The following is a 57403-nucleotide window of genomic DNA, read 5'->3' on the forward strand; positions in this document are numbered from 1 at the left end:
CTCGCCCGGACCGCCGGGCGGGTGTCCGTGGTCAGGCCTCATGGTCCACCCCCGCTTTCCTCGTGCCCCCGGCGGTCCGGAACAGCACCGGGAGCAGGGGGCTGCCCCGGAGCTTCCCCAGGGCCTTGGACGCCTGGCTCTTGACGGTTCCGACGGAGCAGTCGAGCACCCGGGCGGTCTGCTCCTCGGTCAGATCCTCCCAGAAGCGCAGGACCAGCACGGCGCGCTGGCGCGGGGCCAGGGTGGCCAGGAGCCGCAGCATGGCGTCCTGTTCCTCGACCGCCCGGCCGGTCGGCGCGGTCGCGGCGTCCTCGGGCACGTGGGGCACCAGCAGCTGGGTGATGGCCCGCCGCCGCAGGCGGCTGCGGTGGTTGTTCACCAGGGCCCGGCGCACATAGGCGTCCAGTGTCTCCGCACGCAGCCGCGGCCACCGGCCGTGGACCTTGATCAGCGTGGTCTGCACGAGGTCCTCCGCCTCGTGGAAGTCGCCGGTGAGGAGGAAGGCGATCCGCACCAGCCGGTCCCAGCGGGCGGTGGCGAACTCGTCGAAATCGCAGGGTCCTTCGGCTCCCGACGCGGCGGCCCCGGGCACGGCGGGGGCCGCCGGCCGGGCCGGACGGGCGGGCCGCCTCACGGCGACCGCGTCGGTCAGGAACACAGGACTCCCCTCACATGGATCAGGCCGGGCCACACGCCCTCGTCAGGTGATACTCCGGTCGCCCGCCGCGGGGTTGCCCGGCCGGCGGACCTGTTTTCCGCGGGTGGAAAGCGGGTCCCGGTGGGCAACCCCGCGGCGGGCGCCGGGAGTAGTCCCGTTCGAGGAGCCCGTACGGCCCCGCGCCCCGCGCCCCGGTCCTGCGGCTCCTCGTGCCCACGCGCCGTACGAAACCGAACAGACGGGACACCCCCATGCGACGACGGAACACCCGGATGCACCTCGCCCTCACCACCGCGGCCGCCTCCCTGGCCGCCGGCGTGCTGGCCGCCCCCACGCCGGCCACCGCCGCGGCCGGCCCCGCCTCCGCGGCCGGCACGGCCGGGGAGGGTGCCGAGGTCCGCGGGGAGACCAGGGTGGACACCCGGCCCGGCGCCTGCACCTGGGAAGGCACGAACATCACGCACCACTACGGCACCCGGGTGACGCAGGACGTGGCGCAGCAGCGCACGCACACGAACCACACCAAGTCCGCGGACACCATCCACTGGGAGGCCACCACGTCCCGGACCGTCACCACCACGGTCGGCGGCGGCTTCGACCCCGGCAAGGTGTTCGAGGCCGCTTCCCGCCTGGGCCTGACCTTCAAGATCGACTACGCGGTCGCCACCGCGACCGGCGCCTCCACCAAGGTGATCAAGGAAGTGCCGGGCATGGCCACGCTGTACGGGGACTACGGGGTGGACGTCTACGAGCTCGACGCCGACATCGAGGAGTACAAGACCATCCCGCACGTCTCGTTCCCCGGCGGGGCGGCGGTCTACTGGTACGAGTGCGAGGTGCGCACCGGGCGGCAGACCGTGCGCGTGCCCACCGACCGGCAGGGCTGGAAGACCCGGTACACCCCCAACACGGGCGCCTCGTACCAGATCGTCAACGACAAGAGCGGTCGCAGCATGCAGATCGCCGGCGCAGATCCGAACGACGGGGCCTTCGTCAGCCAGTGGGACTACCTCGGGGCCGCCACCCAGCAGTGGTACCTGCGCGCGAGCGAGCGCGACGGGTACGTGCTGATGGTGAACCGGGCCACGGGCAAGTGCCTGGACTTCCGGCCGAACGGCGACGGCCGGGTCATCCAGTACACCTGCCACGGCGGCTCGACCCAGCAGTGGATCTTCCACGAGGGGAAGATCAAGAACGCCGACGGCCGGGCGCTGGTGGTCGAGGGCAACAGCGGTGCCAACGGCGCGGGGGTGTTCCTCGCCAAGGCGTCCGCGGCCTCGACCTGGTCGCCCCGCTTCGTGGGCTGAGACCCTCCGCGGCCGCAGCCGGCCCCCGGTCCTCAGGAGGACAGGAAGGCGTGCAGGGAGTCCTTCAGCGCCGCGACGAAGGACTCCCGGGTGCGGTCCGGGAGCAGGTCCAGGGAGAGGTACGGGTTGAGGTCCTCCAGTTCGACCAGGAGGAGGTCGCCCGTGGCCTTCGCGCGGCAGGCGTCCACGCGCTGGATGCCGTGGGAGAGGGTGTTCCAGTCGACGAAGCGGCGGGCGAAGTCCAGGTCGGCGGAGGTGGGGCGGTACGGCTCCAGGGCCCAGCGGCGGTCCGGGTCGGGCGCGTACAGGGCGTACTGGAAGTCCCGGTCCACGAAGTAGAACGAGACCTCGTACGCGAAGTCCACGCGGGGCTGGATCAGGATCTCCCCGGCCGGGCCGGACGGCTCGGCGGTGAAGACCAGGCCGACCGAGTCCGCGCCCTGCTTCGGCTTGACGGCGTACTCGGCGGCGGCGGGCAGCCGGTGCACGTCCTCGGCGCGGTCCACGGTGGGGATGACGGGCAGGCTCTCGGCCGTCAGGTCGAGCAGGTACTGCTTGCCGCTCTGGTCGGCGCGGCCGGTCAGCGGGTTGTAGACGCGGGTGCCGCGGGCCAGGGCCGCGGTTCGGAAGGCCTCGTACGCCTCCCGGTAGTGCAGGACCGGCCCGCTGTTGCGCACCACGACCGCGTCGAAGCCGTCCATGAGCGCGGCGGCGTCCAGCGGGTGGCACAGCGCGAGGTCGAAGTCGGTGCGCAGGCGGGCGGTCAGGGATATGTCCTCGTCGCAGTACCGGCGGCCCCTGGCCGGGTAGGCGAGGTCGGTGACGTAGAGGAGCCGGGGGCGGTGCGGGGACGCGTTCCGTGACATGGGCCCACGCTATCCCGGGAAACGATCTCGGTATGAAATACCTGGTACGGGACAAGCTGCTCGCCCTCGGCGACGACTACCGGATCGAGGACGAGGACGGCCGGTACGCCTTCCTCGTGGACGGGAAGGCCCTGCGGCTGCGGGACACGTTCGAGCTGAAGGACCCCGACGGCCGGATCCTCGTCACCCTCAAGGAGCGGCTGCTGGGCTTCCGCGACGCGATGACCCTGGAGCACGACGGCCGCAAGCTGGCCGTCATCCGCCGCAAACGCCTGTCGCTGCTGCGCAACCACTTCCTCGTCTCGCTGGTGGACGGGACCGAACTCGACGTCAGCGGCCGCATCCTGGACCGGGAGTTCGTCGTCGAGTACGAGGGCGAGCTGCTGGCCCACGTCTCGCGCAAGTGGTTCGAGCTGCGCGAGACGTACGCGGTGAACGTGGTCCGCGAGGACGCCGATCCGGCCCTGCTGATCGCGGTGGCGGTGTGCGTGATCCGCATGATGGAGAAGTCCGCCGGCCCCGGCGGGGACTGAGCGTCAGGGGGTCCCGGCCCCGGTCCCGGCCGGGGCTGCCGGCCCGCTCGGCGCCCCGGGCTCCCCGCGCTCCCCCGGGGACCGCCGGGCCTCGGCGGCCAGGGCGGCGACCAGGACCAGCACGAGGGCGGTCAGCTGCGCCGCCCCGTTCAGCTCCAGGCCCGCCGCCGCGGTGGCCGCGGCCCCCACGAGGGCGGCGGCGCGGTAGCCGACCGGTCCGATGGCCAGGACCCGGCGGAAGGCGATGTCCCCGGCCAGGTAGAGGGCGACGCCCCCGGCCAGGGCCGCGGCGGGGCCCGTGTGCAGGTGGTCGCCGAGGTGGCCGATGGCCTTCTTCACCCCGGCCGCGAACACGGCGATGCCGAGCAGCATGGGCAGGAAGAAGTAGTAGTAGGCGAGCATCGACAGCTTGAAACGGCGGTTTCCGGACGCCGCGGCCAAGGACTCCTCGGCCCGTCCCTCGTCGTGCACGAAGTACATCCACCACAGGGCGGCGGCCACGCCCAGGGCGAGGAAGGCCCCGCCGAACAGGCCGTGGGACAGCGGCAGGTCCTGCACCCCGATGCCGATGGCGATGACCGACTCGCCGAACACGATGATCAGCAGCAGCCCGTGCCGCTCCACGAGGTGCGCCGGGCTCATCCCGCCGAGCTGGTCGCCGACCGTGTCCTCGGCGGTCTCCGGCCCGGCCGCGGACGCGATCCGGACGAGCCACTGGGTGGAGAACTGGAGGACCAGCGCCAGCAGCCACAGCGCCCAGGCGGCCGCCCCGTCGAAGGACCCGGCGGCGAGCACGGCCAGGGCGCACAGGGTGTTGGGGACGGCGAACCAGATGACGCTGCGCCCGTGCGCCTCGGTGTAGAGGGCCCCGTGGACCAGGGTGACCAGCAGGTAGCCGAGGCCGAAGGCGGTCCCGCCGCTGCCGAAGGCGGTGGGCACGGCCAGGGCGCAGACGAGGAAGCCGCCCATGGCGAGGATGAGCAGGACGCGGCGGGCCGGGCGGTCCGGCGGCACCTGGTTGGTGAGGTGGGCGTAGCCGCCGTACATCCAGAAGAGGACCGTGAAGATCAGCACGATCTGGGCGAAGGCGGCGGCGCTGAAGCTGCTCGCGAAGAGCACGGTCAGCTGGGTGATGATGAAGACGAAGACGAGGTCGAAGAACAGCTCCAGCGTGCTGACCCTGCGTTCGTCCTCGACGGCGGACTGCGGTACGGCCATGTGCTCCCCCCGAGCGGCAGACGGCTACTTGGCTTGATTCTGGGGGGCGCGGGGCCCCGTCGCGCGCCCGTTTCAGGATCCGGGCGCGCGCGGGGGCACTCGGCTCGGGCCGAGGCGTACGGGCACCGCGTGCGGACGCCGCGTGCGGACGCTCCTCGTGCGGTCAGCGGCGGCCGGGCGGGACCGCCAGGCCGAGCAGCCGGTCCTTGAGCGCCGGGAACTGCTCCCGCGTCAGGGCCACCTTGCCCGGGTCGAGTTCGGCGGTCAGGACCTCCTCGCCCGGCCCGGCCTCGGCGAGCACCTCGCCCCACGGGTCGACGACGATGCTGTGCCCGGCCATCTCCACCCCGGCGTGCGTGCCGGCCTCCGCGACGGCGAGGACGTACGACTGGTTCTCGACGGCGCGGGCCTGCGCCAGCAGGGTCCAGTGGGAGCGGCGGCGGGCCGGCCAGCCGGCGGAGACCACGAGCGCGGTGGCCCCTGCGTCCACGAGGCCCCGGTACAGCTCGGGGAAGCGCAGGTCGTAGCAGGTGGACAGGCCGAGGACGAAGGACGGGCCGCCTTCCCCGCCGCCGGGCACCTCGACGGTGCGCAGCTCGTCCCCGCGGCCCATCATCACGGCCTCGCCCTCGTCGAAGCCGAAGCGGTGGATCTTGCGGTAGGAGGTGGCGAGGCTGCCGTCCGGGGCGAAGACCAGGGTGGTGTTGTACATCGTCCCGGCCGCGTCGCGCTCCACGATGGAGCCGGCGTGCAGCCAGACCCCGGCGTCCCGCGCGGCCTTCGCCATGGCCTCGTGGGTGGGCCCTTCGAGCTCCTCCGCGGCGGCGCCGAACTCCTCGTAGTTGAAGGCGCCCACGGGCCACAGCTCGGGCAGCAGCACGAGGTCCGCGCCGCTCTGGGCGCGGACCAGGTCCGCGGCCCGGACCCGGCGGGATTCCACCGACTCGCCCTCGTTCACTGCGATTTGGATGAGCGAAGCGCGCACAGTACCACCCTCCTGGCCCGGAAGCCGTCAACTCGGGGCCTACGATCGTCACACGAAAGCACTGCCGGGGTGCCCCCCAGCAGCGTAAATTTGGGAATCAAGCCTCCCATCCCGCCATCTGCCAGCATCCAGCCGCCCGCCCGTTCCGCTCATCCCGCCATCCCGCCATCCCGCTACGAGCTCAAGTCGCCACTGATCAGCAGCACGAGGGGTTCCGTGACCGTCCATCCCGCCATCCAGCCCTACGTCGACGCCTGGACCCACTCCATCGAGGCGATATCCGAACTGATCGCCGCGCTGCCGGATGCCGACTGGAACCGTCCCACCCCCTGCCCCGGCTGGTCCGTGCGCGACGTGGTCTCGCACATCATCGGCCTGGAGACCGAGCAGCTGGGCGACCCGCGGCCGATCCACTCCCTGCCGCGCGACCTGCGGCACGTGGTGGACGAGGCGAGCCGGTACATGGAGGTGCCGGTGGACGCCCGCCGCCACCACACCGCGCTGGAGATCACCTCGGAGCTGGAGTACACGGTGATCCGGCGCTCCCGCCAGCTGCGCAACGACAAGCGGGACGCGGAGACGGCCACCGGACGCGGCCCGTTCGGCGAGCAGGTCCCCCTGACGCACGCGCTGCGGCTGCGCGCCTTCGACGTGTGGATCCACGAGCAGGACCTGCGCACCGCGCTCGGCGTCCCCGGGAACCTGGACTCCCCCGGCGCGCACATCACCCGCGACCTGATGCTGGCCGCGCTGCCGAAGGTGGTCGCGAAGAAGGCGGGCGCCCCGGCCGGCACGGCGGTGGTCCTCGACGTGCACGGGCCGCTGGAGTTCCTGCGGACGATACGGGTGGACGCCGAGGGCCGCGGCAGCATCGACGGCACCCCCTCGCTGGGCCCTGCGGTGACCCTGGCGACGGACTGGGAGACGTACTTCAGGCTGGCCGCGGGCCGGATCCGCCCGCAGGCCGCGGGCGGGGCGCTCAAGGTCGAGGGCGATCAGGAGCTGGCCGAGGCGATCCTGCGGGAGTTCGCGATCACTCCCTGAGCACCGGCCGCGGCGGCCGCGGCCCGCTCGCGTTCGCGGCGCAGGGCGGGCGGGCGCAGCCGCAGGATCTGGGCGGTTCCCAGTGCCTCCAGGACGAAGACCGAGCAGAACGCGGTCCGGTAGTCGTCCCCGGTGGCGTCGAGCAGGACGCCGACGGCCAGCAGGGTGGTCATGGAGGCGAGGAAGCCGCCCATGTTCGTGATCCCGGAGGCGGTGCCCTGCCGGGCGGCCGGGTTCGCGGGCCGCGCGAAGTCGAAGCCGATCATCGAGGCGGGGCCGCAGCCCCCGAGCACCGTGCACAGGACGACCAGCAGCCACATCGGGGCGTGCGCGCCGGGATAGGCGAGGGTGGCGCCCCACAGCAGTGCGGTCACGCCGACCGTGCCGAGGGCGAGCGGGATCCGCGCGCCCTGCCGGCGGCCGATGAGCTGCCCGTAGACCAGCCCGAGCACCATGTTCGAGGCGACCACCAGCGTCAGCAGGGCCCCGGCGGTGGAGCGGGACAGCCCCTGGGCCTCCACCAGGAAGGGCATCCCCCACAGGAGCAGGAAGAACATCGCGGGGAACTGGGTGGTGAAGTGCACCCACAGCCCGAGCCGGGTGCCGGGCTCCCGCCAGGACTCGGCGATCTGCGCCCGTACGAAGCCCAGCCCGGCCCGGGCGGCGGGCTCGGGCTCGTGGCCCTCGGGGTGGTCGCGCAGGAAGAGCACGAGCGGGACCAGGACGGCGATCCCGGCGAGGCAGCTGCCGGCGAAGGCGGGCACCCAGCCCACCCCGTGCAGCACGGGGGCGAGGACGAGGGTGGAGACCAGGTTCCCGGCCATCCCGACCAGTCCGGCGAGCTGGGCCATCAGCGGGGCGCGGCGCGGCGGGAACCAGCGGGTGCCCAGGCGCAGTACGGAGATGAAGGTCATGGCGTCCCCGCAGCCGAGCAGGGCCCGGGCGGCGAGGGCCATCCCGTACGAGGGGGAGAGCGCGAAGCCGAGCTGTCCGGCGGTGAACAGGACGGTGCCGAGGATCAGCACCTTGCGGGGGCCGAGCCGGTCGATCATCAGGCCGACGGGTATCTGCATGCCCGCGTAGAGCACCAGCTGGACCAGGGAGAAGGTGGCCAGGGCGGAGGCGTTGACGTGGAAGCGGTCGGCGGCGTCGAGTCCGGCCACGCCGAGGCTGGTGCGGAAGACGACCGCGACGAAGTAGACGGCGACCCCGATGGACCAGACGGCGACGGCCCGGCGGCCGCCGGGCGGCTCAGGGGGGACGGCGGCGGGGCCTCCCGCGGACCCGCCCCCGTCCGATGCGCCCGCCGCGGACCCGCCCCCCGCGGCCGGGGACCCGGCGGCGGCGCCGCTCACCGGGCCTCACCGCCGCGGACCAGGACCTCGACCCGGCTCAGGTGGGCGAGTACGGCCGCGGCGGCCCGGTCGGCCTCCCCGGCGCGCAGGGCCTCGGATATCTCGGTGTGCTCGGCCAGGTTCCGGTGCACCCGGTCCGGGTGGACGTGCATGACGGCCACCCCCATGCGCAGCTGCCGGTCGCGGAGCTGGTCGTAGAGGCGGGAGAGGATCTCGTTCCCGGCGCTGCGCACGATCTCGGCGTGGAAGCGGCGGTCGTCCTCGGCGAAGGCGGCGAGGTCCCCCGCCCGGGCGTGGGCCTCCTGGCTGCGGAGCAGGGCTTCGAGCCGTTCGAGGAGGGCGGGGGCGGCCGGGACGGCGCGGCGGGCGGTGTGCTCCTCGACCAGCCGCCGGGTCTCGACCACGTCGGCGATCTCCTGGGCGGAGACCGGCAGGACCAGGGCCCCCTTCTTGGGGTAGAGCCGGAGCAGCCCCTCGGTCTCCAGCCGGAGCAGGGCCTCGCGGACCGGGGTCCGGGAGACTCCGACGGCCTCGGCCACCTCGCCCTCGGTGAGCAGGCTGCCGCCCTCGAAGGTGCGGTCGAGCACCGCCTGCTTGACGTGCCGGTAGACGCGGTCGGCGGCGGGCGGCTGCTTGGCGAGCGGCTCTGCGGGGGCGGACCCGGACGCAGAGGCGGGCGCAGCGGCAGCGGCGGGGGCGGGGGCTGGCGGCATGCGCACAGCTTAGATACAACAGCCCCGCCGGCCACCGGAGCGCCCACGATGCGGACGGCGGCCGACGGCGGACGGCAGCAGCGGACAGCGGCAGCGGCAGCGGACAGCGCGGCCGACAGCGGACGGCAGCCGACAGCCGGCAGCCGACAGCCGACGGCGGCGGCCGCCCCCGGAGGAGCCCGCCGGGGCCCGATTGCATCGAAGTGTGTACGCCGCTTTCCTCCACCGGCACGACGACCGCGGCCCGCCCCGCCGGGAGCCTTGAGGCATGTCGAACTCCCTCCGGGCGGCCGCCACGGCCCCCGCTCCCGCCCTCCCCGGCGCGACGACCCGCGGCCGGCTCCCGCTGCTCGACGTGCTCCGGGGTGCGGCCATCCTCGGCACCCTCATGACCAACGTGTGGATCTTCGCCGGACCCGGCTCGGAGTGGGGGGTCCTGGACGGGATCTCGACCGAGGGCGCCGGCCCCGCCGAGACCGTGTTCCGCTTCCTCGCGGACGGGAAGTTCCTGTCCCTCCTGACCGTCCTGTTCGGGGTGGGCCTGGCCATCCAGTACGACTCCGCCCGGCGCCGCGGACAGGCGTGGCCGGGCTCGTACCGGCGGCGGGCGCTGTTCCTGTTCGCCGAGGGCACCCTGCACTTCCTGCTGGTCTTCGCCTGGGACGTGCTGATGGGCTATGCCGTCACCGCCCTGCTGGCGGCCTGGCTGCTGGCCCGCTCGGAGCGGGTGCAGCGGCGGGTGATGTGGCTCGCGGGCGGCCTGCACGCGGCGCTGATGTCCCTGGTCACGGTGGGGCTGGCGGCCACCGGGGACGAGGGCGGGCCCGGCCCGGTGAGCCCGAAGGCCGTGGCGCTGTACGCGCACGGCTCCTGGCCCGAGCAGGTCCGCTTCCGCCTGGAGAACGCGCTCGCGCTGCGCATCGAGCCGGTGTTCTCCTTCGGCCTGCTGGTGTTCCTCTTCCTGCTGGGCGTACGGCTCTACCGGGCGGGCGCCTTCGGATCCGACGAGCGGGCCCGGCGGATCCGGGGCCGGATGGCGGGCTGGGGGCTGGGCCTCGGACTGCCGCTGGGGGCGGCCGCGGTGGCCGGCGGGGACGACTTCTTCCTCCTCGGCCGCTACGTGATCGCACCCGTGGTGGCGATCGGCTACATCGGCCTGACCGGCCTGGTCCTGGACCGCGTACGCCGTCCCGGGCCGGTCACGGCGGCCCTGTCCTCGGTGGGCCGGACCGCGCTCTCCTGCTACGTGCTCCAGAACCTCCTGTGCATGCTCGCCTGTTACGGGATCGGGCTGGGGCTGGCCGAGCGGTTCGCGGGCGAGGGCCCGTGGTGGGTGATGGGGCTGTGGGCGGCGGTGTGCGTGATCCTGGCCGTCAGTTCCCGGCTGTGGCTGCAGAGGTTCCGCTTCGGGCCGCTCGAATCGCTACAGAAGCGACTGATCGGACAGCAAAGGTTGCGGAACGGTCAAGAATGACGGTCCCGTTGCATCGTTTCGGAACGCCGGAGCGTCTCCCTTTCAAGGGCCCGCACCGCAGGCGGTCCCTCACCCCACTGAAATCCAATGGGGTGTCACCGATCTCGGGGACGTCTTTTGATATCCAGCCTCATGCGTGTACGCCGAGCCGCGGCCGTCACGTTCACTGCCGGAGCCGTCATGGCCGGTACGGTGCTGGCGACCTCGCCCGCTCAGGCCGCCGCTCCGACCGTGACCGCCTCCGGCGCGTTCATGATGAACAGCGGGACCGGCGCCACGCTGTTCAGCAAGGCCGCCGACACCAAGCGCCCGATGGCCAGCACCACGAAGATCATGACTGCGCTCGTGGTCCTCCAGACGCCGGGCCTGGACCTGAACCGCAAGATCCAGCTGACCCAGACCCACGTCAACTACACGACCTCGGTCTACGGCAGCAGCGCGCACATCTTCGTCGGCGACAAGCTGACGACCGCGGGCATGCTGAACGCGATGCTCGCGCCCTCCGGCTGCGACGCGGCGGCCGCCCTGGCCGACACCTACGGCAAGGGCACCAGCTTCACCGCCCGCAAGGCGAACTTCATCGCCCAGATGAACGCCAAGGCCAAGGCGCTCGGCCTGACGAACACGAAGTTCGACTCGTTCGACGGCAACTCGCCCACGAACAACAACTGGACCACCCCGCGCGATCTGGCCAAGCTCGCCCGGGCCGCGCTGAAGAACACCACCTTCGCGTCCATCGTGAAGAACCCGTACGCCAAGGCGACCGCGACCGCCACCAACGGCCGCCCCCGCTGGTACACCTGGAAGAACTCCAACCTCCTCATCCGTCCCAAGACGGACGCGGAGCCCGGCTACGCCTACCCGGGTGCCGTCGGCGTCAAGACCGGCACCAACACCCCGGCCGGAAAGTGCCTCGTCTTCGCGGTGACGCGGAACGGAAAGACCGTCATCGGCGTCCTTCTGAGGGACGAGAACCGCTACACGGACGCCATCAAGCTGGCGAACTGGACCTTCGGTACCCAGTACCGGATGCCGATGAAGCCGCTGAAGGACGTCGAGGACTGATCCTCCGCGGAGGACCGGTCGCCGGATCCGCCGGACCGGCCCCGGGCGCAGAGCCCGGCCGGCCCGGACGGACCGTCCGGCCGCAGGACCGAAGGGCCCGGGGTGCCACGGGGGCATCCCGGGCCCTTCGCCGTTCCCGGAGGCGCCTAGGCTGCTCGCCATGGAGCAGGTGGGGACGAACCCGTACGGGACGGCGGCGCTCTGGCAGGCGCCCAGCCACATCGAGCGGGCGCTGTACCAGGCGAAACTGCGCGGCGACTGGCCCGCCTACTTCGACGTACTCGCGGGCGCGGACCTGTTCATGATGCAGAGCCGCGCCGATGTGGACGAGCGACCCCGCACCTCCGTGTTCCACCCCTACTGGAACCCGCAGACCCGCTCCCGCTGCCTGGCCGTCTACACCGCCGGGATGCTCCCGCCGCCCGTGGCCGACCCCGTCTACTGCGCGTACGAGCTGGACTGGTTCGCACGGGTCTGGGCCGACGGGGACCCTCCCTGGCTGGTGGTCAACCCCGGCAGCCCCTGCGAGGGGGTGCTGCCCACCGGCCCCGCGGCCCGCGCCCTGTGGCGGCAGCACGCCGCCCGCGTCGAGAAGACCGGCCTCGAAGCCGGGCGCGTGCACACCCTGGCCGTCGGCGGCCCCCTCCACGGCCCGGTCGCCTTCGGCCTGGCCTGCGGGGCCCACATCGCCGTCACCAACGGCCGCTTCTGGAACTCCCTCGCCTACCACGGCATCGGCTACAAGCTGGAGAAGCAGACCCTCAAGGAGTGGTGGGGGGTCACCGGCCGCGCGGACTGGCTCAGCGCGCAGGAACGCCTCCTCGACGCGGACATGGTCAGCGGGGTCTGGGAGTTCGTCCTCGGCCTGCGCCGCCAGATGGCCCGCGACTTCGCCGGTCCGGTCGGGCTCGACCACTGGCGGGAGGCCGCCGCGCACGTCATCCGGGCGGGGGCCGAGGAGGCCGCCCAGCCCGTCCTGACACCCGACGGGGTCACCCAGGGCCGCCCGCGGGCCGCCGCCGAGATCGACGGCCAGATCGCAGGCGTGCAGCGGCTCATCGGCCGGATCGCCCGCTACGAGTCCCGGTTCCGCGCGGACGGCCTCCTGCCGGAGCACGGGTACGTGCGCACCGCCGCGGCCTGGGACTACGGCCGCGCCTCGGGCATGGCCCGCTGGGGCCTGGCGGCCGGGTACTGCACGCTCCCGGAGACCGAGTCGGCGGTCCTGCGCGCGGGCCGCCTGGTGAAGGCCCACTACTCCTCCTGGCAGGACTTCTCCGCCGCCTACATCCTCGGCCGCTGCCTGCACTTCGACGAGGAGCAGTTCGGCAAGTGGTACGCGTCGGCCCTCGCCACGCACCGCGAGCTGATGTCCGACCCGGCGAGCCCCTGGCTGAACCTGCCCTGGGAGTGACCGTCCGGGCCGGACGGCCCGCGTGCGGGCCCGTACGGCCGGGTGCACGATGGGAGCCATGACGGGATCCATGGCGGGATCCGTGGCGGGATCCGTGGCGGGATCCGTGGCGGGATCCGGAATCCGCCGGAGACTCCCGGCGGCCGCGCTCGCCGCCGTGCTGGCGGGCTTCACGGCTCCCGCGGCCGCCGCGGGCCCGTACGGGCCGGACACCTGCGTGGCGGGCTACGTCTGGCGGGTCGCCCTCCCGGAGGACCACGTCTGCGTCACCCCGCAGGTACGCGAGCAGACCCGGCTCCAGAACGCGGAGAACGCCGCGCACACCACCCCCGACGGGACGCACTGCCGCCCGGGCTTCGTCCGGCGCGAGGCGGTGCCGGCCGACCCCGTCTGCGTACGGCAGTCCGTACGGGAGTCCACCCGCGCGGCGAACGAGCAGGCGGCGATGCACTGGGAGGCCACGCGGGACCGGGCGGAGCCCGGCGCGTACGTGCGGGATCCCTTCACCCGCACCCTCGACCGGTTCGCGGTCCGCAGCGGGGCCGGGGCGGGGCTGTTCCTGGAGGTGCCGGAGGCGGGCGACAAGGTCGGGGCGGGCCTGGTCGTACGCGAGCACGGCGGCACCGGGGCCGGGGCCGCTGCGCAGCGCTTCGCCTTCCGGCAGGGCAAGGGCGGGCTGGCGTACCGGAACACGTTCGAGGTCGTGGCCGCGGGCAGCGGGAAGTGCCTGGACGCGACCGGCTGGAACGAGGGCGAGGGCGCGCCGGTGCAGCAGTGGCCGTGCCACGGCGGCCCGACCCAGAAGTGGTACCTGGAGCGCAGCCCCGACAACCGGTGGCAGATCCGCTCCCTGCACAACGACAAGTGCCTGACGGCGGGGGCCCCGGACGAGGCCGTCCGCCAGCGGGACTGCGCGGGCGCGCCGGATCAGGCGTGGTCGCTGCTGAACTGACCGAGGAAACGGGCCCAGGCCCCCGGCCCGACGGTCACGACCGGGCCCCCGTCATGGGCCCGCTTGCTGTCGCGGACGGCGACGACCCCGGGGACGTTGCGAGCGACTTCGACGCACTCGCCGGCCTGGCTGTGGCTGTAGCTGGACTTCGTGAACTCGTACATGGCTAGGCCCCCTTGCCCGCCTTTTCGATCAGAACACCGGACTCGCGCGGTGAAAGGCTACGTCCCACAAGGTCCGCGAACGCCCCCTCGTAGCGGGCGGTCCCTTCGACGCTGTCGACCCACGTCGTGCTCCTGAAGGACTCCGCGTAGACCACGTCGATGAGCCCGTCAGGCCCTGCGAGCGAGAGCAGGCTGAATCCCCCGCCAAGGCCCGGATGGGCCCCTGCGTGGAAGGGGAGCACCTGAATCTCAACGTTGGGCAGCCGGGCCATCTCCAGCAGGTGGTTCATCTGCGCCCGCATGACATCGGCGCCGCCGACCTGCTGGTACAGCGCGGCTTCCGACAGCACCGCATGCAGGTGCAGCGGCCCGTCTGCCCGCAGGCGTTCCTGGCGCCTGAGCCGCGCACCGACCATGACTTCACTCTGGGCCTTGTCGCCGGCTCCGGCGTCGTTGAACGGCAGCGCTCTCACGTAGTCAGCGGTCTGGAGGAGCCCGGGGATCAAGCCCAACTGCCACGCGCGCACATGCGTGGCAGCGTCCTCCAAACCCATGTACTCGACCATCGGGCCGGTCTCGTAGACCTCGTTCCACCAGCCCTTGACCTTGCGTCGCTCCCGGTCGATGCGCGCCATGTCGAGTAGCCAGCCCACGGTTGCGTCGTCCGTGACGCCGTACAGCGTGCAGAGCGCGCGGACGTCCGGGTCGCGGAACGGCACCCAGCCGTGTTCCATCTTCGCGACCTTGGCCCCCGTCGCGCTCAGCGCCTGCGCAGCCTGGATCTGCGTGAGGCCCGCTGCATCCCGCAGGCGCAGCAGTTCGCCGCCGAGTCTGCGAGCAAGCGCCGTCGACACCCGGTTGCCCATCAGGGCCTTGTTCACCGCCACTTGCCCCCCTTTCGGTTGCGCGGCCAGTTTGGCATACCACCTGGGTTGAATTTTCCCCGCAACAACTTGCGCAACGATCCAGCGCACCCCTACCGTCGGTGACGAGGCAAATACCCACCGCACGGCGCCGATTGGCGGAAGTGCACCGCACCCGCCTGCCCGGGTGCGGCAGAGCCACCCCCTGGCGCCCCGCACGCGAAAGGTGCGCACCGTGCTCGTAGACATCACCCGCCACGACGTGGCGAACTACCCCCCGCAGCTGGACTCCGTCACCACCGCTCGGCGGCGGGCCGCCTGGCTGGCCGTCGCGTGGGGGCATCCGGGGGCCGCCGCGGACGCGGCCCTCGTGACCAGCGAGCTGACCACGAACGCCCTGCTGCACGGCAGCATCAGCGACCGCTACATCCGGGTGGAGCTCGGGCTCGACGGACGGACGCTCCGGATCGCCGTCACCGATCCGAAGGGCGAGCGCCGGCCCGAGCTTCAACACGTCGGCACCGACCGCCGGTTCGGCCGGGGCCTGCACATCGTGGACGCGCTGTCCGGCCGGTGGGGGGTCACGGACCTGACCGTCGGCAAGACCGTGTGGGCCGAACTCGCCCTTCCTGCCGCGGGAGTTCCCACGTAGGGTCCGGCCGTGGATCTCTTCCTGACGGCCGTCAGCGGCCTGGCCTGGACCCTCGTGTACGTCTCCGCCATCCGCACCGGATTCGCGCAGCGCACGTACGCCATGCCCGCAGCCGCCCTCGCCCTCAACTTCGCGTGGGAAGTGATCTACGCCGCCAACGACGTGCGCACGGGGATCTCCGTCCAGGGGGTCGTGAACATCGTCTGGGCCCTGGCCGACATCGCCATCGTCTACACGTACTTCGCCTACGGGCGGCGCGAACTGCCGGGCTTCGTGACCCGGCCCCTCCACGCCGCCTGGGGCGTGCTCCTCTTCGGCAGCGCCTTCGCCGTGCAGGCTCTCTTCTTCGCCCACTTCGGCGCGCACGACGCGAGCCGCTACGCGGCCTTCCTCCAGAACCTGCTGATGTCGGGGCTGTTCATCGGCATGTTCGCGGCCCGCGGCGGCAGCCGGGGGCAGAACCTCACCATCGCCCTGTCCAAGTGGCTCGGCACCCTCGCGCCCACCATCCTCTTCGGCGTCCGCGAGGACGCCCCCTTCATCCTCGGCCTGGGCCTGCTCTGCTCCCTCTTCGACCTGGTCTACATCGGCCTGCTCGTCCAGGACCGGCGCAGCCGGATCACGCAGAAGGCTGCGGCACCGGCTCCGGCTCGAAGTTGATGCGGATCTCGGTCGTCGCGTAGCCGGCGCGGTGGAAGGCGGCGGCCATGGGGGCGTTCACGCGGTCCGTGGTCGCCGTGATCCGGTCGGCACCGGCCTCCGCGTGGAAGCGGGTGATCCAGGCGAGCAGGTCGTCGATCAGACCGCGGCCGCAGCTGGACTTCGCATGCGGCTGCGTGTTCGCACGGCGGGGAAATGGGCGGGCCGGGCACAGGGGCGACTGGCGCTGGGCAACGTCGTGCGGGTCAATTGCGCGCGACGCAGACACGGGCGGGGCAGGTACGCGACTTCGGCTGGTGCCCGGACTCACCGGCCCGGTCCGGGGACTCCTTCCAGGTTTTCGTGCGCTGGAAGGAGATCCCGCGGCGGGCCGGATTCAGGTTGTCCCACACCCATACGATCGGGGCGCCGAGCTGGTGGTGCGCGAGCACGATCAGGTCCCGGTAGTCCCGCCAGGCGGCCCCTGGCCCGCTTCGTCCTCGAACCAGATGTAGGCGTCCAGGTCCGCCGCGATACCGCGGGGATCACGAGCCGGCACGACCGGCCGCTATCGCGAGTTCAACCTCAGCAGGTCAACCAAAGACTGCCAGCGACAGGCAGACAAGGGCGGCAGCCATGCACGCATCCGCGACCCAGGAAATCGTGAAAAATCTACTGACCGAATTTTCGGGATCGACACGCTGGTATCCACTCGCGAATGATTCGATTTCACGGGCGGCCTTCTCCGCGGAGCCCACGAAATGATCAATCAAGGACCCCCCGAAAGCGGTCACCGCAACGTCTCCCATCTGGCGCACCGAAACAACAATACCGCCATTTGCACCCAGAGCCACCCGGGTGACCTGCGAAATCGGAACCCTGTAAGTCAGAACAGGGTTCACTATTCTGATTGAATCTGCACACAGAACGACGCGGGACCCCATGATCCTGCGAACGATGGCCACCGTTACCAGACATACTGCCATCACTGCGAACGAATCCCGACGCGATGCATCGGAGGCCTCCACCCCGGCGCCGACGGAAAGCCCCATCAACACAAGAGTCACAAACCAAGACACCAAGACACTGGACACCCTCCGAAGCCTCTTGTGCTTGAAGGGTATCCACCATAGGCGCTTATACACCCCCACCTCGGCTCACATATCGATTTAGCGTGCGGAAGATGAAGAACCCCGCGGATTGGTGATCCACGGGGTTCCCTGTGGTGCAGTTGCCGTCAGGAGCCGAGCGCGCTCAGCTCAGCCCTACAGCCGATCCGACAATAACTACTGCAGTCTCACGAGCCAGGCCGCAGCGAAAGGGAACACGGCGATCACCAAATCGGCAAAACCGAAATAAATTCTACGCTTTCCGGAGATCGCCCCTCCCCCGACTTTGGATCCACAAGACTCCATCCAGCCGCGCATAAACCTTCGCGCTGCCGTTGCGGAGCGGTGCCCCAGATGGCTCCGAGAGAAGGCCCATACTTCCCAGTCCCGATCACCAAGCAGGAAGCGAACACCTCCACCCGCACTCTCAATTGAATTGATTTCCGCACAGTGGACCATGCGGGTCAAAAGCGGCGTCACCTCTTGGATATAGCCGTCGGGCCGCAGCACCACGCGGGGGCATAGGGCCACTCTGCGAAGGGTCATCGCCAGGAAAGATGCCGTAACCATCATCCCGATACCCTCGGTCGCATCAAAGTAGGCCGAGCTGGCGCCCATAACGCCCAGGAACGGCACGAGCGAAAGCAGTGGAATCCAGGCGAAAAGAACTGTACCCACCCTCCGAACATGAACCTCCCCGTCAGCCCTTCGGGAGATCAGCAACCCCGCCTCGATTTTCACTAGCAGTATCCCGCATTGTTTCCGATTGCATTCACTCCGCCGCAATTTGTTGAAGCCCTGAAGCAAATTGCGACAACCATGCAGACGCAGGCTGGCAGTCCGATGAAAGCAAGTAATCCAGTCAGAACATGGTTGACATGTGGCTTGCGCCTGCGACCACGGCTGCGGAGAGCAGTGAAATATCTGCCGGTAGACACCTGGTAGCTTTCTTGACAATTTCAGAATACCGGGTTGCATTCGACTCGAATCTAGCCGCCGATGCCCACTCCTTCACCCTCAGTTCGGCCATTCCGGCACTGCCGATAAATCGGTCGATCAAGGAGCCACTGAAGGCGAACACCGAGATCTCCTTACCTCCACGAAGTGAGATCCGGAGCGTGCCGTCATTACCGACACGCACCCACGCCACATCTCCACGAGGAATGAAGTAGGTGGTGACAGGATTGACTACCTTCAGGGTTGTCGGAGTGAGAATCAGTTTAGCCGAAGCGATCCTCCCCACCACGAAAGAGAGCGTCAGGTAAACGGATACCCCGTAGGCGCCTCGCGCAATCCCATTCTTGGAGAAGACCGATGCAACCGCGACGGCCATGATGCCGCCGATCGCCAGGAGCAAGGACCAAGAGAGCACCCTCATGGACGACCTTCGGAGAATCACATCGTGGGAAGGCACGCTTTCCGGTTTCCCCTCTCGGGCATCCGCTATTTGCCGCCATGCTCATCGCTCCGGAACTGTCACTCACTGAACTCGCCGCAGCCCCGCACGAGGGCGCAACGAGGCCGAGTCCGGCGACCAGGAGGTTCCAGGCGCTTCGGAGGGTGTCTGAATGGCCCACGGTCAGACACTGCCTCCGGCGATCCACACGCCGACAGTCAGCACCGTGCTCGCAAAGAGTGCGACCCTCAGCAACACGAGCGGGCTCTTCCTTGACCTCCGCTCCCTGGCGTCCACAATCGCCAGGGCGATGAAGAGTCCGACAGTCGCACCGAAAAGGAGGCGCGCGTACTCCGCCATCTCAACTCACCTGTCTCCTGGCCGTATTGTCCGCTCAAACGCGCACGTGCGCACGTTGCGCCTCGACTTCGGGCATCTGGCGGATCATGTGGTCAGTCTGCTTGTCGGAGACCCGCGTTGAGTAGATCTCCTGGCCGAAGAGGCTGGATCCGATCGCGTTGGCCGGTGCTGGACACCGGGCTCGGGGCCGGAAAGCCCGAAGGGCCCCCGCCTTTGTCGGCGGGGGCCCTTCCGTTGTGCTCTGGGTGCCGTTACGACCAGGTGATCAGGCGGCGGGGGTGTTCCAGGACGGCGGCGATGTCGGCCAGGAACTTGGAGCCCAGTTCGCCGTCGATCAGGCGGTGGTCGAAGGAGAGGGCCAGGGTGGTGACCTGGCGGGCCTTGACCTTGCCCTTGTGGACCCACGGCTGCGCCTTGATCGCGCCGACCGCCAGGATCGCGGACTCGCCCGGGTTGATGATCGGCGTACCGGTGTCCACGCCGAAGACGCCGACGTTGGTGATCGTCAGGGTGCCGCCCTGCATGTCCGACGGGGAGGTCTTGCCCTCGCGGGCCGTGCCGACCAGGTCGGACAGGGACTGCGAGAGCTCCGCGAGGGTCTTGGCGTGGGCGTCCTTGATGTTCGGGACGATCAGGCCGCGCGGGGTGGCCGCGGCGATGCCCAGGTTCACGTAGTGCTTGAGCACGATCTCCTGGTTCGCCTCGTCCCAGGAGGCGTTGACCTCCGGGTTGCGGCGGACGGCGACGAGCACCGCCTTCGCGATGAGCAGCAGCGGGTTGATCCGCAGGCCCGCGAGGTCCGGGTCGGCCTTGAGCTCCTGGACCAGCTTCATCGTGCGCGTCACGTCGAGGGTGATGAACTCGGTGACGTGCGGGGCGGTGAAGGCCGAGCCGACCATCGCCGCCGCGGTGGCCTTCCGTACGCCCTTGACGGGGATACGGGTCTCCCGCGCGCCGGGCTCCGCGGCAGCGGCCGGAACCGCGACCGGAGCCGCGACCGGGGCCGGGGCGGCAGCCGGGGCCGGGGCCTCGGCGACCGGGGCGGCGGCCGGGGCCGGGGCGGCGGCCGCGTGGACGTCCTCGCGGGTGATGATCCCGCCGGGGCCGGTGGGGACCACCGCGGCGAGGTCGATGCCCAGGTCCTTGGCGAGCTTGCGGACCGGCGGCTTGGCGAGCGGGCGCTCGCCCGCGGCCGCGTGGCCGTTCTGCCCGTTGAGGGTGACCGGGCCGGCGGGGGCCGGGACCACCGGCGCGGCCGGGGCCGGGACCGCCGCCGCGGGAGCCGCAGGAGCGGCGGCAGCGGCCGGCGCACCGGCGGGAGCCTTCCGCGGGCGGCGCTTGGAGGAGCCCTGCTGGACCCCGTAGCCCACCAGCACCGGCTGGCGGCCCTCCGGCTCGGCCTCCTCGCCCGCTCGCAGTGGACCATCGAGAACCGGCTCCACTTCGTCCGCGACACCACCTTCCGCGAGGACGCCTCGAAGATCCGAACCGGCCACGGCCCCGGGAACATGGCAACCCTGCGCAACCTGGCGATCAACACCGTCCGCGCCGCGGGGCACCAGAACGTCGCCGCCGGCCTCCGGCACGCCTCCTACGAACCGTTCACCCGCCCGCTCGACCTCCTGGGCGTCGCCCGATCAGCACACTCACAAGATCATCAGACTTTGCAATGCCCCTGCCCCCACGCGGCCCTCAATCACCCCTTTAGCTTGGACGTGCCAAAATTCCCGCACCCTCAGACACACGGTCCCGGCGGGCCATCCAAGCGCCGAGACGCACAGAGATGGAGCAGACGACAAGGCCCCGGGGATACCCCCGGGGCCTTGTCATGACACGCGGCAATCACGAGTGTCGCACCACTCGAACCAATTACCGCGATTGAGCTCGGAAGGCGCAAAGTGCCCGACGCAGATCAGACACCTGATCAACTACGCGCTGATTGTCCGAGCCGTCGGCAGAGCTATACCCAGCCAGGATACTGAGCTCTACACCCTTACCCCCCGCCAAATTTATGACGGGTACGGATGTTTGAACCAGACTCCCTCCCCGCCTTTCGCAGACAACATCCTCAATGCTGCTCCATTGGATGTTCCGGGATCTAACGATCCCCCGGTAGCGCACCCCCGCCGCGTCAAAACTCACGCGCGCCAGCGGAGCACGAAAGGAAGCCCAGGCCCCTCCACCGAGCAGCACCGTCAGGGTGAACTCAGAGCCACGCCAGCCGAAATTTACTAGCGCCGCCGCCCCCAGCGCTAAGGCTAGAAGCCCGAGCCCAGCTACCAGGAGATTCCAACTGCTCCGCAGGGAGTCTTGATCGCGCAAATCTACGGATCCTCTCGAAAGATGTTTGCGATGGAAGGTGCGCCAACCGCCACCTGATACAAGGGATGGTAAGCCTCGCCGCCCCGCCAGGCAGCCCCCTCCCAGAAGCTCGGAGCCCTCATGGGTTCGCGCCACCGCGAAAGCCGGCCAAATTTCGCGTAACGAAGGGCAGATCCCGCACCGAAAGAACCTGCTGAAATTACGGTATCGGCAGCGTTAGCCTTCCAGGTCTTTTTCCAACCACCCTGCTCGTGCGCTCTCTGTTCCATCCGCACACCAAGGGCTATTGCCTGCAGACCGGCACAGGAAGCCCATCCGACAGCGGGGAAGAAACAGGCTCCGGTGGCAATACCCGACACCACCATGCCGCGATTCTTCCACAGCCATAGGCCTGCCGCTTTTGCGCCATCTGCAAGTTCTCTATGACGCTCTTCGAACCAAGCATCAGCATGCTTGGCCAGGCCAACCGCACCTCGCACGCTAGACAGGCCCCGTTGGATGACGCCAAGGGTGTGCGTCACCTTGCGGCGTTGTTCCTCGGCCCTGGTATTCCCAGTACCCTTCGGGCCGGACGAAGCGTTGCGGCAGTCCGGGTCGCGCTGGCAGGCGAGGTACTCCTGGCGCTGCTGGTTGACCCAGCCGGGGGCGAGGGTGCCGCCGGAGGCCTGGGTCTGCTTCTTGTAGTTCTTTCCGTATCCGACGACCGTGGTGCCCTTGTCCTTGCAGACGTACTGGCCGCTCTGGCACTCCGGGAACGCTTCGCCCGTGGGGTCGGAGAAGGTGACCGGGTTGTTGTTGCCGTAGCTGTACGCGTTGTGCTGGCGCGGGTCGAAGGTGATCATCAGCGGGTCGACGGAGAGGAAGCGGCCCGTGTCGGGGTCGTACTCACGGGCTCCGAGGTGCGTCAGACCGGACGGGTCGGAGGTGCCGCCCACGAAACCGCGGGATCCGAAGGAGCTCGTGGTGGACAGGCCGTCGCGTACGCCGCCGAAGGGCAGCTGCTTGCGCCGGGTGATGGCCAGGGTTCCCACCGCGACTGCCGTGAGGGCGGTGCCGTGGTGGTCTCCGAGCAGGTAGGAGACCGTTCCGCCGTTGTTGACGGCGACGGTCTGGCCGTTGTGGCTGTAGTAGCGGGTGCCGGTCTTGGTTCCGTTGGCGTTGAGGGTGAGTTCGTTGCCGTTCGGGAGGGTGAGGACGCTGGTGCCGTCGCCGTTCTTGGCGAGGAGGCGGTTGCCTTCGGCGTCGTAGGTGTAGCTGGTGGTCTTGCCGGCTTCGGTGAGCGTGGCGAGGTGGCCTTCGGCGTCCCAGGTCAGGGTCTGGTTTCCGTCACCGGTGGGCCGCTGGGTGGTGTTGCCGGCGTTGTCGTAGACGTAGGTTCCGGTCCGGCCGTTGTCCGGACCCCCGGTGATTGTCGTCTTCTGCACGGCGTGCGGCCGGTCCACCCCGGGAGCCGGCGCGGGCACGGTGTAGGTGGTGCGGACATCCGTGCCCAGGGAGGTGCCGGTGCCGTGGTCGGTCTGGGTGGTGCGGTTGCCGATCTTGTCGTAGCCGAAGGACAGCCAGTACGCGTCCGGACCGCCGACCGAGGTCGCGGACGGAGCCGTGGAGCAGTCGGACTTGGCGGTCCATGCCTGCGTCATCTGGCCGAGTGCGTCCTGGGCGAAGCACTGGGTGTCAGTGGACTTCTGGGCATCCTGCCCGCTCACCGTCTTGAGACCGGTCAGGTTGCCGGACGGGTCGTAGGCGTAGGTGCGGTCGTCGATCCGCTGCGGGGCGAGGTCGCGGTCGGTCACCTGGCGGATCATGCGGCCAGTGTGCTCGTCGTAGACCTGGGTTGAGTAGACCTTCTTGCCGAGAGGGCCGAATTCTGTCCTGACGGGGCGGGAGAAGGCGTCGTAGATGGTGTTGGAGACGAGGATCGCGCCGCCGTTGCTCAGGCGCATCGGCTGGTCGTCTTCGTTGTACCTGGTCGTGACGTACTCGGAGGGAACGTCGCCAACGGCCGGGTTGAGGGTCGATTCGAGCAGACCGGTCTTCTCGTCGTAGCTGTACTTCCAGGTGTAGCTGCCCGCCAGAGCACCCGCACCCGTCGGGACGGTCACCGTGGTGGACGTGGGCTGGTAGCGGTCGTTGTAGCCGTTCACCGCCGTGACGTACGCCGCGCCGCCCGCGTACCGGGTGCTGCTGGTCAGCTGCCCCTTGGCGAGGGTGTCGTACGTCCACTTGGCGAGGACCGTGGTGCCCTGCTTGAGGTCGGTCTTGCGGCCCAGCGCGTCGTAGCCGGTGGTCAGGGTGATGCCGCGCGCGTCCTTGGTGGTCACCGGGCGGTCGAGGACGTCGTACGTGGTGGTGGCGATGCCCTTGTCCGGGTCGTCGACCTTGGTCTGCCGGCCGCGGAAGTCGAACGTGTAGGTCCACGTGTTGCCGGCCGGGTCGGTCATCGACGTCGGCTGGTCGTTGCTGTCGTAGCGGTAGGTGGTCGTGCGCGGGTCGGTGAGCCCGGCTCCGGCGTAGCGGATCAGCTGGGTGGTCCGGCCCTGGGCGTCGGTGACGGTGGTGGTGGCAGTGCCGCCCTGCGGGGGCACGACCGTGGTGCGGTCGCCCTCGTATGTGGTGGTGGTCTGCGACTGGGGCACGGAGAACTTCAGCTTCACGGACTTGGTGATGCGGCCCGTGCCGTCGAAGGTGTTCTCGGTGACCGACGGCAGCTCGTTCATGGCCTTCGCCGTCACGAGCTTGGCCGACGGGGCTCCCTCCGCGTAGTAGGGGTCGAAGGTATGCCGGGCCCAGCCGTGGCTGTCGTAGTGGGTCTCGGTGACGATGCTGTCCTGGGTGCCGTTGGCCCAGGCCTGGGTCTGCCGCTCGCGCAGCAGGCCGTCGTACAGGCTGTAGGTGGTCTGGTAGTTGCCGTCGCTCTTGAGGGTCTTGGTGGTGACGGCGTTGATGTCCGTCTTGGAGATCTTGTATTCGTACGCGGCGGACGGCTGGGTCGGGTGGTCGGCCATGGACCAGCCGGGCTGCCAGACCTCCGTGACCCGGCCGAGGCCGTCATGGGAGGCATCGGTGCGCTTGCCGTTCGCGTCCACGACGGTCACCGGAACCCCGCGCTTGGGGTTGTAGGTGGTCGTGGTGGTCTGGTCGAGGGCGTTGGTCTCGGTCTTCGTGACCGGAGGCGCGACGGTGGCGGGGGTGTAGACGACGGTGCTCACCGTGTCGCCGAGCGCGTTCTTGGTGGTCAGCTCACGGCCGTGGATGTCGTACGTGTGCGTGGAGACGGTCTGGAAACCGGTGCCGGCCGCGTCCTGCTCCTCGCGGCGCGTCACGTTACCCTCGACGGGCGCCGTGGTCAGAGTGGTGGCGTCGTCGTAGTAGTTGCGCTTGACGGAGACCAGGTCAGCAGGCAGCGCGGGCTGGCCGCAGGGAACCGAGACGACCTTGACTTCGGAGGCCAGGCCGAGGATGTAGGTGCCCTCGGGCGTGTACGTGGTCGTGGTGCACTCCTCGTCACCGCCCTTGTCCACGTCACCGCTGTCCGACTCGGAGAAGACCCGGCCGTACTCGTCGTGCAGCCATTCCTTCTCGGTGGTGCGCCAGCCGGTGCCGACAGCGGTGCGTGCGCGCTCCTTTGAATCGCCTGTGGCGTACGCGTAGAGCGACGGCAGGCCCTCGGCCCGCGTCTCCGTGGCGGTCGGCGTCTTCGACATCCACGGCGTGAGGCTGCTGGTGCTCTCCAGCTCGCCGCCGTCACCGTTGTACGTGGCCTCGGCGCGGATCATGCCCGCGAACGGCTCCTGGTCGGCGACCTCGACGCCCTCGAAGTCCTTGACCTTGGCACCGGTGATGCCGCGGAAGAACCGCGTCTCGCTCAGCGTGCGCTGTTCCGAGCCGGCGCCGGTACGGGTCTGGAGCCGTCCGAAGCCGCGGCGGTCGCCGTAGGTGAGGTGCTTGGCCTGGGTGAACTCGTCGTCCTTGGCCTTGGCCCAGGCCATCCCGTCCTTGTAGCTGTAGTTGGTCTGCTTGGCGGTGCCGATCTCGGTACCGTCCTGCTCCAGCACCTGCGTGACCACGTAGGCGTGGAACCAGTCGAGGTAGGGCTCGTACTCGGCTGCCGGGGCGTCCGGTGGCGACCACATCACGGGGTAGCACCGCCGCGTGTTGGACGAGGGGGACGGCACGTCACCGGCCTTGCAGTCGGGTGCCGAGTAGGTTACGCCGATCGTGCCCCCGGACTCCGTGCCGACCGCCGAGACCCGGTACCGGGCGTAGGAGGGCAACGGGTCGGACTTGCCTCCGGTGTTGGCGCCCACCACGCGGTTGGACAGCTTGACGGGCTCGAAGGTGACGGCGGGCAGCGAAGTGGCCACCGAGGCGGGCGGGGTGCCGGGGGCACTGTTCGGGGTGGCACCCGTCCGCGTGATCGAGGACAGCCACAGCGGCTCGTCCGTGCCGGGCTCGATGAACTTCTGTACCAGGTCCCAGGAGTCGACCGGCGAGTACGTGGTGCCGACCAGGACCGAGGTGTCGATCCCGGTCAGGCGCTTGCGAGTCCAGAAGGACGGCGAGTAGCGGTCCTTGCACTCCGTGCCGGAAGCGCAGTACTGGTCGAAGGGGACGTCCTGCCAGTTCTTGGCGTTGTCCTTGTCGAACGTGCCGCAGCCGGTGAAGCAGCGTTCGGTGACGGTGAAGTCCACCTTGGCCGCCGGCTTCGCGTAGTAGTCCGTGGAACGGAGGCCGTACTCGATGCGCTTCAGGTAGCCGCCGCGCGTGTACGGCGTGGCCGTGGAGGCACCGGTGTCGGGGTTGACGTTGCGGCCGTAGTAGTTGCCCTCCTTGGCCCAGTAGTAGACCATCGCGTCGCCGTGGGGGTCGACGACCAGGTCCAGGTTCCAGCGCCACGCCTGCTGGCACCAGGCATCCTTGAACGCCGCGTCGTAGCAGGGCTCGCCTGCGTGGTTGCCGTAGACGGGCACGGTCCAGGCAGAGTTCGTCTCGGCGTCGCCCTCGGCCCAGCCCTTGGCCCGGTTGAGGCCGAAGTAGTAGCGGGTGCCGTCCGGTGTGGTGACCCGCCAGTACTCGCCGTTGTCATCGCCGTTGTTGTTGGTGGTGCTCGCGACCTTGGAGATCTTCGTGCCGTCGTCGCCCTCCAGGTGCCAGGTCTTCGACGCGGTGTCCCAGATGAGGGTGCTGGTCTTGCCGCCCAGGTTCAGGACGGCGTTGTCCTTCTTCCAGCAGAGGTCGCCGACCTTGGCCGTGGCATTGTTGCTGCCCGTCTTGTCGTCCGTGCAGGGTACGTAGCGACGCTCGATGAACCCGGGGTCGAGTGACCAGCCGTCGCCGACCCAGTTGGCCTGGTTGTTCGTCGCCGCCGTACGGCCGTCGATCGACTGGGAGGAGTACGACAGGCTCAGGTCCGGGCTGAGGCCGCCGGCCACGTCCGGGGTGTCGATGTCGTAGCTCCAGTTGAACGAGCCGTTGGAGCCACCGGCCGTCCACGATGCCGACGGGGACAGCGGAGTCGCGGCGAAGCTGCCGGAAGGGCCGGAAGGCGCGGCGTCCAGCGCGAACAGAAGCGTGCCGGAGGCGGCGGTCAGCCCGGTCACCGAGCGGGCGCCGCTGACGGCCTTGGACACGGGTTCCGCGCCTGCACCGGTGGCGGCAAGGCTCGCTGAGGGGAGTTCCGCCTCTGCGGATACGGTGTTCGCGGAGGGGTTGTTGCGGCTCTTCAGCATGCGACCGGAGGCGCATCCCTTCGCGCCGGGAGTCGAGAGCGCACAGGCCGGGAGCTGCCGGAGCACGAGTCGCGTGCTCCATGCGCCGCCGTAGGCGCCGGCGAATCTGGAGTAGTCGACCTTGATCTCTGCTTTCGCCTTGGGACCCGCCAGGGGGCGGACGGCGAAGACGACACCTGCGATGCCCAGCTTTCGCGCAGTGTCCTGGTCAAGGGTCTGGATGCGGGCCTGCCGGGCTGCTGTGGAGCGCAGACTGACGGGCAGCGAGCCGGCCTTCGCCGGCTTCTTCGCACCGGACTCGGCGGTCGCGGCGCCGGGCGTGGGCCAGGCGGCCTGGGGCGGCCTGGCTGATGTCGCCCCGCCGCCGTGCGCGGCGACCGGGGACTTTCTTCCGACCTTCTCAACCGGCACGGGATCCGGTTTCTTCAGTTTCAGCAGCGAGAGCTCCGCCGCTGCGGCCACAGGCCCTCCTATGAGGCCTGCAAAAAGGAAGAGCGCCAGCAGACCGGCCATCTGGCGCAGCACTGCGGGCAGCTTTCTTCTGTTCATTCACCCACCCCTGTTTCCCGTCTTCATCCCCCGATTTACCGGCAGCTACGGGGCTGCCGCTCGGGACGGTAACAGGGCCCCTCTCAAGGAAAACCGGATTATTCCGCTCCAGCCAAAAGGAACAAGCCGTATATGCAGTCGACGCCCCGGGCTCTTGCTCTGTTCATCCGCGATCGCCCCGATATTTCTGGCGCCTTTGAGCCATAACAAGGCGACACGCCCGACGCCCCACAAGGTCACACCTGGACCGCAGCGGGGCTGGTGAGGTTGTGTTTTAGGGTGCGAGTTGGTCTGTCCAAACCGGGAGGGGAGCGAATTGTGGAAAACTGGACAATGAGAAGAAAAAAGACCCGGACGGGAGGGTTGGTTTCGGCGCTGCTGGTGGGGGCTTTCATCGCTGCGCCTGCCTTTCAGTCACCGGCCATCGCGAGCGAAGCAGTCTCCGATCCCTCAACGCTCTCAAGCGAAAGCAGGGAGGAATCCGAGGCCGTTGAGAAGGCGGCGGAAACAGGGGTCCGCGTAGAGCTGATGTCCCGGCGCACCGAGACGTCCCAGGTGTTCGCCAACCCCTCCGGCAGCTTCACGGAGCAGAGGTACGCCGTCCCGCAGTGGACCCGTCAGAACGGCAGCCTCGTCGACATCGACACCACGCTCCGCCGCAGCCCCGGCGGCAGTGTGAAGCCGCAGGCGACCACGGTGGGACTGGAGTTCTCCGGCGGAGGCCAGGGGCCCCTCGCGACGATCACCCGTGCCGGGCGCAAACTCGCCCTCTCCTGGCCCGCACCGCTGCCTGCGCCCACCATCGAGAGCGACACCGCGACTTACGCCGAGGTCCTGCCGGGCGTGGACCTGAAACTGCGGGCCGGCTCCTCGGGCTTCACCCACCTGCTGGTCGTCAAGTCGGCCGAGGCCGCGGCCAATCCGGCGCTGAACACCCTCAACTTCTCCCTGACCGCTGACGGAGTGGACGTCTCGGCGGACGAGCACGGCAACCTCCGTGCGCTCAACCCGGCAGGGCAGGAGGTCTTCCGCGCGCCCACCCCGCGCATGTGGGACAGCTCCACCAGCCAGACCGCCGCGTCAGGCGCGAAGGCGGCCGCGCAGTCCGCCCCGAGCGGCACGGAGCAGTCCGCCCCGGCGCCCGCGGACGAGTTCGAGCCCGGCAGCGGGGCCCAGCAGGCGTCCATGGACGTCTCCCTCACCAAGAACCGGCTCACCCTCACCCCGGACCAGGCAATCCTGCGGGGCCCCGGGACGAACTATCCGGTCTACATCGACCCGCCGATCGACGGTGACCTCGTCACCTGGGCCATGACGTACAGGCCGACCCCGAACACCTCCTACGTCAACGGGGCAGGCTGGGTCAACGGCGACGGCACCAACGGGACCACCATCGCCCGCGTCGGCCAGGAGGACTGGACGGACGGCCGCGCCCGTTCCTACTTCACCCTGAAGACCGGCAACCTCTGGAACACCCGCAAGAAGATCACAAAGTCCACGTTCCGGATCAAGAACACCTGGTCCTGGTCCTGTCAGAAGAAGCCGATCATCGCCTTCCGCGCCGGGCCGATCTCCAGCGCCACCACCTGGGCGAACTCCCCTGCCTGGTACGGGCAGCTCGGACCCACCGTCGTGGACGCCAAGGGCTGGAGCAGTTCCTGCCCCGGCGGAAACCTCGCCTTCGACGTCATCAACGCCGCCACCTGGGCCGCGACCAACAAGAAGCCCGACGTGACGATCGGACTGGTCGCCGGGGACGAGTCGGATGTCTACGGCTGGAAGAAGTTCGACGCCAAATCAGCCGTGATGGAAACCGAGTACAACACCTACCCGGACACGCCCAAGGGCCTCTACACCTACCCCGACAGCGGCGACAACTGCGGCACCACCACCCCGTACGAAGTCCTCGGCAGCGGTGACGTCAAACTCATCGCCGGCCGCGTCTCCGACCCCGACGGCGGCACCGTCAACGCCCGCTTCGTTCTGTGGCCCACGGGCCACGGAGGTGCCGACAACGAGGTCAACATCACCGTCGCCAGATCCAGCGGCCAGCCTGCCAGCCTGCTCGTCACGAAAGCCAGACTCGAAGAACTGCTTGGCAAGGCCGGGCTCGGCAAAAACGGCACCTTCACCTGGTGGGTCCGCGCCGAGGACGGCAGCCTGAACAGCAACTTCACTGCCCAGTGCCACTTCACGTACGACGGCGCCGTCCCCAGCCAGCCGCCCGGCATCAACTCCTACGTGTTCCCCGACGGGTCCGACGGCTGGCCCGCTCAGACCGGCCCGGCCCGCACCACGGCCCTGTTCAACCTCACCAACGGCCGCGTCTCGGACATCGTCAAGTACGAGTACTGGACGGACTGGGACCCCACGGTACGGACCGCACTCCGCAAGGAGCACCCCGACGGCTGGGAGGGGATGGCCGACCTGGCGGAGGTCTACCTGAAGCCGCCGTCGGCCGGGCTGCACACCCTTCACGCACGCAGCATCGACGCAGGCGGCAACCGCTCGGTCCGGGCCATCTACTTCTTCTACGCCAACAGCCCCGCCACTCCCGACAAGCCGGGCGACCTCAACGGTGACGGCAACAGCGACCTGTACGCCCTCAAGCCCACCGGCGACCTCCTGCTCTACCCCGGCCAGGGCAACGGCTACCTCGCCCCCGCCACCGTCGCCAGCGGTACCGACTTCACCGATGCACTCATCACCCACCGCGGCGACTGGACCAACGACGGTTTCGAGGACCTCGTTGCCACCACGCCCGGCCCCGAGGGCAAGCGCCAACTCGCCGTGTATCCGAACAACGGTGTCGGCTACGCCTGCACCGCCCGCAATGAACAGGCCGACGGCGCCTCCCAGCAGTGCCTTACGCCGACGGTCGAACTCAAGGTCCACAACGAGGACAACAACCACTGGTACAACGCCGACCAGATCCTCGCCATCGGAGACGTCGACGGGCCTCTGAACACCGACAGCGACCCCGAACCCGAGGTCGCCGGCTATCCCGACCTCCTGGTCAAGCAAGGCAACCAGCTCTGGCTCTACTTCGGCTCCGCCTCCGGCATCCTCGACGCGGAACGCGAGCCAGTCCTCATCGGCAACGGCGGCTGGTCCACCCACGACCTCGCCGCCCCCGGAGACCGCAGCGGCGACGGCCGAATCGACCTGATCGCCCGTGACCGTGCCAACGGCGAGCTCAAGCTCTACCCCGGCACCGGCCCGAACGGCGAAGGACTCGGCTCCGGCAGCGTCTCCACCGTCATCGGGACGAGTTGGACGCCCGCCAGCCGTCCGCTTCTCGCCGCCGCCCCCCACGGCTACGCCGACACCGATGGCAAGCCCGACGCGTGGGCCACCACAGGAGACGGAAAGCTCTACTTCTACCGAGGGATCACAGGGCCCGGCACCGTCGTCGGCACCGGCGGCTGGAACGCCTTCCAAGCCATCGGCTGATCATGAGATGAAAGCCCGAAGGGCCCCCGCCTTTGTCGGCGGGGGCCCTTCCGTTGTGCTCTGGGTGCCGTTACGACCAGGTGATCAGGCGGCGGGGGTGTTCCAGGACGGCGGCGATGTCGGCCAGGAACTTGGAGCCCAGTTCGCCGTCGATCAGGCGGTGGTCGAAGGAGAGGGCCAGGGTGGTGACCTGGCGGGCCTTGACCTTGCCCTTGTGGACCCACGGCTGCGCCTTGATCGCGCCGACCGCCAGGATCGCGGACTCGCCCGGGTTGATGATCGGCGTACCGGTGTCCACGCCGAAGACGCCGACGTTGGTGATCGTCAGGGTGCCGCCCTGCATGTCCGACGGGGAGGTCTTGCCCTCGCGGGCCGTGCCGACCAGGTCGGACAGGGACTGCGAGAGCTCCGCGAGGGTCTTGGCGTGGGCGTCCTTGATGTTCGGGACGATCAGGCCGCGCGGGGTGGCCGCGGCGATGCCCAGGTTCACGTAGTGCTTGAGCACGATCTCCTGGTTCGCCTCGTCCCAGGAGGCGTTGACCTCCGGGTTGCGGCGGACGGCGACGAGCACCGCCTTCGCGATGAGCAGCAGCGGGTTGATCCGCAGGCCCGCGAGGTCCGGGTCGGCCTTGAGCTCCTGGACCAGCTTCATCGTGCGCGTCACGTCGAGGGTGATGAACTCGGTGACGTGCGGGGCGGTGAAGGCCGAGCCGACCATCGCCGCCGCGGTGGCCTTCCGTACGCCCTTGACGGGGATACGGGTCTCCCGCGCGCCGGGCTCCGCGGCAGCGGCCGGAACCGCGACCGGAGCCGCGACCGGGGCCGGGGCGGCAGCCGGGGCCGGGGCCTCGGCGACCGGGGCGGCGGCCGGGGCCGGGGCGGCGGCCGCGTGGACGTCCTCGCGGGTGATGATCCCGCCGGGGCCGGTGGGGACCACCGCGGCGAGGTCGATGCCCAGGTCCTTGGCGAGCTTGCGGACCGGCGGCTTGGCGAGCGGGCGCTCGCCCGCGGCCGCGTGGCCGTTCTGCCCGTTGAGGGTGACCGGGCCGGCGGGGGCCGGGACCACCGGCGCGGCCGGGGCCGGGACCGCCGCCGCGGGAGCCGCAGGAGCGGCGGCAGCGGCCGGCGCACCGGCGGGAGCCTTCCGCGGGCGGCGCTTGGAGGAGCCCTGCTGGACCCCGTAGCCCACCAGCACCGGCTGGCGGCCCTCCGGCTCGGCCTCCTCGGCCGCAGCGGCGGGCGCGGCGGCGGCAGCGGCGGCGGGGGCCGGGACCGCGGCGCCGCCGCCCTCACCGGTGTCCACCGTGATGATCACCTGGCCCACGTCCACCGTGGTGCCCTCGGGGAAGCGCAGCTCGGCGACCACCCCGTCGAACGGGATCGGCAGCTCCACGGCCGCCTTCGCCGTCTCCACCTCGCACACGACCTGGCCGTCGGTGACGGTGTCACCGGGCTGGACGTACCACTTGAGGATCTCGGCCTCGGTGAGGCCCTCGCCCACGTCGGGCATCTTGAACTCGCGGACCGCGCTGTTCGTCGTCATCGTCGTCACGGACCTCTCCTCAGTACGCCAGCGAGCGGTCGACGGCGTCGAGCACGCGGTCCAGGCCCGGCAGGTACTCGTCCTCCAGGCGGGCCGGCGGGTACGGCGTGTGGAAACCGCCGACGCGCAGCACCGGCGCCTCCAGGTGGTAGAAGCAGCGCTCCGTGATGCGAGCGGCGATCTCCGAGCCCACGCCCAGGAAGACCGGGGCCTCGTGGACGATCACCAGGCGGCGGGTCTTCTCGACCGAGGCCTGCACCCCGTCGAAGTCGATCGGGGACATCGAGCGCAGGTCCACGACCTCGACCGACTTGCCCTCCTCGGCGGCGGCCGCGGCGGCCTCCAGGCACAGCTTCACCATCGGGCCGTACGCGGCGAGGGTCAGGTCGCTGCCCTCCCGCGCCACGCGCGCCTTGTGGAGCTCGCCGGGGATGGCCTCGACGTCCACCTCGCCCTTGTCCCAGTAGCGGCGCTTGGGCTCGAAGAAGATCACCGGGTCGTCGCTCTGGATGGCCTGCTGGAGCATCCAGTACGCGTCGGAGGCGTTCGAGGGGGAGACCACCTTGAGGCCGGCCACGTGCGCGAACAGCGCCTCGGGGGACTCGGAGTGGTGCTCGACGGCGCCGATCGCACCGCCGTACGGGATGCGCACGACGACCGGCATCTTGACCTTGCCGAGGGCGCGGGCGTGCATCTTCGCGAGCTGCGTGACGATCTGGTCGTACGCCGGGAAGACGAAGCCGTCGAACTGGATCTCCACGACCGGCCGGTAGCCGCGCAGGGCCAGGCCGATGGCGGTGCCGACGATGCCGGACTCGGCGAGCGGGGTGTCGATGACCCGCTCCTCGCCGAAGTCCTTCTGCAGACCGTCGGTGATACGGAAGACGCCGCCGAGCTTGCCGACGTCCTCGCCCATGATCAGGACCTTCGGGTCCGTGTCGAGGGCCTTGCGCAGCGACTCGTTGAGCGCCTTCGCGATCGACATCTTTTCGATGGCCATGGTCAGTTGCCCTCCTCGAAGGACGCGAGGTAGGCGGCGAACTGGGCGCGCTCCTCGTCGACGAGCGCGTGTCCGTCCGCGTAGACGTTCTCGAAGATGGCCATGGTGTCCGGGTCGGGCATGGCGCGCACGGCCTCGCGGACCCGCTTGCCGAGGGTCTCGCTCTCGGCCTCCAGCTCCTCGAAGAAGGCCTCGTCGGCGCCGCCGGAGGCCAGCAGGTGGCTCTTCAGGCGCTCGATCGGGTCCTTGTGCTCCCAGGCGGCGCGCTCCTCGTCCCGGCGGTACTTCGTCGGGTCGTCGGAGGTGGTGTGGGCACCCATGCGGTAGGTGAACGCCTCGACCAGGGTCGGGCCCTCGCCGTTGCGGGCGCGCTCCAGGGCCCAGCGGGTCACGGCCAGGCAGGCCAGGACGTCGTTGCCGTCCACGCGGACGCCGGGGAAGCCGAAGCCGGAGGCACGCTGGTAGAGCGGGACGCGGGTCTGGCGCTCGGTGGGCTCGGAGATCGCCCACTGGTTGTTCTGGCAGAAGAACACCACGGGGGCGTTGTAGACCGCCGAGAAGGTGAAGGCCTCGTTGACGTCGCCCTGGCTGGAGGCGCCGTCGCCGAAGTAGGCGATGACCGCGGAGTCGGCGCCGTCCTTGGTGATGCCCATGGCGTAGCCGGTCGCGTGCAGGGTCTGCGAGCCGATCACGATGGTGTACAGGTGGAAGTTGTTGCCGTTGGGGTCCCAGCCGCCGTGGTTCACGCCGCGGAACATGCCCAGCAGGTTGGTGGGGTCCACCCCGCGGCACCAGGCGACGCCGTGCTCGCGGTAGGTCGGAAAGACGTAGTCGTCGTCCCGCAGGGCGCGGCCGGAGCCGATCTGGGCGGCTTCCTGGCCGAGCAGGGAGGCCCACAGTCCCAGTTCGCCCTGGCGCTGCAGGGCGGTGGCCTCCGAGTCGAAACGGCGGGTCAGGACCATGTCGCGGTACAGCCCGCGCAGGTCGTCGGCGGTGATGTCGGCGACGTAGGGGGCGAATTCCGAGGACTGTGCGTCCTCGACCCGCTCCCCTTCGGGCGTCAGCAGCTGTACGAGCTGGGGCTCGGCACTCTGGGTGGCAGCGGCGCTCTTGCGGGCGCCCGCGCCCGCCGCTCGCTTGGTGCCGCTGCTGCGTCGCGGCTTGCGCGCGGCAGTGCTCTCCACGGTCACGTGTGCTCCTCCGTCGGTCCGGCACCCGGGGTCGTCCGGGGACCAGTGCGGCTCGCCTGGATCCGTACAGGCGCACGGGGTGGGTGCGGCTTGACGGGAATCAGGCGTGACAGTCGCCCCGGCGAGTGCCCTGCACCAAGCACGTTACCCAGCAGCCCGCAGAACTGCGAAACCCCATCTGACCTGCGTTTTTACTTGGATTTCCAAGTAAATCCGAGGTTTCTGGAACAACCACTGGTCACAGCCTTGCAGGGGGCCGGAACAACGGCACGTTATCCCGGGTAACTGCGGCAGGGAAGGGGTGAGTATGTGAAACTGGCGTAGTGCGCGAAGACGGAAAAATCACTGTATTCCTGCTTGACGACCACGAAGTGGTACGTCGGGGCGTCTATGAGCTGCTGTCGAGCGAATCGGACATCGAAGTGGTGGGTGAGGCCGGCACGGCCGCCGACGCTTTGGTGCGCATTCCGGCCACCCGGCCCGACGTCGCGGTCCTCGACGTACGGCTCCCGGACGGCAGCGGGGTCGAGGTGTGCCGGGAGGTCCGCTCGCAGAACGAGGACATCAAGTGCCTGATGCTGACCTCGTTCGCGGACGACGAGGCGCTGTTCGACGCGATCATGGCCGGGGCCTCGGGATACGTCCTGAAGGCGATCCGGGGCAACGAGCTGCTGAACGCGGTGCGCGACGTGGCGGCCGGGAAGTCCCTGCTGGACCCGGTGGCCACCGCCCGGGTGCTGGAGCGGCTGCGCGACGGCAAGAACGGCAAGGGCGACGACCGGCTCGCGAACCTCACCGAGCAGGAGCGCAAGATCCTCGACCTGATCGGCGAGGGGCTGACGAACCGGGTGATCGGCGAGCGGCTGCACCTGGCCGAGAAGACGATCAAGAACTACGTGTCCAGCCTGCTGTCCAAGCTCGGCATGGAGCGCCGCTCGCAGGCCGCGGCGTACGTGGCCCGGCTCCAGGCCGAGAAGCGCTGACCCGGGATCCGGCCCGGCACACGGGACCAACGTCCCCGATCATGGGGGCGGGCTCCTCTGGCCCGGCGGCCTCCGGCCGGCGGACAGTGGGGGCATGTCCCCCCAGGAGCTCCACGCCATCGAACTGCTGCGCCGGGTGCCGTACGGCCGCGTCGCCACCAGCATGCGCGCGCTGCCGTTCCTCGCCGCGGCCCGGCACATCGTGATCGACGGCCGGGTCGTGCTCCGCATGCACGCGGGCTTCGGCTACCACCAGGCGTGCAGCGGCAGCGTCGTCGCCTACGGGGCGGACAACTTCAACAGCGGCGAGGACCACCTGTGGTCGGTGCAGTTCACCGGGACGGCCGAGACGGTCGAGCCGACCACGGCCGAGCTGGAGCTCTTCGGCCCCGGCCCGCACTACGTGGACGGCGAGCTCTTCGACCCCGTCTACATGCGGATCGAACCCCAGTTCGTCACCGTGCACACGCTGGCGGGCGCGGCCGCTTCGGACCGCGCCTTCCAGCACGCACTGTGACCCGCGCGGCTCAGCGCGTGGTGCTGCCGCCCTGGCCCTCGCCCACCGGGTCGCCGTTGGCACCCGGGCTCTCGCCCGTGTCCGGGCTCTGCGTGGGCGGGGTCGGCTCCGAGGGCTCCGTGGAGGGCTCGGCGCTCTCCGACGGGTCCGTGGTCGGCGGCTCGTACGAGGGCGTCGGCGAGGGCTCGTAGCTCGGCGAGTACGAGGGCCGGCGCGACGGGGTGTACGAGGGGGTGTCCTCGGAGGGCTCTTCCTCCTCCTCGGACGCACTCGGCTTGTCGGGGCTCGGGGTGTCGGCCGAAGGGGACTTCGAACCGGAGATGCCGGGCTGCTTGTTCGGCTGCTCGCTCTTGCCGCCGCTGCCGCCGGCCTTGTCCATCGCGTAGACCACGCCCACCGTGACGGCGAGCACCGCCAGCACCGCGAACAGCCACATCCGCCAGCGTCCGGCGCCGCCGGAGGCCTGGCCGCCGTGGCCGTTGCCGTCGTGGTAGCCGCCGCCCCCGCCGGCGAAGGCGGAGCCGTCGTCCGGGTTCAGCGGGGGCACCATCGGCTGCCCGAACTGCGAGGTCGTGGCGTGCGCGGGGTAGTGCGGCTGCGGGCCCGAGCCGGCCTGGGACATCGCGGCCGTCGGCGCGGGACCCGCGACCTGGCCGTGCGGCAGGGCCATGGTGACCGGGCCGGTGTTCCACGTACCGGTGTGGCCGCCCTGCTCCTGGAGCATCTGGAGCGCGTACTGCACCAGCCCGCGCATCTCCTCGGCGCTCTGGAACCGGTCGTCCGGGTCCTTCGCGAGCGAGCGCATCACCAGGCCGTCCAGCTCCGCCGGCACGCCCTGGGCCACGTGGGAGGGCGGCACCGGCGCGTCCTGGACGTGCTGGTAGACCACCGCGAGCGGGGTCTCCCCGGTGAACGGGGGCCGCAGCGCGAGGAGTTCGTACAGCAGGCAGCCGGTCGCGTACAGGTCGGAGCGGTGGTCCACGGCCTTGCCGAGGGCCTGCTCCGGGGAGAGGTACTGGGGCGTGCCCATGACCATGCCGGTCTGCGTCATCGTCGACTGCGCGCCGTGCAGGGCGCGCGCGATGCCGAAGTCCATCACCTTCACGGCGCCCGTGTTGGTGATGATGACGTTCGCGGGCTTGATGTCGCGGTGCACGATGCCGTGCTGGTGCGAGTAGGCGAGCGCCTCCAGGACGCCCGAGACGATGATGAGGGCCTGGTCCGGTCCCGGCGCCTCGGCGCTGATCAACAGGTCCCGGATGGTCCGGCCTTCAACCAGCTCCATGACGATGTAGGGGACGACGTTCGGTCCGACCCGGTCCTCGCCCGAGTCGTACACGGCGACCACGGCATGGTGGTTGAGGCCCGCGACCGACTGCGCCTCGCGCGTGAAGCGGGCCTTGGAGACCGGGTCCTCGGCGAGGTCGGCGCGCAGCAGCTTCACGGCCACCGTGCGGCCGAGCCGGACGTCCTCGGCGGCGAAGACCTCGGCCATGCCGCCGCGGCCGAGACGGTGCGTCAGCCGGTAGCGGCCCTCGCCGACCAGACCGCCCGCGCCGAACTGCTCCGGAACGTCTGACATCCCGGCGCCGTTTCCCTCGGGTTCGGGTGCCATCAGTCCTCGCCTGTCGTTTCCGGGCCGCTCCCGGCGGGGGTCGCGGTGCTCTTGTGCAGGGTGCTCCGGTGAACGCTACAGCCTTTGCGCCGTGCACCGGTCAGGGATTGCGCCGGGGGCCGCCGGGGAGCCGGCCCGAGGTCGACGCGGCGTCCTGGTGTGGTCACGGAACGGGAACCCCGGCTTGACGTGTGCTAGCCCTCCGGCAGACTGGGCGCCGTAAAAAGCGGATCGCCAGGTCCCGCAGGTGTTCGCGGGGGCCGGCAGGGGTTCGCAGGCATCGCCCGAGGGGAAGCAGAGTCATGAGCCAGGACGGCACACAGGGCCGGTACGCAGGCGGTTCCCTGGCCCGTGGCCGTTACCAGCTACGGGACTTGCTGGGTGAGGGCGGCATGGCGTCGGTCTACCTCGCCTACGACGCATCGCTCGACCGGCAGGTGGCCATCAAGACGATGCACACCGAGCTGGGCCGCGAGCAGTCCTTCCGCGAGCGCTTCCGGCGCGAGGCCCAAGCTGTAGCGAAACTGTCGCACACCAACATCGTGTCGGTCTTCGACACCGGCGAGGACACCGTCTCAATGGGTGGGACGGACTCCGGCGACGGCGCCCCGATGCCCTACATCGTCATGGAGTACGTCGAGGGCCGCCCGCTCGGCTCGGTGCTCCACGCCGACATCGCGCAGCACGGGGCGATGCCCGCGGACCGCGCGCTGAAGGTGACGGCGGACGTGCTGGCGGCGCTGGAGGCCAGCCACGAGATGGGGCTGGTGCACCGCGACATCAAGCCCGGCAACGTCATGATCACCAAGCGCGGCGTGGTCAAGGTGATGGACTTCGGCATCGCCCGCGCGATGCAGTCCGGCGTCACCTCCATGACCCAGACCGGCATGGTCGTCGGCACCCCGCAGTACCTCTCCCCCGAGCAGGCCCTCGGCCGCGGCGTGGACGCCCGCTCCGACCTCTACTCGGTCGGCATCATGCTCTTCCAGCTGCTGACCGGCCGGCTGCCCTTCGAGGCCGACTCCCCGCTGGCCATCGCGTACGCCCACGTCCAGGAGGAGCCGGTCGCGCCGTCGAGCGTCAACCGGGCCCTGACGCCGGCGATCGACGCGCTGGTGGCGCGGGCGCTGAAGAAGAACCCGAACGAGCGCTTCCCGACCGCGGCCGCGATGCGCGACGCGTGCGACCGGGTGCTGGCGGCGGGGCGGCCCGGCGCGCCGGTGATCGTCCAGGGCGGGCCCGTGAACAGCGGGTCGGGCGTCGGCTCGACCGTCTTCCCGCCCGTGGACGCCTCCCTCCAGGCCCCGCCCCCGCAGGCCCTCCAGCAGCCGTACCAGCCGGGGCTGTACGCACCGACCCCGCCGCCGGTGCACACGCCTGCGCAGCACGCACCGCACCCGCAGCATCAGCAGCATCCGCAGCAGACGGGCGGGTACGCGTACCCGCCCCAGCAGGCGTACCCGCAGCAGCAGGTCCAGACCCCGCCGCCGTACACGATCTCCCCGCAGACCCCGCCGGTCGGCGGCCGCGGCAAGTCCGGCGGCGGCCGGAACACCCCGCTGGTCGTCGGCGCGGCCGCGGTCGCCCTCCTGGCGATCGGCGGCCTCGTCTACGCCCTGACCGGCGGCGACGGCGACAAGGGCAAGGACACGACGTCCGGCCCGGGCACGACGGCCTCGGGAGCGGCGAAGCCGGGGCACAAGGACGGGGACACGTCGCGAGTGGTCGAGGAGAAGGTCTGCAAGGAGGCGGACGAGTCCTACAAGGACGCCTCCAAGCTCCGCGCACCGAACTTCCGCTACATGCACATCAACTCGGTGAAGGCCTGCCTGCTGGCCGGCCAGTGGCAGTACAAGGTGGAGACCCGCGACGAGGCGGTCTGGGGCGAGGGCATCGTCCTCGACCAGTTCCCGTCCCCGGGCGACGACTTCGACCCGAAGACGGTCGAATTCACCCTCAGGGTCTCCTCGGGCGACCCGCAGTAATTCCGACCGACCACCCTCGCCCCGACGGGCCGGGGCCCGGGGGCGGAGCCCCCGAAACACCCGGCGGGGCTTGAGGCGCGGGGGTCCGGGGGCAGAGCCCCCGAAACCACCCGACGGGCCGCACCCACCGGGCAAGACGGGGCCCACTCAAGCCCCGCCGGCGCTTGAGGCGCGGGGGCCCGGGGGCAGCGCCCCCGAAACCACCCGACGGGCCGCACCCACCGGGCAAGACGGGGCCCACTCAAGCCCCGCCGGCGATTGAGGCGCGGGGGTCCGGGGGCAGCGCCCCCCGAAACCACCCGACGGGCCGCACCCACCGGACAAGACCGGGCCACTCAAGCCCCGCCGGCGTTTGAGGCGCGGGGTCCCAGGGGCGGAGCCGCTGAGGTGGTCGGTCGCTCGGGCGGGTTGTCCGAGATGCCCGTTTTGGCCGCGCGTGTGAACCTGGGGCTGACACCGCGCCGGCCGGAACGGGAGGGGCATCCCGTGAGTTCACGCTTCCGCGCGCTCGGCTGGGCGGCCACCGCCCTCTGGGCCTGCGGCGCGCTGACGGCCGCCGCCCCCGCGTCCCCCCTCCCCCCACTCGCAACCGCCACCGCGACCCCCGCCCCGGACCGCCTCGCGGGAAGCGCCGCCGGGGTCGGCCGCGTACGCCCCGGCCGGGCGGCCGAGGAGGCGCGGGAGCACCCGGCGGCCGTGCCGGCCGTGCGGGAGGAGGCCCCGAAGGCCGTCCCCGAGCCGGTGGCACCCCCCGCACCCCGCCCCACCCCCACGCCGCCGGCACCCCCCGCCCTCGCGGGCGAGCCGAACTCCCGGGCCGCGGACCTCGCCGCGCACATCGTGCCCCTGGGCGCCGGGCTGGCCCTGATGGGCCTGGGCCTCGGCTTCCTGGGCATGCGCCTGCGCCGCTGACCCCTGCCGCCCCTCCCCCGCGCCCCTCCGGCACCGCCCCCGCCCCTTGTGCTGATCAACATACTCGGTATACATACTCGGTATGTCGATACGCCACGGACTCCTCGCCCTCCTGGAGCGCGGCCCCCGGTACGGCTCCCAGCTGCGGACCGAATTCGAATCCCGCACCGGCTCCACCTGGCCGCTCAACGTCGGGCAGGTCTACACGACCCTGGCCCGGCTGGAGCGCGACGGCCTGGTCGCCCCGGACGGGACCGACGCCGCGGGCCACACCCTGTACGCGATCACCGAGCCCGGCCGCACCGAGCTCCGCTCCTGGTACGAGCGGCCCGTCGAGCGCACCAACCCGCCCCGCGACGAGCTCTCGATCAAGTTGGCGATGGCCGTCGGGGCCCCCGGCGTGGACATCCGCGCCGTCATCCAGGCCCAGCGCCAGGCCACGATCCGGGCGATGCAGGACTACACCCGGCTCAAGGCCCAGGCCCTCGCCGCCATCGAGAGCGGACAGGCCCGCGAGCGCGACGACGTCGCCTGGCTGCTCGTACTCGAACAGCTGATCTTCCAGACCGAGGCCGAGGCGCGGTGGCTGGACCACTCCGAATCCCGGCTGGCGCGGCTCTCCGTCCTGGCCGAACGGGGAGCCCCGACCGCACCGCACAAGGCCGCACCCCACGAGGCCGCGCAGGCCGCCACACCGCCCGCCGCGCCACCGGCCGCACCGCCCGCCGCACCCACCGCCCGCTCCGGGCGCCGCTGACTCCGTCCCAGGGGGGACCCCTCATGCACCATCCGCACCAGGCCTCGGCCTTCGACCCGCCCACCGGACCGGCCGGCGGCGCACCCGCCGCTCCCGTCCTGGAGCTCCGGCAGCTGACCCGCGTGCACGGCAGCGGCGCCACCGAGGTGCACGCACTGCGCGGGATCGACCTGGCCGTGCACCCCGGCGAACTCGTCGCCGTGATGGGCCCGTCCGGGTCCGGCAAGTCCACGCTGCTCACCCTCGCCGGCGGACTCGACGCACCCACCGGGGGGCAGGTCTTCGTCGAGGGCACCGACATCACCGCCGCGAGCCGCAAGGAACTGGCCGCCCTGCGCCGCCGTTCCATCGGCTACGTCTTCCAGGACTACAACCTCATACCGGCGCTCACCGCCGCCGAGAACGTGGCCCTGCCCCTCGAACTCGACGGCACCTCCGCCCGCAAGGCCCGCGCCCAGGCGCTCGCCGCGCTGGAGGAGATGAACCTGCCGCAGCTCGCCGACCGGTTCCCCGACGAGATGTCCGGCGGCCAGCAGCAGCGCGTGGCCATCGCCCGCGCCCTGGTCGGTAACCGCCGCCTGGTCCTGGCCGACGAGCCCACCGGCGCCCTGGACTCCGAGACCGGGGACTCCGTGCTCGCCCTGCTGCGCGCCCGCTGCGACGCGGGGGCGGCCGGCATCCTCGTCACCCACGAGCCGCGCTTCGCGGCCTGGGCGGACCGGGTGGTCTTCCTGCGCGACGGCCGCGTCGTCGACGAGACCCTGCGCACCGACCCCGACTCGCTGCTCACCGGGCGGGGCAGCCGGTGAACTCCTGGTACCACTCCTGGATCGCCGCGATCCGCATAGCCCGCCGCGACGCCTGGCGGGCCAAGGGCCGCAGCCTCCTGGTCCTCTCCATGATCGCCCTGCCGATCATGGGCGTCAGCGCCGTCAGCCTGACCCTGCGCAGCGCCGAGCCCTCCCTCGCCCAGGGCCTGGACCGCGCCCTCGGCGCCTCCGACGCCCGGATCTGGGACTCCGGGCTCGACGAGCCGCTCTACCAGGACCCGCAGGGCGACAGCTACGCCCCGGTCGGCGGCTACGGCGACCAGTGGACCCCGCCGGCCCCCACCCGCCCCGACGTGAAGGCCGCCCTGCCGGCCGGCACCACGGTCCTCGCGGACGTACGCGCCGACGCCAAGCTGCGCACCCGGCACGGCCTGCTGGAGGCCGGGATCCGCGAGCTGGACACCGCCAGCCCGCTCGTCCGGGGACTGCTGACGCTCGACCACGGCCGCTTCCCCCAGCAGTCCGGCGAGGTGGCCGCGACCACGCAGTTCCTGGAGGAGTCCGGGCTGTTCGTCGGCTCCAAGGTCCGCGCCCGCGGCCTGGACCGCCCGTACACCATCACCGGCGCGTACGAGATGCCCGGCGAGCTCAACACCCGGGAGCTGCTGGCACCCCCCGGGAGCTTCCTCACCACGCTCGGCAAGTCCCTCACCGCCTCCGGCCTGGGCACCCTGAACACGAACACCAGCCACTTCGTGCGCGTGGGCGGCGAAGGTTTCACGTGGAACATGGTCCGGAAGGCCAACACCAAGGGCTTCCTCGTCACCTCGCGCGCCGTGGCCCTGGACCCGCCCGCCGACTCCGAGGTGCCGTACTACGCCCAGGAGGGCCACGGCTGGGAGCAGAGCCTGCTGGGCAAGACCTCCGAGATGGCCGCCGCGGCCACCGTCGTCGGCCTCGCGATGCTGGAGATCTGCCTGCTGGCCGGACCGGCCTTCGCGGTCGGCGCCCGCCGCTCCCGCCGCCAGCTGGGCCTGGTCGGCGCCAACGGCGGCGACCGCAAGCACATCCGGGCCATCGTCCTGTCCGGCGGCCTGGTCATCGGCGCCACCGCGGCCGTGATCGGCACGGTGCTCGGCACGGCCCTGACCCTCGCGCTGCGGCCGGTGCTGGAGGACTACCTCGGCGCCCGCTGGCCCGACTTCGACGTACGCCCGCTGGAACTGCTCGGCATCGGCGCGCTCGCCGTGCTGACCGGTCTGCTGGCCGCGATCGTGCCCGCCGTCACCGCCTCCCGGCAGCCCGTCCTGGCCTCCCTCACGGGCCGCCGCGGGATCCGCAAGGCCAGCCGGGTGCTGCCGGTGGTCGGACTCGTCGCCATCGTCCTGGGCTCCGCGCTGGCCCTCTACGGCACGACCACCGACCTGGGCTTCACCGTGGTCGCGGCCGGCAGCGCCCTCGCCGAGCTGGGCGTCGTGGCCCTCACCCCGGTCCTGGTCGGCCTGTTCGGCCGGCTGGGGCGGGTGCTGCCGCTGTCCCCGCGCCTCGCGCTGCGCGACGCCGTCCGCAACCGGGGGCGCACGGCCCCCGCGGTGGCCGCCGTCCTGGCCGCCGTCGCCGGCACGGTCGCGGTGGCCACCTACCAGGAGAGCCGGGACGTGGAGCAGCGGCACGCCTACGTGTCCCAACTGCCCGAGCTCACCGGCCGGGTGCTGGCCACGGACGCGTCCGGCTACCGCGAGATCCCGGCCGTGCGGGCCGCCGTCGCCAGGGAGCTCCCGCTCGCGGCACGCGCCGACCTGGACCGGGTGTACGTCGGGCGGCCCGACTGCGACCCGTACGAGCTCCGCAAGGGCTGCGGGCAGCTCGAACTGGTCGTCCCCCGAGGGCAGGAGTGCCCGCTGTACGACAACCCCGCGGGGCCGGACGACTTCACCAAGGAGGAGCGCAAGAAGTTCAGCAAGGACTGGCGCTGCCTGTCCGTCGCCCAGTTCGTGGAGCACGAGGTCACGGTCGCGGACGAGAAGCTGCTGTCCGTGCTGGGCATCTCCGACCCGGGGGCCGTCCGGGCGCTGAAGGCGGGCACCCCGGTGGCCTTCAGCCGGAAGAACGTGAAGGACGGCAAGGTCACCCTGCTGAAGATCACCGACCCGGAGAAGGCCGAACTGGCCCGGCAGAAGCAGCAGGAGGTCCCCGGCGAGCGCAGGCAGTTCGCCGTGTACGAGGCCTTCTCGGCCCGGTCCTGGGGCGTGAAGCTGATCCTGCCCCCGGCCACCGCCAAGGCCGCGGGCTACCGGACCGTCCCGGTGGGCTCGTACTTCACCCTGGACCGCAGCCCCGGCAGCGCGGAGCGGCAGGCCGCCGAGGGGGCGTTCGACAAGATGGGCGCCGACCCCTCGCTCTACGTCGAGAGCGGCTACACCAGCCGGAACACCATCACCCTGCTGGCCCTGGCGATCTTCGCCGGGGTGGTCACGGTCGGCGCCGCCGGCATCGCGACCGGCCTGGCCCAGGCGGACGCCGAGGCCGACCTGAAGACCCTCGCCGCGGTCGGCGCGGCCCCCCGGGTCCGGCGCACCCTCAGCGGGTTCCAGTGCGGGGTGGTGGCCGCCATGGGCGTGCTGCTCGGCTCGGCGGCGGGGGTGCTGCCCGCGGTCGGGCTGCGGCTGACGGAGCGGCGCGAGCAGATGAACTGGTTCCACGAGACCGTGGACGCCGGCTACGGCCACGGGGTCGCCGTCCCGTACGTGCCGGTCGTGGTGCCGTGGGCCACCCTCGGGGCGCTCCTCGTGCTGGTGCCGCTGGGCGCGGCGCTGCTGGCGGCACTGGTCACGCGCTCCAGCGGGGCGCTGGCCCGCCGGGCGGCCGCCTGAGCGCAGCCCCGGGCGACCGGCGCACGATACGTGCCCCCGTGCAGGGTGGATCACACCCGCACGGGGGCACACCGTGTCTTGACGAAGGTGTGCGAGAGAATGGCGGCATGGAGATGCCGAGGAGTGAACGGTCGCAGGACAGCCCCCCGCAGGTTCTGATCGTGGGCCAGGACGGGATGGCGGTCGGCGGCGCCGATGACGAGTCGCGCGAGGTCCCGGTGACGGAGATGGTCGAACAGCCCGCCAAGGTCATGCGCATCGGCAGCATGATCAAGCAGCTTCTGGAAGAAGTCCGAGCGGCTCCTCTCGACGAGGCCAGCCGGGTCCGGCTCAAGGACATCCACGCCAGCTCCGTGAAGGAGCTGGAAGACGGGCTCGCCCCCGAGCTCGTCGAGGAACTGGAGCGGCTGTCGCTCCCGTTCACGGACGAGGCGATCCCGTCCGAGGCGGAACTGCGGATCGCGCAGGCCCAGTTGGTGGGCTGGCTGGAAGGCCTGTTCCACGGCATCCAGACCGCCCTGTTCGCGCAGCAGATGGCCGCGCGGGCGCAGCTGGAGCAGATGCGCCGGGCACTCCCGCCGGGCGCCGGACACGACGACGAGGACGGACAGCACGGGCCGGTGCGCTCGGGCCCGTACCTGTAGTACGCGCACGCAGCACGCACCCGTAGGACGCGCACCGCAGCACGCACCGGGGCCGAAGGGCCCCGGTGCGTGCTGCTGCACTTCCGGGCCGGGGCCCGCCGTGGAGGTGGGCCCCGGCCCGGCGCCTTCTCCCCCGGATCCCCGCCGACTTGGGGCGAGCGCAGCCGCGGCGAAGGGGACGGCGGGAGGCGGGCGGGAGTCGGGTGGGGCCGCCGGGAAGCCCGATGGGCAATACTCGAAACCATGACCTACGACGCGATCGTGCTCGCCGGCGGCGCCGCCCGGCGGCTCGGCGGCGCCGACAAACCCGGGCTGAGCGTCGGCGGCCGCGCCCTGCTGGACCGGGTGCTCGACTCCTGCCGCGACGCGCGGACCACGGTGGTGGTGGGCGGCCGCCGGGCCACCGGCCGGCCCGTGGACTGGGCCCGCGAGGAGCCGCCCGGCGGCGGCCCGCTGGCCGCACTCGACGCCGGGCTGCGGCGGATCACCGCCGACCGGGTCCTCGTCCTCTCCGCCGACCTGCCCTTCCTGGGCCCCGGCACGGTCCGCACCCTCCTCGGCCGGCTGCACCGCGAAGGCGTCCTGCTGACCGACCCCGACGGCCGCGACCAGCCGCTGGTCGCCGCGTACCGGACCGAACCGCTGCGCCGCGAGCTGGCCCTCATCGCCACCGAGCACGGCACCCTCCACGGACTGCCGCTGCGGCTGCTCACGGCCGAACTGGAGCTCGACCGGACCTCCGCCGAGGCCCCGCTCGCCTCCTTCGACTGCGACACCTGGGAGGATCTCGCGGCCGCCCGGGCCCGGATCAGGGAGCATGGACACGTGCTGGACGAATGGATCACCGCAGTCAAGACCGAGCTCGGCATCGACCTCGACGTCGACATCCCCGCCCTGCTCGACCTCGCCCGGGACGCCGCGCACGGCGTGGCCCGCCCGGCCGCCCCGCTGACCACCTTCCTGGTCGGCTACGCGGCCGCGCAGGGCGGCCTGTCCCTCGACGAGGCCACCCGCCGGGCCGCCGCCCTGGCCACCCGCTGGGCGGCCGAATCCGGGCCCGGCACGGGATGACCCGATGACCCCGCCGGGCCGGGAACCGGCCCCCGGCGGCCCCCGCCCCGCCCAGGACACGGAGGACGCCTTGTCCGTCGTCAACCCCGCCGAGCCCGCCGCGGGCCCGGCCGAGCCCGGCGCCGTGGCCGAGTCCGCCGTGCTGGAGGCACTGGCACTGGTCGGCCGCGGCCCCCGGCCCGCCGCGGCCGCAACCCCCGCCCCGCACGGCTCGACCCCCTGGCCGGAGGCCCGCCGGACCGCCGCGGCCGCAGGCGCCGCCGGACCGGCCCGCCCCCACCGGGTACCGCTGGACACGGCCCTCGGCGAGGTGCTCGCGGCCCCGCTGACGGCACTGACCGACCTGCCCTCCTTCGACACCTCCGCCATGGACGGCTGGGCCGTCGCCGGCCCCGGACCCTGGACCGTGCGCGATGCCGGGCAGGTCCTCGCCGGCTGGGCCCGGCCCGCCCCCCTCGCCGACGGGGAGGCCGTACGCATCGCCACCGGGGCCCGGATCCCCGCCGACACCACCGCCGTCATCCGCAGCGAGCACGCCCGTACGGACCCCGGAGGACGGCAGCTGTACGCCGAGCGGGCCGTCGTCACCGGCCAGGACATCCGGCCGCGCGGCCAGGAGTGCCGCTCCGGGGACCGGCTGCTGCCCGCCGGAGCCCGCGTCACCCCGGCCGTCCTCGGACTGGCCGCCGCCGCCGGCTACGACCTGCTGGAAACCGTCCCGCGGCCCCGCGTGGAGATCCTCGTCCTCGGCGACGAGCTGCTGGCCGAAGGGCTGCCGCAGGAGGGCCTGATCCGGGACGCGCTCGGCCCCATGCTCGGCCCCTGGCTGGCCGCCCTCGGCGCCGAGACCGTCGCCACCCGCCGGCTCGGCGACGACGCCGAGGCCCTCCACAAGGCCGTGACCGGATCCACCGCCGACCTGGTCCTCACCACCGGCGGCACCGCCTCCGGCCCCGTCGACCACGTCCACCCCGTCCTGGCCCGCGCCGGGGCCGAACTGCTCGTGGACGGGGTGGCGGTGCGCCCCGGCCACCCGATGCTGCTGGCCCGGCTCGGCCCCGGACGCCACCTCGTCGGACTGCCCGGCAACCCGCTGGCCGCCGTCTCCGGGCTGCTCACCCTCGCCGAACCGCTGCTGCGGGTGCGCGCCGGGCTCGCCCCCCGGGCCCCGTACACCGTCCCCGTGGACGGGGAGGTCCAGGGACACCCGCACCACACCCGGCTGGTCCCCGTGGCCCTGCACGGGGAGCACGCCGTACCGCTGCACTACAACGGCCCCGCCATGCTCCGCGGGATCGCCGCCGCCGACGGGCTGGCCGTCGTACCGCCGCACGGGGCGCGCGCCGGGCAGGAGCTGGAGATCCTGGACCTGCCGTGGGCGGCCGGAGGATGTTTCACGTGAAACTGCCCGGACACGACGCCATGGCCCGGCAGGCCGACGAAAGCCTGGGCGGCGCTCGGCGCGTGAAACTGCCCAAGCGGGTGGTCGAGAGGCCCCTGCGGCAGGTCACCAAACGGCTGCTGATGGCGCTCATGGTGCTCCTCGCGACCGTGCTGATCGTCTGGCTGGACCGCGAGGGCTACCACGACAACGCCAACGAGAAGGTCGACTTCCTCGACTGCGTCTACTACGCCACGGTCACGCTCTCGACCACGGGATACGGCGACATCGTCCCGTACAGCGACAGCGCGCGCCTGATGAACATCCTGCTGATCACTCCCCTGCGGGTGCTGTTCCTGATCATCCTGGTCGGCACCACCCTGGAGGTCCTCACGGAACGGACCCGGGAGGAGTGGCGGCTGAACCGCTGGAGGAAGCAGTTGCGGGAACACACCGTCGTCGTCGGCTTCGGCACCAAGGGGCGCTCCGCGCTCCAGACCCTGCTGGCCACCGGGCTCAAGAAGGAGTCCGTGGTCATCGTCGACCCGAGCGCGAAGGTCATCGACATCGCCAACTCGGAGGGGTTCACCGGGGTCGTGGGCGATGCCACCCGCTCGGAAGTCCTGCTGCGCGCCGAACTCCAGAAGGCCCGTCAGATCATCGTCGCCACCCAGCGGGACGACACCGCCGTGCTGGTCACCCTGACGGCCCGGCAGCTCAACCGCGGGGCGAAGATCGTCGCGGCCGTCCGCGAGGAGGAGAACGCCCCGCTGCTGCGGCAGTCGGGCGCCGACGCCGTCATCACCAGCGCCAGCGCGGCCGGCCGGCTGCTCGGGCTGTCGGTGCTGAGTCCCAGCGCCGGCGCGGTGATGGAGGACCTCATCCAGCAGGGCAGCGGGCTCGACCTGATCGAACGGCCCGTCACCAAGGCGGAGGCCGGGCACGGGGTGCGCGAGACCGGCGACCTGGTGGTCAGCGTGGTCCGCGGCCACCGGCTGATCCCGTACGACGATCCGCACGTGGGGCCGCTCCAGTTGACGGACCGTGTGATCGTGATCGTGCGGGCCGCGCCGCCTGCGGGAACGCCGGGCCCCGCCGCCGAGTAGTCCCGGCCCCCGCTCGCGTACGCTCCGGGCCATGCATGCGATCACGATTCCCCAGCCCGGCGGCCCCGAAGCCCTGGTGTGGGCGGAGGTCCCCGATCCGGTGCCCGGCGAGGGCGAGGTCCTCGTGGAGGTCGCGGCGAGTGCCGTGAACCGCGCCGACCTCCTCCAGCGGCAGGGCTTCTACGACCCCCCGCCCGGCACCTCCCCGTACCCGGGGCTGGAATGCTCGGGCCGCATCACGGCGGTGGGCCCGGGGGTCACCGGCTGGGCCGTGGGCGACGAGGTGTGCGCGCTGCTCGTGGGCGGCGGGTACGCGGAGCAGGTCGCGGTGCCGGCCGGGCAGCTGCTGCCGGTACCGGCCGGGGTGGACCTGGTCTCGGCGGCCGCGCTGCCCGAGGTCGCCTGCACGGTCTGGTCGAACGTGTTCATGATCGCGCACCTGCGGCCGGGCGAGACCTTCCTCGTGCACGGCGGGGCCAGCGGCATCGGCACCATGGCGATCCAGCTCGCCCGGGCCGTGGGGGCGCGGGTCGCGGTGACCGCGGGCGGCAAGGAGAAGCTGGAGCGCTGCGCGGAGCTGGGTGCGGAGGTGCTGATCGACTACCGCGAGCAGGACTTCGTCGCCGAGGTGAAGGAGGCCACCGGCGGGGCCGGGGCGGACGTCATCCTCGACATCATCGGGGCCAAGTACCTCGACCGGAACGTGCAGGCGCTGGCGCACAACGGGCGGCTGGCGATCATCGGGCTGCAGGGCGGGGTGAAGGGCGAGATCAACCTCCAGGCGCTGCTGGCGAAGCGGGCGGCCATCACGGCGACGACGCTGCGGGCGAGGCCGCTGGAGGAGAAGGCGGCGATCGTGGCGGCGGTCCGGGAGCATGTGTGGCCGCTGATCGAGGCGGGGCTCGTGAAGCCGGTCGTGCACGCGGCGTTCCCCTTTGCGGAGGCGGCCGCGGCGCATCGGCTCGTCGAGGCGAGCGGGCACGTGGGGAAGGTGCTGCTGACGCGGTGACGCGGTGGCGGGGCGGGTCGTCTGCCCTGCGGGGCCGTGCCCCTGCCCGCCCTTTCACCGTTTCCCGGGGCTCCGCCCCGGACCCCAGGCCGCCGGGCGGGGGCGCGGCTTCGGGGGCTCCGCCCCCGGACCCCCGCGCCTCAAACTCCCCCGGCTACCGCTGGGAGGTGCCCCCTGGCGGGGCTGGATTTGCCGGAGGTCGCCGGGGCGTGGGGCCGGCAGTGCCGGAGGTGCTCCCCCGGCGGGGGTGGAGTCGCCCCGCCGGGGGGTTTTGGCGTGCCGGTGTTACAGGGTGCGCAGGAGGACGGCCGGGTTCTCCACGCAGTCGGCGACGTACCGGAGGAAGCCGCCGGCGGTGCCGCCGTCGCAGACGCGGTGGTCGAACGTCAGCGACAGCTGGACCACCTGGCGGACCGCCAGCTCACCGTGGTGGACCCACGGCTTGGGGACGATGCGGCCGACGCCCAGCATGGCCGCCTCCGGGTGGTTGATGATCGGCGTCGAGCCGTCCACCCCGAAGACCCCGTAGTTGTTCAGCGTGAACGTGCCGCCCGTGAGGTCGGACGGGGCCAGCCGGCCGGAGCGGGCCACCTCCGTCAGACGGGCGAACTCCGCCGACAGGGACTCGGGGTTCATGGTGTGCGCGTCGCGCACGACCGGGACCACGAGCCCGCGCTCGGTCTGGGCCGCGAAGCCCAGGTGGACGCCGGGCAGCCGGACGATCTCGTTGGCCGCGAGGTCCACGGTCGAGTTCAGCTCGGGGTACTTCGCCAGCGCGGCCGTGCAGATCCGGGCGAGCAGCGCGAGCACCGAGATCTTCGGCCCGCCCACCGCGTTCATCGCGGCGCGGGCGGCCATCAGCTCGGTGGCGTCCGCGTCCACCCAGCAGGTGGCGTCCGGGATCTCCCGGCGGCTGCGCGAGAGCTTGTCGGCGACCGCGCCGCGCAGGCCCTTGAGCGGGATGCGCTCCGCGGACGCGGGGGCGGTGACGGCGGCCGGCTGCGGGGCGGCGGGCACGGGGGCCGGGGCCTTCAGGGCCGCTTCCACGTCCGCACGCAGGATCAGGCCCTCGGGGCCGCTGCCGCTCAGGGAACGGAGGTCGATGCCGTTGTCCCGGGCCAGCTTGCGGACCAGGGGGGAGATCACGGCCACCGGGCCCGGCGCGGAAACGGGCCGGTCCTGCACCACCGCGGGCGCCGGGGCCGGGGCGGGCGCCGCGACCGCGGCGGTGACGGGCGCAGCGGCCGGGGCCGGGGCTGCGGCGGCGGGCGTCTGCGTCGCGCCGGAGGCCGGGCCCGCCGGGCGGACGCGCCGGCGGCGGGCCGGGCGGGAGTGGTCCGTGCCGTAGCCGACGAGCACGTTGCCCGAGCCCGCGTCGGCCTCCGGCTCCGCCGGCAGCTCGGACGCGCCCACGGCCACCGTGATCAGCGGGGCGCCGACCGGCAGCTCGGTGCCCTCCTCGCCGAAGCGGGCCGTCACCACCCCGCCGTACGGGCAGGGCACCTCGACCATCGCCTTGGCCGTCTCCACCTCGACCACGGGCTGGTCGATCTCGACCACGTCGCCGACGGCCACCAGCCAGCGGACGATCTCCGCCTCGGTCAGCCCTTCGCCGAGGTCGGGCAGCTTGAACTCGAAGACCTGCGGCATCAGTTCTCCCACTGGAGGCGTGCGACGGCGTCCAGGATCCGGTCCACCCCGGGGAGGTGGTGCTTCTCCAGCATCGGCGGCGGGTACGGGATGTCGAAGCCCGCCACCCGCAGCACCGGGGCCTCCAGGTGGTGGAAGCAGCGCTCGGTGATCCGCGCGGCGATCTCGCCGCCCGGGCCGCCGAAGCCGGTCGACTCGTGGACGACCACCGCGCGCCCGGTCCGGCGGACCGACTCGGCGACGGTGTCCTCGTCGAAGGGCACCAGCGAGCGCAGGTCCACGACCTCCAGGTCCCAGCCCTCCTCGCGCGCGGCCTCCGCCGCCTCCAGGCAGACCGGCAGCGAAGGGCCGTACGTGATCAGCGTGGCACTGGTGCCGGGGCGGCGCACCGCCGCGCGGCCGATCGGGGCCACCGGCGCCGGGGCCTCCGGGTTCCAGTCGGCCTTCGACCAGTACAGGCGCTTGGGCTCCAGGAAGACCACCGGGTCGTCGGAGGCGATCGCGGCCCGCATCAGGCCGTACGCGTCCTCCACGGTCGCCGGGGTCACCACGTGCAGCCCGGGGGTGGCCATGTAGTAGGCCTCGGACGAGTCGCTGTGGTGCTCCACGCCGCCGATCCCGCCGCCGTACGGCACCCGGATCGTGATCGGCAGGGGCATCGCCCCGCGGGTCCGGTTGCGCATCTTCGCGACGTGGCTGAAGAGCTGCTCGAAGGCCGGGTAGGCGAACGCGTCGAACTGCATCTCGACCACGGGGCGCAGCCCGTACATGGCCATGCCGACCGCGGTGCCGAGAATGCCGGCCTCCGCGAGCGGGGTGTCCGTACAGCGGTCCTCGCCGAACTCCTTGGCCAGGCCGTCGGTAATGCGGAAGACGCCTCCCAGGGTGCCGACGTCCTCACCCATGAGGTGGACGGAAGGGTCCTCGGCCATGGCATCGCGCAGGGCCCGGTTGAGGGCCTGCGCCATGGTCGCGGGCTTGGCCGCGGTCGCGGTCGCCATCACTGCTCCTCGGCTTCCAGCTCGGCGCGCAGCATCGCGGCCTGCTCGCGGAGCTGTCCGGTCTGCTCCGCGTACACGTGCGTGAAGAGGTCCATCGGGTCGAGGACCGGCTCGGCGTTCATGGCGTCGCGCAGGTCCGAGGCCATCGCGTCGGCCGCGTCGCGGGCCGCCCGGATGCCCTCCTCGTCGAGGAAGCCGCGCTGCGTCAACTCGCGCTCCAGCAGCTGGATCGGGTCGTGGGCGCGCCAGGCCTCGACCTCGGCGTCGGTGCGGTAGCGGGTGGCGTCGTCGGCGTTGGTGTGCGCCTCCATCCGGTACGTGACGGCCTCGATCAGGGTCGGGCCGCCGCCGGCGCGGGCCTTGCGGACGGCCTCGGACAGCACCTCGTGCATCGCGGCGATGTCGTTGCCGTCCACGAGGCGGCCGGGCATGCCGTACCCGACGGCCTTGTGGGCCAGGGAGGGGGCGGCGGTCTGCTTGGCCAGCGGCACGGAGATCGCGAAGCCGTTGTTCTGCACGAGGAAGACCACGGGGGCCTGCCAGACGGCGGCGAAGTTCAGCGCCTCGTGGAAGTCGCCCTCGCTGGTGCCGCCGTCGCCGATCATGGCGAGCGCGACCACGTCGTCGCCCTTGAGGCGGGCGGCGTGGGCCAGCCCGACCGCGTGCGGCAGCTGGGTGGCGAGCGGGGTGCTCAGCGGGGCGATGCGGTGCTCGCGCGGGTCGTAACCGGTGTGCCAGTCGCCGCGCAGCAGGGTGAGCGCCTGCACCGGGTCCAGCCCGCGGGCGACCGCGGCGAGGGTGTCGCGGTAGCTGGGGAACAGCCAGTCCTGCTCCTCCAGCACGTCGGCGGCGGCGATCTCGCACGCCTCCTGGCCGACGGTGGAGGGGTACACGGCCAGACGGCCCTGCCGGGTGAGCGCGGTGGCCTGCGCGTTGTAGCGGCGGCCGCGGACGAGCTCCGCGTACAGCCTGCGCATCAGGGCCGGGTCGAGGCGGTCCGCCGCCGGGGTGCCGAGGACACGGTGGGGCTCGGTGTCCGGGAGCAGCGGGGCGGCGTCGATGCGCGGCCTCCAGGCGGGGGGCGGGGTGGGGCGGTAATCCGCACCGGCACCGGGCAGCTCTTGGACCGTCATGGCGGCGTACACCTCCTCGTGGGAAGCGGGCAGGGCAGCGCGCACGTGTGTGAGGCGCCTCACCTACCGATTGTTCGGTCGTGGGCGCATTTTGGCTACAGGCGCCTCCAGGCTGTGGACAAACGGATGCCCACGCCCTGAGATGGGTGCAGGACGTCCAGGACAGGGAGGCCGGGGGCCGTGACCGATGAACAAATGGCCGAGGCGGCGGCCGGCGCCCCGGAGGCGCCGCTGCCCGTGCCCGCCCCGGATGCCCCGGTACCTGCCGCTCCGCCGCGGCCGCTCGACGCGATCGACCGCGCGATCCTCCAGATGCTCCAGAGCGACGGACGGGCCTCCATACGGTCCGTCGCCGAGCAGGTGCACGTCTCGCGGGCGAACGCATACGCGCGGATCAACCGGCTGATGGACGACGGGGTGATCCGCGGGTTCTCCGCCCGCGTGAACCACGAGCGGGCCGGGCAGGGGGCCTCCGCGTACATCACCCTGCGGATCGTCCAGAACTCCTGGCGGACCGTGCGCGAGCAGCTCCAGGCGCTGCCCGGGGCCGCGCACATCGCGCTGGTCAGCGGGGACTTCGACGTGCTGCTGCTGGTGCACACCCCCGACAACCGGACCCTGCGGGAGCTGGTCCTCACCCGCCTCCAGGCGATCCCCGAGGTGCTCTCCACCCGCACCCTGCTGGTCTTCGAGGAAACGGACCTGGACCCCTTCACGGGCGGCTGACCGGGCGTCCGGGCCCCGCCGCACCCGCCGTGCCCGCTACGCCCGCCCGAGCCCGTCCTCGTCCACCCGGCGGGCCAGGTCGATCTTCGTGTAGGTGGGCCGGCCCGCCTCCTGGTACTTCTCCTTGACCCGGTCCAGGTACCACTTCGCCGTGTTCACGCTGATCCCGGCCCGCCGCGCGGTCGCCTTCAGGGTGAGCCCGGAGGCGTAGTCGAGCAGCACCTCCAGCTCGCGCGGGGCCAGCTGCGGGCGGCCCGCCCCGGCGTCGTGCGCCCAGGCGAAGGCCAGCTCCGCGGAGTGCACGGTGTCCCCGCGGGCCACCGTCTCCACGGCCTCGGCCAGCGCGTCGAGGGAGTGGTCCTTGGTCAGGTAGCCGTCGGCGCCCGCCGCGACCGCGGACACGATCCGGGCCCGGTCGGCGACCGTGCTGACCACCAGCACCCGGCTGCCGGTGGCCCGCACCCGGCGCACGTTGTCCTCGGGCACCGAGCCGTCGCGCAGCACCAGGTCGAGCAGCACCACGTCGGCCGGCCCGCCGGGACCCGCGAGCAGGTCGTCCACCGTGGGCACGGCCGCGACCAGCCGCAGCCGCTCCGCCCCGGCCAGCCAGGAGCCCAGGCCCTCCCTCAGCATGCGGTCGTCGTCGACCAGGGCGACGGTGATCACGCGGGCCACCGCAGGGCCACCCGGGTGCCCTCGCCGGGCGCGCTGTCCACCTCGGCCAGGCCGCCCGCAGCGGCCAGCCGGCCCCGGATGGAGCGCCGCAGGCCGGTGCCGGGCGCCTCGGCCCGGTCCAAGGCCGCGGGATCGAACCCGGCCCCCCGGTCCACGACCGTGACCAGCACCCGGCCGTCCGCCCCGTGCGCGGTCAGGAAGGCGTGTCCGGTCCCGGCGTGGCACCGTACGTTGTTCAGCGCCTCGGACACCGCGGCCGCGAGGGCGTCGGCGACCGGACGGGGCACCGGCGGCAGCGCGTGGTACTGCGCGGTGATCTTCAGCCCCAGGCTCTCCGCGGACCGTACGGCCTCCTCCAGCGCCGCCCCGACCGCCACCGGCCGGACAGCGGAACCGGGCCCGCCGGACCCGCCCAGGGGGGCAGCGCCGGACCCGGCCGCCCGCCCCGACCCGGACCCCGACCCCGACCCGGACCCCGACCCGTGCACGGCGTACTCGGGGTGCACCGCGTGCGCCTCCTGCTCCGCACGCGCGTCGTGCTCCGCGTACTCGTCGTCCTCCCGCTGGATCAGCCGCCGCAGGTACGCCGCCTCCCGCGCGCACCGCTCCCGCACCTGCGGGGCGTTGGCGTCGACCCGGCCGGCGGCGATCGTGGTGAGGGTGGCCAGGACGGTGTCGTGCAGGGCGCGGTGGTGGGCGATCCGCTCGGCCTGCCGGGCCCGCCCGGCCTCCGCGGTCACGGCCTGCGCGGTGGCCTCGTCGAGCAGGGTGCCCTGGCGGCGCAGGTACCACCAGAAGATCCGGCAGATCACCGCCGAGGAGACCACCGAGTTCATGTGCCCGAGCAGGCCGGGCACGACGAGCTCGCCGGGCGCGGCCGCCCACATCCCGGCCGCCACCGGGGAGGCGAGCAGCAGCAGGACGGCGGCGGCCGCCGGTCCGCGCGCCAGCCCGGATCCGGCCACCGCGCTGGCGGACCCGCCGAGCAGGAACATCCAGCCGTACGCGGAGGCCTCGGACTCGGTCAGCGGGTGCCCGGCGGCGACCACGGCGAGCACGGGCAGGACGCAGCCGGTGACCAGCACGTCGCACCAGACCCAGCGCCGGGCGAACCGGCCCTGCACGTGCGCGGCCCCGTACAGCAGCACGCTCACGGCGAGGGCCGCGCCGAAGTAGAGGCAGGAGGCGCGGCCGGCGGGCAGGCCCCGCAGCGCCGCCGCGAGGCCGGCCGTCAGGTGGCTGGCGCGGTACAGCCCGGTCGCGAGGATCATGAACCGCCGGGCGCGCTGGAGCCCCGAACCCACCCCCACCACAGCCTCCGTACTGAACACACCCCCCTGAAAGGGTGGGTACCGGAGGTTCAGTGCATCTCGCTAGCTTCTCGACGTCAAGGTCATCCCTGGTCAGTCGTTTCCGGACAGGTTTCCCGGCGGGACCCCCGTCCGGCGGGAACCGGTCCGGAACGGCGGCCGGGGAGCCGGGGCTGCCCGTGCTACAGGGGAAGCGGCGGTCAGCCCTGGGGGGAGGTCCGGAGGCCGTCGAAGGCGAGAGCCACGACGGCCTCTGCGACCTGGTCCGCATCGGCGGCCTGTTCCGGATGCGGCCGGTACCACTCCACGAGCGAGTTGACCATTCCGAACAGCAGCCGCGTGGCCAGCCGGATGTCGGCGTCGGCGCGCAGGTCCCCTTCGGCCTGGGCGGCCCCCAGCAGGTCGGCGACCCGGTGGTCGAACTCGCGGCGGCGCTCCAGTGCCCAGCGCTCGGTGCGGGTGTTGCCGCGGACCCTGAGCAGCAGGGTGACGTAGGGGAGTTCGGCCACCAGCACCTCGACCGTACGGCGGGTGACGTACTCGACCCGCTCGATGGCCCGGCCGCGGCCGGCGCCGGGTTCGTCGAGGATGCCGAAGAGCCCGTCGAGGGCGCGGCTGACGGCCCGGCGCAGGAGCTCCTCCTTGCCCGCGACGTGGTGGTAGATCGAGGACTTGGAGATTCCGGCGGCCTTCGAGAGGTGCTCCATCGAGGTTCCGTCGTAGCCGCGTTCG

At 71.7% G+C, this 57403-nt stretch carries 48 protein-coding genes and 2 pseudogenes (2 of these 50 only partly in view); 23 read left to right on the plus strand and 27 right to left on the minus strand.

Features of this window, described 5'->3' with window-relative positions:
• On the minus strand, window positions 1-42 hold the 5' portion of the coding sequence (locus ACZ407_RS05465; protein ID WP_468125706.1) for a hypothetical protein. 867 nt of this gene lie to the left of the window's left edge; 42 of the gene's 909 nt are visible here — the first part of the coding sequence; it begins with the start codon at window positions 40-42; its stop codon lies off the left edge, out of view.
• Window positions 32-658, minus strand: coding sequence for a SigE family RNA polymerase sigma factor (locus tag ACZ407_RS05470; protein ID WP_468125707.1), 627 nt, complete (start codon window positions 656-658; stop codon window positions 32-34). Before ACZ407_RS05470 ends, ACZ407_RS05465 begins: the two co-directional genes overlap by 11 nt.
• 251 nt (window positions 659-909) lie before the next feature.
• Here ACZ407_RS05470 and ACZ407_RS05475 point away from each other — a divergent pair, with 251 nt between their 5' ends.
• A complete protein-coding gene (locus ACZ407_RS05475; RefSeq protein WP_468125708.1) occupies window positions 910-1965 on the plus strand; it encodes an RICIN domain-containing protein in 1056 nt (351 codons plus the stop codon).
• Window positions 1966-1997: 32 nt separating this feature from the next.
• On the opposite strand, the gene ACZ407_RS05480 is transcribed toward ACZ407_RS05475, so the two are convergent.
• Window positions 1998-2831, minus strand: coding sequence for an ATP-grasp domain-containing protein (locus ACZ407_RS05480; RefSeq protein WP_468125709.1), 834 nt, complete (start codon window positions 2829-2831; stop codon window positions 1998-2000).
• Window positions 2832-2863: 32 nt separating this feature from the next.
• Here ACZ407_RS05480 and ACZ407_RS05485 point away from each other — a divergent pair, with 32 nt between their 5' ends.
• Window positions 2864-3364, plus strand: coding sequence for an LURP-one-related/scramblase family protein (locus tag ACZ407_RS05485; RefSeq protein WP_468125710.1), 501 nt, complete (start codon window positions 2864-2866; stop codon window positions 3362-3364).
• Window positions 3365-3367: 3 nt separating this feature from the next.
• On the opposite strand, the gene ACZ407_RS05490 is transcribed toward ACZ407_RS05485, so the two are convergent.
• Together ACZ407_RS05490 and ACZ407_RS05495 are read right to left on the minus strand one after the other, a co-directional pair.
• The gene (locus ACZ407_RS05490; RefSeq protein WP_468125711.1) at window positions 3368-4582 is read right to left on the minus strand and encodes a low temperature requirement protein A; all 1215 of its coding nucleotides are present in this window, start codon (window positions 4580-4582) and stop codon (window positions 3368-3370) included.
• Between the two features lie 163 nt (window positions 4583-4745).
• Window positions 4746-5567, minus strand: a complete 822-nt coding sequence (locus ACZ407_RS05495) for a carbon-nitrogen family hydrolase (RefSeq protein WP_468125713.1) — start codon at window positions 5565-5567, stop codon at window positions 4746-4748.
• Window positions 5568-5783: 216 nt separating this feature from the next.
• Between ACZ407_RS05495 and ACZ407_RS05500 the strand changes: the two genes are divergently transcribed.
• A complete protein-coding gene (locus ACZ407_RS05500) occupies window positions 5784-6611 on the plus strand; it encodes a maleylpyruvate isomerase family mycothiol-dependent enzyme (RefSeq protein ID WP_468125715.1) in 828 nt (275 codons plus the stop codon).
• Here the strand turns inward: ACZ407_RS05500 and ACZ407_RS05505 are convergent.
• On the minus strand, window positions 6563-7825 hold the full coding sequence (locus ACZ407_RS05505; RefSeq protein WP_468126056.1) for an MFS transporter: 1263 nt from the start codon (window positions 7823-7825) through the stop codon (window positions 6563-6565). The two genes, ACZ407_RS05500 and ACZ407_RS05505, sit on opposite strands and share 49 nt — an antisense overlap.
• Window positions 7826-7962: 137 nt before the next feature.
• Entirely contained in the window at window positions 7963-8679 is a 717-nt protein-coding gene (locus ACZ407_RS05510) for a GntR family transcriptional regulator (protein ID WP_468125717.1), read from the minus strand.
• A gap of 268 nt (window positions 8680-8947) precedes the next feature.
• Here ACZ407_RS05510 and ACZ407_RS05515 point away from each other — a divergent pair, with 268 nt between their 5' ends.
• The 4 genes from ACZ407_RS05515 (at window position 8948) to ACZ407_RS05530 (ending at window position 13584) form a co-directional block, all read left to right on the plus strand.
• Window positions 8948-10153 carry a DUF418 domain-containing protein gene (locus ACZ407_RS05515; protein WP_468125719.1) on the plus strand — a complete coding sequence of 402 codons (1206 nt, stop codon included), beginning with the start codon at window positions 8948-8950 and terminating at the stop codon, window positions 10151-10153.
• A 132-nt stretch (window positions 10154-10285) separates the two neighbouring features.
• Window positions 10286-11218, plus strand: a complete 933-nt coding sequence (locus ACZ407_RS05520) for a D-alanyl-D-alanine carboxypeptidase family protein (protein WP_468125720.1) — start codon at window positions 10286-10288, stop codon at window positions 11216-11218.
• Window positions 11219-11378: 160 nt separating this feature from the next.
• Window positions 11379-12632 carry a DUF1266 domain-containing protein gene (locus ACZ407_RS05525; RefSeq protein WP_468125721.1) on the plus strand — a complete coding sequence of 418 codons (1254 nt, stop codon included), beginning with the start codon at window positions 11379-11381 and terminating at the stop codon, window positions 12630-12632.
• A gap of 58 nt (window positions 12633-12690) precedes the next feature.
• A complete protein-coding gene (locus ACZ407_RS05530) occupies window positions 12691-13584 on the plus strand; it encodes an RICIN domain-containing protein (protein ID WP_468125722.1) in 894 nt (297 codons plus the stop codon).
• Here the strand turns inward: ACZ407_RS05530 and ACZ407_RS05535 are convergent.
• Both ACZ407_RS05535 and ACZ407_RS05540 read right to left on the minus strand, forming a co-directional pair.
• Window positions 13560-13748: a DUF397 domain-containing protein gene (locus ACZ407_RS05535; protein WP_468125723.1), complete on the minus strand. Its 189-nt coding sequence runs from the start codon at window positions 13746-13748 to the stop codon at window positions 13560-13562. The two genes, ACZ407_RS05530 and ACZ407_RS05535, sit on opposite strands and share 25 nt — an antisense overlap.
• Window positions 13749-13750: 2 nt before the next feature.
• Window positions 13751-14635 carry a helix-turn-helix domain-containing protein gene (locus ACZ407_RS05540; RefSeq protein ID WP_468125724.1) on the minus strand — a complete coding sequence of 295 codons (885 nt, stop codon included), beginning with the start codon at window positions 14633-14635 and terminating at the stop codon, window positions 13751-13753.
• Between the two features lie 211 nt (window positions 14636-14846).
• Here ACZ407_RS05540 and ACZ407_RS05545 point away from each other — a divergent pair, with 211 nt between their 5' ends.
• The gene (locus ACZ407_RS05545; protein ID WP_468125726.1) at window positions 14847-15263 is read left to right on the plus strand and encodes an ATP-binding protein; all 417 of its coding nucleotides are present in this window, start codon (window positions 14847-14849) and stop codon (window positions 15261-15263) included.
• 9 nt (window positions 15264-15272) lie between these two features.
• Window positions 15273-15923, plus strand: coding sequence for a transmembrane-type terpene cyclase (locus ACZ407_RS05550; RefSeq protein WP_468125727.1), 651 nt, complete (start codon window positions 15273-15275; stop codon window positions 15921-15923).
• Here ACZ407_RS05550 and ACZ407_RS05555 read toward each other — a convergent pair.
• The 8 genes and pseudogenes from ACZ407_RS05555 to ACZ407_RS05590 all read right to left on the minus strand — a co-directional run bounded on the left by ACZ407_RS05555 (window position 15883) and on the right by ACZ407_RS05590 (window position 27367).
• Entirely contained in the window at window positions 15883-16191 is a 309-nt protein-coding gene (locus tag ACZ407_RS05555; protein ID WP_468125728.1) for an N-acetyltransferase, read from the minus strand. The genes ACZ407_RS05550 and ACZ407_RS05555 overlap by 41 nt on opposite strands.
• A gap of 106 nt (window positions 16192-16297) precedes the next feature.
• A pseudogene (locus ACZ407_RS05560) lies at window positions 16298-16420 on the minus strand (IS630 family transposase); the annotation flags it as partial.
• A 75-nt stretch (window positions 16421-16495) separates the two neighbouring features.
• Window positions 16496-16954, minus strand: a complete 459-nt coding sequence (locus ACZ407_RS05565; protein ID WP_468125729.1) for a hypothetical protein — start codon at window positions 16952-16954, stop codon at window positions 16496-16498.
• 234 nt (window positions 16955-17188) lie between these two features.
• Window positions 17189-17689: a hypothetical protein gene (locus ACZ407_RS05570; protein WP_468125730.1), complete on the minus strand. Its 501-nt coding sequence runs from the start codon at window positions 17687-17689 to the stop codon at window positions 17189-17191.
• 184 nt (window positions 17690-17873) lie between these two features.
• Entirely contained in the window at window positions 17874-18368 is a 495-nt protein-coding gene (locus ACZ407_RS05575; RefSeq protein WP_468125731.1) for a hypothetical protein, read from the minus strand.
• 222 nt (window positions 18369-18590) lie between these two features.
• Window positions 18591-18767, minus strand: coding sequence for a hypothetical protein (locus ACZ407_RS05580; protein WP_468125733.1), 177 nt, complete (start codon window positions 18765-18767; stop codon window positions 18591-18593).
• Window positions 18768-19018: 251 nt separating this feature from the next.
• Window positions 19019-20353: pseudogene (locus ACZ407_RS05585) on the minus strand (dihydrolipoamide acetyltransferase family protein); the annotation flags it as partial.
• 738 nt (window positions 20354-21091) lie between these two features.
• Window positions 21092-27367, minus strand: coding sequence for an RHS repeat domain-containing protein (locus ACZ407_RS05590; RefSeq protein ID WP_468125734.1), 6276 nt, complete (start codon window positions 27365-27367; stop codon window positions 21092-21094).
• Window positions 27368-27895: 528 nt separating this feature from the next.
• Between ACZ407_RS05590 and ACZ407_RS05595 the strand changes: the two genes are divergently transcribed.
• Entirely contained in the window at window positions 27896-30820 is a 2925-nt protein-coding gene (locus ACZ407_RS05595) for an FG-GAP repeat domain-containing protein (RefSeq protein ID WP_468125735.1), read from the plus strand.
• 70 nt (window positions 30821-30890) lie between these two features.
• On the opposite strand, the gene ACZ407_RS05600 is transcribed toward ACZ407_RS05595, so the two are convergent.
• From ACZ407_RS05600 to pdhA (ACZ407_RS05610), 3 genes are read right to left on the minus strand one after another with little or no spacing between them, the layout of a single operon-like run.
• Window positions 30891-32363: a dihydrolipoamide acetyltransferase family protein gene (locus tag ACZ407_RS05600; RefSeq protein ID WP_468126058.1), complete on the minus strand. Its 1473-nt coding sequence runs from the start codon at window positions 32361-32363 to the stop codon at window positions 30891-30893.
• Window positions 32364-32382: 19 nt separating this feature from the next.
• Window positions 32383-33363 carry an alpha-ketoacid dehydrogenase subunit beta gene (locus ACZ407_RS05605; protein WP_468125736.1) on the minus strand — a complete coding sequence of 327 codons (981 nt, stop codon included), beginning with the start codon at window positions 33361-33363 and terminating at the stop codon, window positions 32383-32385.
• A 2-nt stretch (window positions 33364-33365) separates the two neighbouring features.
• A complete protein-coding gene (pdhA, locus tag ACZ407_RS05610) occupies window positions 33366-34553 on the minus strand; it encodes a pyruvate dehydrogenase (acetyl-transferring) E1 component subunit alpha (RefSeq protein WP_468125738.1) in 1188 nt (395 codons plus the stop codon).
• A gap of 323 nt (window positions 34554-34876) precedes the next feature.
• Between pdhA (ACZ407_RS05610) and ACZ407_RS05615 the strand changes: the two genes are divergently transcribed.
• Window positions 34877-35536: a response regulator gene (locus ACZ407_RS05615; protein WP_468125739.1), complete on the plus strand. Its 660-nt coding sequence runs from the start codon at window positions 34877-34879 to the stop codon at window positions 35534-35536.
• 94 nt (window positions 35537-35630) lie between these two features.
• Window positions 35631-36053: a pyridoxamine 5'-phosphate oxidase family protein gene (locus ACZ407_RS05620; RefSeq protein ID WP_468125741.1), complete on the plus strand. Its 423-nt coding sequence runs from the start codon at window positions 35631-35633 to the stop codon at window positions 36051-36053.
• 10 nt (window positions 36054-36063) lie between these two features.
• Here ACZ407_RS05620 and ACZ407_RS05625 read toward each other — a convergent pair whose 3' ends face one another.
• A complete protein-coding gene (locus ACZ407_RS05625; protein ID WP_468125743.1) occupies window positions 36064-37668 on the minus strand; it encodes a protein kinase domain-containing protein in 1605 nt (534 codons plus the stop codon).
• Window positions 37669-37970: 302 nt separating this feature from the next.
• Between ACZ407_RS05625 and ACZ407_RS05630 the strand changes: the two genes are divergently transcribed.
• The 10 genes from ACZ407_RS05630 (at window position 37971) to ACZ407_RS05675 (ending at window position 50176) form a co-directional block, all read left to right on the plus strand.
• Window positions 37971-39653 carry a protein kinase domain-containing protein gene (locus ACZ407_RS05630; protein WP_468125744.1) on the plus strand — a complete coding sequence of 561 codons (1683 nt, stop codon included), beginning with the start codon at window positions 37971-37973 and terminating at the stop codon, window positions 39651-39653.
• Window positions 39654-40139: 486 nt separating this feature from the next.
• On the plus strand, window positions 40140-40565 hold the full coding sequence (locus ACZ407_RS05635; protein WP_468125746.1) for a hypothetical protein: 426 nt from the start codon (window positions 40140-40142) through the stop codon (window positions 40563-40565).
• An 82-nt stretch (window positions 40566-40647) separates the two neighbouring features.
• Window positions 40648-41322 carry a PadR family transcriptional regulator gene (locus ACZ407_RS05640; RefSeq protein WP_468125748.1) on the plus strand — a complete coding sequence of 225 codons (675 nt, stop codon included), beginning with the start codon at window positions 40648-40650 and terminating at the stop codon, window positions 41320-41322.
• A gap of 23 nt (window positions 41323-41345) precedes the next feature.
• Window positions 41346-42131: an ABC transporter ATP-binding protein gene (locus ACZ407_RS05645; protein WP_468125750.1), complete on the plus strand. Its 786-nt coding sequence runs from the start codon at window positions 41346-41348 to the stop codon at window positions 42129-42131.
• Window positions 42128-44965 (plus strand): FtsX-like permease family protein, encoded by a 2838-nt coding sequence (locus ACZ407_RS05650; RefSeq protein WP_468125752.1) that lies wholly within the window; start codon window positions 42128-42130, stop codon window positions 44963-44965. Before ACZ407_RS05645 ends, ACZ407_RS05650 begins: the two co-directional genes overlap by 4 nt.
• A gap of 107 nt (window positions 44966-45072) precedes the next feature.
• Window positions 45073-45609, plus strand: a complete 537-nt coding sequence (locus tag ACZ407_RS05655) for a bacterial proteasome activator family protein (RefSeq protein WP_468125754.1) — start codon at window positions 45073-45075, stop codon at window positions 45607-45609.
• Window positions 45610-45852: 243 nt separating this feature from the next.
• Window positions 45853-46680 (plus strand): NTP transferase domain-containing protein, encoded by an 828-nt coding sequence (locus ACZ407_RS05660; RefSeq protein WP_468125755.1) that lies wholly within the window; start codon window positions 45853-45855, stop codon window positions 46678-46680.
• A 4-nt stretch (window positions 46681-46684) separates the two neighbouring features.
• On the plus strand, window positions 46685-48082 hold the full coding sequence (locus ACZ407_RS05665; RefSeq protein ID WP_468125757.1) for a molybdopterin molybdotransferase MoeA: 1398 nt from the start codon (window positions 46685-46687) through the stop codon (window positions 48080-48082).
• Complete coding sequence (locus ACZ407_RS05670; RefSeq protein ID WP_468125758.1) at window positions 48070-49167, plus strand: potassium channel family protein; 1098 nt, start codon at window positions 48070-48072, stop codon at window positions 49165-49167. Before ACZ407_RS05665 ends, ACZ407_RS05670 begins: the two co-directional genes overlap by 13 nt.
• A 31-nt stretch (window positions 49168-49198) precedes the next feature.
• The gene (locus tag ACZ407_RS05675) at window positions 49199-50176 is read left to right on the plus strand and encodes an NAD(P)H-quinone oxidoreductase (protein ID WP_468125760.1); all 978 of its coding nucleotides are present in this window, start codon (window positions 49199-49201) and stop codon (window positions 50174-50176) included.
• Window positions 50177-50461: 285 nt separating this feature from the next.
• On the opposite strand, the gene ACZ407_RS05680 is transcribed toward ACZ407_RS05675, so the two are convergent.
• The 3 genes from ACZ407_RS05680 to pdhA (ACZ407_RS05690) are packed head-to-tail and all read right to left on the minus strand — an operon-like array spanning window position 50462 to window position 53960.
• Entirely contained in the window at window positions 50462-51826 is a 1365-nt protein-coding gene (locus ACZ407_RS05680; RefSeq protein WP_468125761.1) for a dihydrolipoamide acetyltransferase family protein, read from the minus strand.
• Entirely contained in the window at window positions 51826-52827 is a 1002-nt protein-coding gene (locus tag ACZ407_RS05685; RefSeq protein WP_468125763.1) for an alpha-ketoacid dehydrogenase subunit beta, read from the minus strand. Before ACZ407_RS05685 ends, ACZ407_RS05680 begins: the two co-directional genes overlap by 1 nt.
• Complete coding sequence (pdhA, locus tag ACZ407_RS05690) at window positions 52827-53960, minus strand: pyruvate dehydrogenase (acetyl-transferring) E1 component subunit alpha (protein WP_468126060.1); 1134 nt, start codon at window positions 53958-53960, stop codon at window positions 52827-52829. Before pdhA (ACZ407_RS05690) ends, ACZ407_RS05685 begins: the two co-directional genes overlap by 1 nt.
• A 195-nt stretch (window positions 53961-54155) precedes the next feature.
• On the opposite strand from pdhA (ACZ407_RS05690), the gene ACZ407_RS05695 reads away from it, so the two are divergent.
• Window positions 54156-54686, plus strand: a complete 531-nt coding sequence (locus tag ACZ407_RS05695; protein WP_468126061.1) for an Lrp/AsnC family transcriptional regulator — start codon at window positions 54156-54158, stop codon at window positions 54684-54686.
• Window positions 54687-54722: 36 nt separating this feature from the next.
• Here ACZ407_RS05695 and ACZ407_RS05700 read toward each other — a convergent pair whose 3' ends face one another.
• The 3 genes from ACZ407_RS05700 to ACZ407_RS05710 form a co-directional block, all read right to left on the minus strand.
• Window positions 54723-55352 (minus strand): response regulator, encoded by a 630-nt coding sequence (locus ACZ407_RS05700; protein WP_468125764.1) that lies wholly within the window; start codon window positions 55350-55352, stop codon window positions 54723-54725.
• On the minus strand, window positions 55349-56671 hold the full coding sequence (locus tag ACZ407_RS05705; protein WP_468125766.1) for a sensor histidine kinase: 1323 nt from the start codon (window positions 56669-56671) through the stop codon (window positions 55349-55351). Before ACZ407_RS05705 ends, ACZ407_RS05700 begins: the two co-directional genes overlap by 4 nt.
• A gap of 200 nt (window positions 56672-56871) precedes the next feature.
• Window positions 56872-57403, minus strand: the 3' portion of a protein-coding gene (locus tag ACZ407_RS05710) for a TetR/AcrR family transcriptional regulator (protein ID WP_468125767.1). It continues 71 nt past the right edge of the window; 532 of the gene's 603 nt are visible here — the last part of the coding sequence; the start codon falls outside the window, past its right edge; it ends in the stop codon at window positions 56872-56874.

This window comes from Streptomyces sp. NPDC030809 (assembly GCF_055572195.1).

Excerpts from the sequence above, each read along its gene's own strand:
- ACZ407_RS05475 (WP_468125708.1), top strand. The coding sequence starts at position 910 with ATGCGACGACGGAACACCCGGATGCACCTCGCCCTCACCACCGCGGCC.
- ACZ407_RS05480 (WP_468125709.1), bottom strand. The coding sequence starts at position 2,831 with ATGTCACGGAACGCGTCCCCGCACCGCCCCCGGCTCCTCTACGTCACC.
- ACZ407_RS05485 (WP_468125710.1), top strand. The coding sequence starts at position 2,864 with ATGAAATACCTGGTACGGGACAAGCTGCTCGCCCTCGGCGACGACTAC.
- ACZ407_RS05490 (WP_468125711.1), bottom strand. The coding sequence starts at position 4,582 with ATGGCCGTACCGCAGTCCGCCGTCGAGGACGAACGCAGGGTCAGCACG.
- ACZ407_RS05510 (WP_468125717.1), bottom strand. The coding sequence starts at position 8,679 with ATGCCGCCAGCCCCCGCCCCCGCCGCTGCCGCTGCGCCCGCCTCTGCG.
- ACZ407_RS05515 (WP_468125719.1), top strand. The coding sequence starts at position 8,948 with ATGTCGAACTCCCTCCGGGCGGCCGCCACGGCCCCCGCTCCCGCCCTC.
- ACZ407_RS05520 (WP_468125720.1), top strand. The coding sequence starts at position 10,286 with ATGCGTGTACGCCGAGCCGCGGCCGTCACGTTCACTGCCGGAGCCGTC.
- ACZ407_RS05525 (WP_468125721.1), top strand. The coding sequence starts at position 11,379 with ATGGAGCAGGTGGGGACGAACCCGTACGGGACGGCGGCGCTCTGGCAG.
- ACZ407_RS05530 (WP_468125722.1), top strand. The coding sequence starts at position 12,691 with ATGACGGGATCCATGGCGGGATCCGTGGCGGGATCCGTGGCGGGATCC.
- ACZ407_RS05535 (WP_468125723.1), bottom strand. The coding sequence starts at position 13,748 with ATGTACGAGTTCACGAAGTCCAGCTACAGCCACAGCCAGGCCGGCGAG.
- ACZ407_RS05565 (WP_468125729.1), bottom strand. The coding sequence starts at position 16,954 with ATGGGGCTTTCCGTCGGCGCCGGGGTGGAGGCCTCCGATGCATCGCGT.
- ACZ407_RS05580 (WP_468125733.1), bottom strand. The coding sequence starts at position 18,767 with ATGGCGGAGTACGCGCGCCTCCTTTTCGGTGCGACTGTCGGACTCTTC.
- ACZ407_RS05590 (WP_468125734.1), bottom strand. The coding sequence starts at position 27,367 with ATGAACAGAAGAAAGCTGCCCGCAGTGCTGCGCCAGATGGCCGGTCTG.
- ACZ407_RS05595 (WP_468125735.1), top strand. The coding sequence starts at position 27,896 with ATGTCCCGGCGCACCGAGACGTCCCAGGTGTTCGCCAACCCCTCCGGC.
- ACZ407_RS05600 (WP_468126058.1), bottom strand. The coding sequence starts at position 32,363 with ATGACGACGAACAGCGCGGTCCGCGAGTTCAAGATGCCCGACGTGGGC.
- ACZ407_RS05605 (WP_468125736.1), bottom strand. The coding sequence starts at position 33,363 with ATGGCCATCGAAAAGATGTCGATCGCGAAGGCGCTCAACGAGTCGCTG.
- ACZ407_RS05620 (WP_468125741.1), top strand. The coding sequence starts at position 35,631 with ATGTCCCCCCAGGAGCTCCACGCCATCGAACTGCTGCGCCGGGTGCCG.
- ACZ407_RS05625 (WP_468125743.1), bottom strand. The coding sequence starts at position 37,668 with ATGGCACCCGAACCCGAGGGAAACGGCGCCGGGATGTCAGACGTTCCG.
- ACZ407_RS05630 (WP_468125744.1), top strand. The coding sequence starts at position 37,971 with ATGAGCCAGGACGGCACACAGGGCCGGTACGCAGGCGGTTCCCTGGCC.
- ACZ407_RS05640 (WP_468125748.1), top strand. The coding sequence starts at position 40,648 with ATGTCGATACGCCACGGACTCCTCGCCCTCCTGGAGCGCGGCCCCCGG.
- ACZ407_RS05645 (WP_468125750.1), top strand. The coding sequence starts at position 41,346 with ATGCACCATCCGCACCAGGCCTCGGCCTTCGACCCGCCCACCGGACCG.
- ACZ407_RS05655 (WP_468125754.1), top strand. The coding sequence starts at position 45,073 with ATGGAGATGCCGAGGAGTGAACGGTCGCAGGACAGCCCCCCGCAGGTT.
- ACZ407_RS05660 (WP_468125755.1), top strand. The coding sequence starts at position 45,853 with ATGACCTACGACGCGATCGTGCTCGCCGGCGGCGCCGCCCGGCGGCTC.
- ACZ407_RS05665 (WP_468125757.1), top strand. The coding sequence starts at position 46,685 with ATGACCCCGCCGGGCCGGGAACCGGCCCCCGGCGGCCCCCGCCCCGCC.
- ACZ407_RS05670 (WP_468125758.1), top strand. The coding sequence starts at position 48,070 with ATGTTTCACGTGAAACTGCCCGGACACGACGCCATGGCCCGGCAGGCC.
- ACZ407_RS05675 (WP_468125760.1), top strand. The coding sequence starts at position 49,199 with ATGCATGCGATCACGATTCCCCAGCCCGGCGGCCCCGAAGCCCTGGTG.
- ACZ407_RS05680 (WP_468125761.1), bottom strand. The coding sequence starts at position 51,826 with ATGCCGCAGGTCTTCGAGTTCAAGCTGCCCGACCTCGGCGAAGGGCTG.
- ACZ407_RS05685 (WP_468125763.1), bottom strand. The coding sequence starts at position 52,827 with ATGGCGACCGCGACCGCGGCCAAGCCCGCGACCATGGCGCAGGCCCTC.
- pdhA (WP_468126060.1), bottom strand. The coding sequence starts at position 53,960 with ATGACGGTCCAAGAGCTGCCCGGTGCCGGTGCGGATTACCGCCCCACC.
- ACZ407_RS05695 (WP_468126061.1), top strand. The coding sequence starts at position 54,156 with ATGGCCGAGGCGGCGGCCGGCGCCCCGGAGGCGCCGCTGCCCGTGCCC.